The following is a 57671-nucleotide window of genomic DNA, read 5'->3' as shown; positions in this document are numbered from 1 at the left end:
GTTTTAGCCAAAGCATTAAACTTAGAGAAAGTGGGTAAAGTTTTTGCTTATCAAGATTTTCGTCGTCAAATTCATGAGTATCAGCGAGAATATCAGGTATCGGGTGTTATTTGGCGTGTCTGTACCTTTAATAACCAAACGATTCAATTTCCCGAAATTCATAATCAATTAATTGCCGTTTCGGGTGATAAAGAGATTTTAATGGCGGCTAAATCCTCAATTCTCGAATTTTGGCAAGAAATGACGCAAAATATGAAGTTTTGGTTAGCCGTTGATTGTCAATTCCCCATTTCAGAAAAGATGATTGCAGACTTGATTCAACAAGCAGAATGGGCTGAGATAGATGCCACTCGAACAGATCTCTATTTAGGATTATGTTGGGGAGATCCAAAAGAGTATATTTATCAATGGGCTAAACCTGAATCTGGTTGTCATCGCATTATTGCAGCAGTTAATCAACCCAGTTCAATTAAGGTTTAAGTTAAAATTAAAATTAGTTTTACTCAAAAAAGTTGAGTTCCCTAGAAATATTAATTAAACTTAAATGGCAAAAAAAGCATTTATTTGCTAAGGATTGTGGAATCACTGCCTTTAAGAAATCACTTTTTTAACTGGAGTGAATATGACTAAATCAACGATCGCATTACTGTGTTTAAGTGTAATTGGGTTGGGAGTCACACCAGTAGCACAAGCTCAAACCGTCAGCCCTTCTGGAATTACGATTATTCGAGAAGTTAGCCCCGATGTTACAGGTCGCTCGTACTATAATCGACGCTCTAACTATCGAAACTACTCAGATTATCGCAGACCGACTCAAACAAATATAATCATTATTAATAACGATTCTTACAGATCCGATGATCCTTCTCGTTTTTATCGTCGTGGACGGGGTCAAACTTTTAATCGAGATGTGATGATACAAAGAGGACGTATTGATCAGCCAACTCGATAATATTATCCTCCCAAATGCTGATTTTTTTTCTAGCACAGGAAACTTACTAAAATCTTCAAGAGCAGGTTAGAATTTAAGCGATCGCTTATGATTTCGATTATTATCCAAGACCAGATCGCTTATGCTAACTCGCAAACCAGATAACCTCGCTAATGTTCCTATTATTGTTACTGCTGTTACCGAAGAAGAACGCATTAAGCAACAAAGAATGAATGATGTTTTACTGCTTCTAGAACAGTTAGTTGAACGCGAAGAAGTTACAGTGAAAAGGATTTTGGATTGTTTGTATGATGTCGGTTCGATTAATTTAATTAATAAAAAATTTAAGACGCGATCGTTAAATCGGTTCCTCAAATGGATCGCTAAATTAACCCGTCCCACTTTCAGAGTAGTAGCTTTGTATTGGTTTAAACGCAATTGTCCTTTATTGATTACAAATTGGTTGGCGACAAAAGTAAAATTTTAAAATAAGGAGATTGACAAATCTCCTTAGTTGTGTCTATGGGCCACCAAAAATAGCGGATTCAACGTCTTGACGACTCAGAGAATATTTAAACGATCGAATCAGATCATTACCATCCTCAGCTGCATCAAGATAACGTACTGTTAATTCTTCAACGTCTAATGACAGTTCAGCTTTCCAGTTCGGACGTTCTATTGTCCAAAAATGAAGCTGCTCAGAATCTTGTTGACAGCCTAAGTCTGATAGCCATTGTTCGATAAGCGGTAAGGGATGATTATATAAAGGTGTTTCAGCCGTCGGCATCATATGATCGAGAATAAGAGGGACTATACACTAGAATAATCCTTTCTTGAATCGGTTGAGGGTTGATCGAAGAGTGGGTAACAGGAAACAGGCTATCACCTCGTAGAATAGCAACCGCGATCGCTAATAACAAGCACCCTGCCAAAGTAATTCCCATGATAAATAAAGCAAAAATTTCACCACCCGAAAGAGGTCGATCAGTCGGATCAAGATAAGCTGATCTTTTCCATCGTTCTTGATCAGTTTGATCTCGTTCTGGCGGAGCTTGAATCACATTAATACGAGAATAACCGATTTTGAGGTCATATAGAGTTCGTCGTTCTGGATTACTCAGTGTTCCATAAGCTTCATTTAAGCGTTGAAATTTAGCTGTAGCCACTGATGCAGCTAACTCAGTTGTATCTGGATGATATTGCTTACTCAATTCTCGATAAGCGCGACGAATTTCAATCGCCGAAGCAGACGGATGTACCCCTAAAATGCCATAATAGGTATCTGCCAAACGAATTGACACAGGGATCTGACGAGAAGTCGATTGCGGGTTAGATCGCTCTTGGGTCACAAGATTTTTGCTAATTACTGTTGAATGAATATTTTAACTGACTTAATTATGAAATCCTACTCTCTACGTGCTATTAAATTTTTGTTGATCATTTTAATCGCTTTGATAGCCAGTTTCCAGCTATGGAGCGTAAAAGCTGTCAATGCGGGAATTAATGACGATCGCTTTGATGGTAATATTTATGTCGTCTATGCGGGTAATGGTTCTCTCGTTCCTTCTAAAGTGGCTTTTGCGGATGCTTTAAAACGTGAAGCACCGATTATCTTGGTCTATTATTTGGATGATAGCCGAGATTGTAAACAGTTTGCGATCGTTGTTTCACGGATGCAAGAATTTTATGGAAAACTCGCTTATCTAATTCCTGTCAGCGTTGATGGAATTCAGAATAAAGCTTCCTACGCGACCAATGAAACAGGCTACTATTATCAAGGTGTTGTTCCGCAAACCGTTATTCTCGATCAAAATGGCAAAACAGTTTATAACGGTAAAGGGGTTGTTCCGTTTGAAGAAATCGATACTGCTTTGAGAAAAGTCTTTAATTTTGCACCCCGCGACAAATCTTCTACCCTAGAACGACGCTCATTTAATGAGTTTAATACAGAACTCGTCCCACAATAGTAACTAAAAGCATCCCCTCTTTTTCTGAGGGGTTATTTTTTTTTGTAACTTTTAATACAGACAAAATCTAAGTCGTATACTCAGCGTTGATCTTTACATAGTCATAACTCAAATCACAACCCCAAGCGACCCCTGTTCCAGAACCATTACCAACACAAACCGAAATCAGTACCGTATCATCTTTTAGATAAGCACCTGCGGCAGCTTGTTTAAGATAATGACTCGCGGCGGCCCGATCAAAAGGAAGAGGCTGGCCATTTTCCATCATCAGAAAATCACCCAATTTAATCATGAGGTCTTCTTGATGGAACGTTACGCCCGCACGTCCAGCCGCCCCCGCAATTCTTCCCCAGTTGGGATCGCGTCCAAAAATGGCAGATTTCACTAAAGATGAACCAACGATCGTTTTAGCAATTTTACGGGCATCTTCATCATCGGCCGCCCCTGTGACTTGTACTTCTACTAAACAAGTTGCACCTTCACCATCTCTGGCGATCGCTTTGGCTAAATACTGACACACTTCAGTCAGCATCGCTTCTAATTTTTGCCCATCTTTATTCATTTCAGTAATAGTGGCGGTTCGAGATTGACCATTCGCCAGAGCAATTAAACTATCATTGGTGCTAGTATCGCCATCTACGGTAATTTGATTAAAACTAGCATTGGCCGCACGAGTTAACATCTTTTGCCAAAGTGAAGTAGAAACCATCGCATCACACGTGACAAAAGAAAGCATCGTCGCCATATTGGGATGAATCATCCCTGAACCTTTAGCAATGCCACCAATTCGTACTGGACGACCATCGATCATTGTTTCTAGAGCGATCAATTTGGGAACTAGATCAGTTGTTACAATAGAGCGTGCTGCTGCTTCCCCCCCAGTTTCCGATAAAGCGGCGACTAGAGACGGAATCCCTTTTTCTAGGATATCCATCTTAATCCGTTGCCCGATGACTCCTGTCGAAGCGAGAAGGATGGCATCGCGATTGATCTTCAGTTCTTGGGCTAGGATTTGTGCGCTTCTTAAAGCATCGAGCCTGCCTTGTTCTCCAGTGGCTGCGTTGGCTTGACCTGCATTACATAAAATCGCTCTGGCACTGGCTTTTTTGTGGAGACTAGACCGACAATAATCGACACAAGCGGCGCGAACTTGACTCGTTGTAAAGACACCTGCGGCGATCGCGTCTGTTTCTGAGACAATTAATGCTAAATCGGGTAAACCAGAGGGTTTTAAACCTGCTGTAATTCCTGCGGCTTTGAATCCTTTAGGTGCTGTGACACTACCTTCGATCACTTGCCAATCTGTCATCTTTTTTCCCTATGAATGCTTTGAAAGATGATGCTAATTATATCAGTCAGAGGAAAATGAGTGTTTTTTTTCAAATGAGAGCTTAATTTTTAGAGTCATTTTTTAAATTTTCAAGGTGTAAAGTAGTGAGCTAGATTCCAAAAGGAATACTTTTTTGATGGGAGAAGTTAAAGTAATGTCAAGAATCAAGAAAAATGGTCGGTCTAATATCATGAAGTGTTGACAAAAAAAAGGGAGAGCTATGTTGTTAACTCTCCTCTATTATCAGGGTGCATCTACTACCATAAATATAGCATTAGTTTTCAAGAGCGATTCATCATCTATTTGACTAAAATTGATAAATCGGTTTACTAATAACAAATGTACTTATCTAGAATTAACATGGATTAATTGCAATAATTGCGAAATAGTCATCATTTCAGGAAGAAAAAACTTTAAATTAAAAACCACTGTCTTGATTTAAAATATTTCAACCCTCAAGCGTAAAAAAATATAAATCACTCTTTTTTCCTTTGTGATTTAATTTGCCTGAAAATTAAAGAACGCCCCAGGGGACGCTCTTTAGTTATTTGGCTAAAACAGAAACGTTAGTAAGTTTCAACGTGCCACCGATGTTCTTTTTTCATCTGTTTGACGAAATCAGACCATTCAATGCCATTGCTTTTAGCGATCTCGCCTAATGCTTCTTCGATACCGTCTTCCATGCCTTTGAGTCCACACATATAGGTATGGGTTTTAGGACTTTGCATCATATCCCATAACTCTTGTGCGTGTTCGGCGACGCGGTGTTGAATATACATCCGTCCACCTTCAGCATTTTGTTGTTCACGACTGATAGCATAGGTGAGACGGAAATTGTCTGGATATTCAGCCTCTATTTGTTCCAAATCTTCTTTGTAGAGAATATTAGCGGTATAAGGAATTCCGAAAATCAGCCAAGCCAAGCCTTTAAACTTATAATCTTCGTGTTGTTCTTTAAACATCCGCCACAAATAAGCACGGAAGGGGGCAATTCCAGTTCCTGTTGCTAACATGATGATGGTTGCATCTTCATCAGGCGGCAGTAACATTTCTTTACCGACAGGCCCTGTGATAGCGACATCGCCACCAACTTCTAAATTACAGAGAAAAGTCGAACAAACACCGTAGACGGTTTCCCCAGATTCGGGATGCTTGTATTCTAGCTGACGGACGCACAGTGAAACGGTTTGATCATCAAGTTTATCACCATGACGAGTCGAAGCAATAGAATATAATCTAAGCTTTTGCGGTTTGCCGTTGGCATCGGTTCCTGGTGGAACAATGCCGATACTTTGTCCTTCTATATAGTGCAGATCTCCACCAGAAAGGTCAAAAGTGAGGTGTTGAACAATACCGAGTCCACCCTCTGCAACTAAAGAATAGTTTTCAATACATTTGCCAATAAAAGGTTTATTGGGACGGTAGATATTTACTGGAATATCCGTATTTTTGGCTTTCGCTTGTGTCATAACTTTACCGTTTGTTTTTTCCGTACTTTGCGGTTGTGCAGAAGTTGACAAGGGTTTGGCAGGCGATGATGTAGCTGTCTCTTGTGAAGGAGCATCACCATTTAAAGGTTTGATACTGACGATTTGACCCCCCATTCGGATAATGCGACGCATTTCCTGATTCATTCGACGATAAGGAACAGTAAAGAATACGCTACCACTTCGACGAATTGGGCTTGTTGAATCGTTTTCCCCATTCTGACTTAGCCCCACCACTTCATAGACAAATAGACGGTTTTCTGCTGCACCAGTACTGTACATATTTTAATAACTCCCAACGACAGTCAAAATTATTGCCACATAAGTTTAGCCTACCATTGGTAGATCTGGTACGGGGCAGTCGGGAAGGAATTCGATTGAAAAACCGTCATTCTTGATTGCTATGTCCTTTCCAAGGTAAAAAATTTTTTCGACAAAAACTGTTAAAATTGCATCAGTTTTATTTTTTCTTTACTAAAAGACGCATAAAACCTTAGCATAGTAACAAACCAAAGATTATCTCAACTGAGTCTTAAGCTTGTAAGGGATATGGGCTTCTGGTATGATTTACAGGTAGTGTGAGCGTGTTTTATACTCATTTACACTAAGCTTAAGTCAATATTCCACCAGAACAATCTAAAATCTTAATGAAGATAGATGACCTAAAAAGCTTGGAAATCGGTGTGCTTAAATCGTAAGGGTTAACAATCAGTTTGGCATTAGAGGGAAGCTATGACCACTCAGCAAGACCGCGTGGTTCTTATTGGTGTCGCCGGTGATTCCGGTTGCGGTAAATCAACTTTTTTACGTCGATTAACAGATTTATTTGGATCTGAGTTTATGACAGTTATCTGTCTAGATGACTATCATTGTCTCGATCGTTATCAAAGAAAAGAACAAAAAGTTACAGCGCTCGATCCTAGAGCAAATAACTTTGACCTAATGGCAGAGCAAATCAAAGCTCTAAAAGAAGGTCAATCGATTATGAAACCAATTTATAATCATGAAACAGGGTTGCTCGACCCTCCAGAAAGAATCGAGCCTAACAAGGTTATCGTGATTGAAGGTTTACATCCTTTATATGATGAGCGTGTTCGTTCTTTAATAGATTTTAGTGTTTATCTAGATATTTCTGAAGAAGTCAAAATTAACTGGAAAATTCAAAGAGATATGGCAGAAAGAGGACATACTTATGATGATGTCATCGCTGCGATTAATTCTAGAAAACCTGACTTTACGGCTTATATTGAGCCACAAAAACAATATGCTGACGTTGTTCTTCAAGTCTTACCCACAAAATTGATTGAAGATAATGAAAGCAAAATTTTACGAGTACGCTTAGTTCAAAAAGATGGTGTGGAAAATTTTGAACCCGCTTATCTGTTTGACGAAGGATCTACCATTGATTGGCGGCCTTGTGGACGTAAGCTAACTTGTGCTTTTCCTGGTATTAAGTTATATTATGGCCCTGATAATTTCTTGGGTAATGAAGTTTCACTGCTTGAACTTGATGGTCAATTCGATAATCTTGAAGAAATGATTTATATCGAAAGCCATCTGAGCAAAATTGGAACTAAATACTATGGAGAAATGACGGAATTATTGCTCAAACATAAGGATTACCCCGGTTCTAATAATGGTACTGGCTTATTCCAAGTTTTAGTCGGCCTAAAGATGAGAGAAACCTACGAAAAATTGATCGCACCGATTAAAGAAACAGCTAATGTTTAGTAATTAGCTATAATTTACAGATTTGTAGGGGTTTGGTTGCCAAACCCTTATTTTTTTATTAAATAGAATTAAAGTAAATCTTGCATCGAGGCTTTTGATGTACACACCGCAAACTAAATCAAATCTTTACGAAACAGATTTTTATGCTTGGACACAAAAGCAAGTTTTTTTACTCCGTACTTATCAATGAAGTCAACTATATTTAACAAATCTTATTGAGGAAATCGAAGCTTTGGGAAAGCAGCAACCTCAAGAACTGCGAAATAGACCAAGGATCTTACTCGCTCATTTGTTGAAATGGGAATATCAACCACAATATCGGAGTCGGAGTTGGTTAGCAATGATTCGTGTACAACGTCGGGATATAGTACGATTACTTGAAGATAATCCTAGTCTTAAACCGTATTTAGATGAAGCGGTCAAAGAAGCTTATGAAAATGCTAAAGATTTAGCAATGGGAGAAACAAACCTACCTTTAATAATATTTCCCCTTGAATGTTCTTACAATTTAGCCGAAATTTTTGATAATTACTTTTATCCTGGTGAACCTAGTGAGTTAAACGAGTGACAAATACGCTATTTTTCCAGAAATCTTGGAGTAAATGGGGTGGATGATGAATCGATTTCTTTTGCAATACACTACGAATTTTCCAACTGATAAAACCAACTAACCAGAGAAAATCAGCTACAATAGCATACCACCAACCATGATTTTTAATAAAATAACGTCGTCTAGAATTAAACCAATATTGGGGAAGACGCTTCGGTATGGTATTGGGTTGATCAACGCCTGAACTTTGTCCAACTAGATGAATGACTCGACTTTCGGGAACATACCAACAACTCCACCCCATGCGTTTTGCTTGTAAACAAAAATCGACCTCTTCATAATACATAAAATACTCTTCATCCATCAAACCTACTGATTCAAACACTTCTCGACGAACTAAAAAACTAGCACCCGATACCCAATCAATTTGACACTGAGATGTCGGAATGGCGGGCGCAACAACCCATTTAGATAATAATTTAGTCACAACACCAAGCTGTAATCCTCGATCTAATTCGCTCCAAATGCTATGGAAACGGAACGCGGAATGTTGAACCTCCCCATCAGGGGATTCTAAGCGACTTCCTGCAATCCCTACTTGTGGATGCTGATTCATAAAATCAACTAAACTTTTGATAGCACCCGAAAGTACGATCGTATCTGGATTAAGCAAGAGAAAATAAACAGGAGGTGAACTAGATTTAAGAATCGGGCGAATTGCCAAATTATTCCCAAAAGCAAAACCACCATTATGATTTGAGGCAATCACCGACACCCAATTGCTCCAATTTTGAGTAGAAATCGCTTCTTGAATTTGTTCTACTGAGCGATCGCCACTATCATTATCAACGACAATTACTTGTGTTTCGGGTAAAGACTGGATTTCTTGAACTAGAGAGTTTAAACAGTCGATCGTCAGTTGAGGCGTGCGATAGTTGACGATAATAATTAATATTGAAGAAGTCGGATCTAAAGAATTTTGGGGCAACATATAAAGATAGACAAAACACAGAACAATATTAATACTAAAAGTTCTGAGAGTAAATCATATGATGCAAGAAACAGAAATTGGTATCGTTGTTATTGGACGCAATGAAGGTGAACGACTTCGCCGTTGTCTAGTATCGGTTTTAGACAAAGCAACCAACATTATTTATGTCGATTCGGGTTCAACGGATGATAGTGTCGAAATGGCTAAATCTTTATCTGCTCATGTGGTTGAACTGGATCTCTCAATTCCTTTTACGGCAGCGCGGGCTAGAAATGCGGGTGTGACACGTCTACTTCAGGTTAATCCCAATGTTGAATATGTTCAATTTGTGGATGGAGACTGCGAAATCGTTTCAGGATGGCTAGAAGCAGCCCAACAAGAACTTAAATTACGTCCTGATGCTGCGATTGTTTGTGGACGGTTGCGGGAACGTTTTCCCGAATATTCTCTCTATAATCGTTTGTGCGATCTCGAGTGGAATACTCCCATAGGTGAAATGAAAACTTGTGGTGGAATTATCATGATGCGTGTTGTTGCTTTACAACAAGTCGGAGGGTTTAACCCAGAATTGATCGCAGGTGAAGAACCTGAACTCTGTGTAAGATTACGTTACTCAGGTTGGACAATCTGGCGTATTAAGGAGGAAATGGCTTATCATGACGCGCAAATGCTCCATTTTCGTCAGTGGTGGACACGGAGCATTAGAGGGGGTTATGCTTATGCTGAGGGTGCATGGTTACACGGGAAACCGCCTGAGTATCATTGGGTTAGAGAAAACCTAAGTATCGGATTTTGGGGGCTGATTTTTCCGCTATTTGTTTTGTTATTGGCGATGTCTACTCACGGTTGGGCTTTAACCTTGTTCGGGATTTATCTTTTATTGATTTATCGAATTTATCGAGGGAAGAAAAAAGAAGGATTAAATCACCAAGATGCTTTTTTCTATGGTTTATTTTGTGTTCTTAGTAAATTTCCTCAAGTTTATGGTCAACTTAAATTCTATTTAGGTCGTTTAATTGCAAGGAAATCAGGTTTAATTGAGTATAGAGCTTAAATTTCTTCCTGACCCAATGCTTTCGTTATTTTGATGACAAACGTTTAAAATGTAAAGAAAATTGCTTGATTAAAAAAGGAATATATGAGAGTTTGGCTTGTTACTTGTTTAATCTTGTTTACTTTAGTGCAATTTTATGAATGGGCAAAAGGATTTATCTTACCTTTACCGATTTATGTTTTAGCAGGTGCCTTTTTATCGCTTGCTTCAAATTATAGTAAAATTCCCTCCTTACCTAACCAAACGATGATAGATGACCAATCCACTAAGATTCAAGAGTAACTAATGATATTCGTCAATAAATTGGCGAGTATTCTAAATTGAACAATTTCCCAATCTTGCCAATGATAGGGGGTGTGACAATGATGAATACAGAGTAAACCCCAGACGGAAGCTTGAGAGAATAGAGGTATTCGTAAAATGGCGCGTGTTTGTAATTGTACGAGAGAAGTGATTGCTTTTTCTGGAAGATGACAGGCTAACAAATCAGCGATCGCCAGAAGGGTTTCGGGTGACTCGTACTTGTTTAGTCCGAGATTAGGCAGCGATAATTCTTGTGTCGAGAGAATATCTTTTTTTGTCACTTCGAGTCGGGTTGTTCCATTGAAGGAATAGAAAATTACACGATCCGCTTGAGCAATGTTGCGAGTTTGGGTCAGAATTGTTTCTAAAGAGAGATCGGATAATTGAAAAGATTGGGTAATTTGCTCAAAAAGTTGTGTCCACTGCTCTTGTTTTTGTAATCTATCCTGTAGACTTTCGAGTTGTTGCAAAGCTTGATTGGTTGCTAAAAGACGTTTAACTCGTTGTGCTAATACTGCCCAGTGAATCGGTTTTGTGATATAGTCAACAGCCCCTGCGGTAAAGGCTTGAGCAATAGAATCTTGATCATCAAGTGCAGTAATCATCAGAATGGGTATTTGTTCGCCGTTGTCATTTTTTCGCAGTTCCTCGCAACAAGTAAACCCATCCATTTCGGGCATGACGGCATCTAGTAAGATCATATTCGGATGATAGCGATGATATTCAATCAGACATTGTTGACCATCTTTTGCTTCAATCACACGATACCCCTCTTCCTCCATCGCGACTCTTAAAAGTGTGCGTGTTGCGCGATCGTCATCGACAATTAGAATTAAGGGAATATCAGTCGCCGTGTCTTTCGTTTTCATGAGTTGAGATTAACTAAGTCTTCAGATAGATTGAATCTTCGCTAGTTGTAGCTTAAGAGCCTTGCAGACTTGATTATACTCAGTTTCTAAAACTAAAAATTTTTCGTTAACTCCAATGAGGTTTTCTGAACGTGCAATTGTTTCAATTTCCTGACATAAAGAGGCGAAAGATATTGCCCCTAATTGTAGACTAGACGAGCGAAGGGCGTGAATCGCTTGCCAAAGAGTAGCAGAATCATTTTGGCGAATTGAAGTAGCGATAACTTCTAGACGTAAAGCAGAATCTTCGATATAGTGATTGATCAACTCACTCAACAGTTTTGGAGCGCGTTTACCTGCCATTGCTTGTAGAGAATCAAGGATTTTTTGATCTAAAAGCGATTTTTCGGCAGTTAGGCGGGGGATTTGACTTAAAATACGGCGTAAATCTTCTAAACGGACAGGTTTCGCCAAATAATCATCCATACCTACTTCTAAACATTTTTCTCGATCGCCTTGCATCGCGTCAGCAGTCATAGCGATAATTTTGGGACGATTTTCGGCTTGATAGTCTTGCTGAAGACGAGCAGTTGTAGTTAAGCCATCCATTTCGGGCATTCTAACATCCATCAAAATCACATCATAGGTTTGACGATACAAGGCTTGTAAGACTTCTAATCCATTACTCACTACATCCGCTAAATAGCCTAATTTTTCTAATTGTAATCGGATCACTTCTTGATTAACGGTGACATCTTCGGCGACTAAAATGCGTAGCGGGTGGCTTTCTCCTAAACTCAAACGTTTTTGATTTCCTACAGATTGCGTGATTTTAATCGGTCTTTCTGTCAAAATCCGTACTAAAACTTCAAAAAGCTGTGCTTGTTGGATGGGTTTGGTTAAAATTGCGGAAAATTTAAGTTTTTCGACTTGTTTAGATTCGGGTTTCCCGAGAGAACTGAGCATAACGATCGGAAGATCTTGATAATTGGCTTTTTGCCGAATTTCTTGCGCCAAGGTTAAGCCATTCATTTGAGGCATATTCATGTCGAGTATCGCTACATCAAAGCTGACACCGCGTTCTAGCCATTCTAAAGCGCGATAGCCCGATTCTACGGCACAGGTAAACATTCCCCAAGATTGAGCTTGTAGGGTCAAAATTTTCTGATTGGTAAGATTGTCATCAATAATTAATAATCGTTTACCTCCTAAAGTTTCTTCGGCGTTCTGAGAATTAGCAGGAGAAGAACTGGGCGCGGCTTTAGCAATGACTGTACAGTAGAAAGTTGAGCCTTTCCCTTCAACGCTATGAACCCACATTTTACCGCCCATCATTTCGGTAAGACGTTTACTAATGGCTAATCCTAATCCCGTTCCGCCATATTTACGAGAGGTAGATGCGTCAATCTGGCTAAAGGATTGAAATAAACGATCCATGCGATTTGTGGGTATGCCAATTCCTGTATCTTTAACAGCAAAACGAATTTCATACAATTCGGAGTCATTCTCTAAATTTTCTGGATTTAGTTTAGCGGTGGCGTTGACATAAACCACGACTTCACCAGATTCAGTGAATTTGACGGCATTACTTAATAAATTGACCAGAATTTGGCGTAAACGGGTGACATCACCAACGATCGCGGTTGGAGTTTGCGGTTCAATTAGATAAGCGAGTTCTAATTTTTTTTCTGAGGCTTGAGGAACAAATAAACGCAAAGCCTCTTCTATACAAAGACCTAATTCAAAGGGTTGTTCTTCTAGTTCTAATTTACTGGCTTCAATTTTGGCAAAGTCGAGAATATTATTAATCATGGTCAACAGGTTTTCGCTACTGCTACGAATAATGCTGACAAATTCTCTTTGTTGGCTATTTAGTTTAGTATCAATGAGTAAACCCGTCATACCTGTCACAGCATTAAGAGGAGTTCGTAATTCATGACCAATCATGGCTAAAAAGCGACTTCTAGCTAAGTTTTCGGCTTGTTCTTGGAAATTGCTTGATGGGAGTGCATTAACAGATTGATTGATTTGCTGTTGTTGAAGGGAAAGTTGCGTCACTACCGATTGTAAATTAGATTCTAATTGACCAAAAGGATTATATTCATCTTCTAAAATCGGTTGAGTTAGATAAGATTTACTGGTTTTATACGTCCATTGAGCCAAATTTTGTAAGGGGGCATAAATTTCACGGTAGAAAATAATAAATAAAATAATGCCTAAACTCGTGCTAACCAAAAGAGATTTGAAAATGATGATTTGCATTTCGTTAAAAATTTCTCTTTTTCTAGGTTCAACCGAATAACCTAGACGAATTTCGCCGATATATCGTTGAGTATTGATGATGGGTCTACGGAATTCGCGGATTTTGCGATTCATTTTTAGAGCGTTGACGATGCCAAGTACATCTAGATTTTGATAATCTTGGTCTTGAAATGTAATGTTAAAATACCCAGGGTTTAGAAAACTACTTAATACTTTACCTTGATTGTCAATGACGATCGTATAAACCAAATTAGCGTCAGCACTCGTTTGTCGCAAGAGCCGAGTATAAGCCAAATCCTCGAATTTTAAATCTGATTCTTGGGTGATGGCACTCAAGAAATTCCCGACTTCTTCTACTCTTTGTTCTAAATTAGTAATTCTTTGTGTATAATCCCAGCCTGCTTGTATCGTTCCAAGGACAATTTGGCTTCCTACTAATAAAATACTGGTCAGTCCTAAGTAGCGAAAGGCCAGATTACTGCTCAGTTGATATAGTTTAGTTTTCTTATTCTTCATATTTTTGGCGTGCGGGTTAGGGGATGTGTCCTCCTAGCTTTACAAAAGAAAAGCTAATTTTACTTAATACTTTGAGTGAGTAGTATCATATTAAACCTAATTATGTATACATTGCCTTGACAGGTGATAAATTTTGATTAAACAAATCTTAGCCTTAGAAGATTTTAAATTACTTACCCAAATGAAGCAAAGCAATTTTACTATATTTTTCGTGCCTTTTCTAAAAAATCCAGACAAGAACTTCAACAATCTTTTAGGCGAGACGCTAGTAGATTGTTAGTGGCTTGTAAACTAACTTAATATAGAGTTTGAGTCAAAACGTATTTTAAAGCTATGATTTAGCGCACACCTAAACTGTGTTTTAGGTCTTGGATTAAAAATAATTTAAAATTACAATTGAATCGTCAACTATTGATTCTTGATTCAATTTCACTCAAGCACAACGTTTAGGTAAATACAACTTATGGCTAAACGCTCTCTCAAATCTACGCCACTCGGTATTATTAAGGCTAAGGAGGCATTTGACAATAAAGGCTGGACTCAAGAAGATTTAGCCTCAGAAGTCAATTTATCGAGCCGTCAATCTATTTGGAAGTTTTTTACGGGTCGTCCGATTGAACGTTACTTATATAAAGAAATTTGTTTTAAACTTGATCTCAACTGGGAAGAAATAGCGGATTTACCAGACGAACAGCGTTTAGCTTTACTGATGTTGGCTAAAGAAACTGTAAATGCGAATGCTGGTCTTGAAAGTTTGGTCAAGTTTTACGCTCTCAACTCAAAGAGCAAATTCTAGCTCAATGTAATATATTGCAATCGGCTTTTGATTTAACTCAACCGCTTTTAGAGCAAATTTATGTACTGATTAATATCTTACCTCAACCCAGTAATCAAAGATGGTTAGAAATCTCCGATTTACAAGATATTCAATCGGCTTTTTTTCGTCCTAATTTAGCTTCAAATAATCAAGAATCGCTCCCCTGTATAGAAATGATTAGTCAACACGATAAAATGATCATTTTGGGTAAGCCAGGAGCAGGGAAAACAACTTTTTTACAATACTTAGCTTTACAATGTATTCAAGAACTCTATAAAGCTGAATTAGTTCCGATTTTTATTCAATTGAGAAGCCTTGATCTAGACATAGCTGAGGGACAAGAATGGAGTTTAGTTAAGTATTTAGTCCAGCTTGGTCATCGTTATACTTTAAGCCAAGAACAAATAATGATTTTAATTGAACAGGGAAAATTTTTATTGTTACTTGATGGTTTTGATGAATTGAGCGATTCTGAAAACGAGTTTATTTTTAAAGAAATTAGTCAGTTTGCCAAAAGTTATTATAAGAATGTCATTTTTTTAACCAGTAGAAGTGGCATTCAAAAATATCATTTTCAAGGATTTAATTATGTAGAAATTTCTGATTTTAATGCAGAACAAATTAAAGAGTTTTCTCAAAAATGGTTTGTGGCTACTGCAACAAATAAAGCAGAAGGATTAATCAAAGCAGAACAGTTTATTGAGCAGTTAGAAAAAGCGAATAATCAACCGATTCGAGATTTAGGCGTTACTCCTATTTTACTGAATTTAATTTGTTCAGTATTTAAAGAAAAAGCTAGTTTTCCGACTAAAAGAGCTAAACTTTATCAAGCGGGTTTAGATATTCTTTTAAAAAAATGGGATCAAGCAAGAGGAATTCAACGAGATCAGATTTATCGTTATCTTTCTTTAGCTGACAAAATTAAGTTACTTAGTCAGATTGCCGCTACTACTTTTGAACAAAATAATTATTTCTTTGAAAGTAGCGATATTTTATATTTAATTGAAGACTACTTAAAAACTTTACCAAATGTTAAAAGTGATTCTGAAACGCTATGGCTTAATAGTGAAGCAGTTTTAAAAGCAATTGAATTTCAGCATGGATTATTAGTAGAAAGAGCTAAAGATATTTATTCATTTTCTCATTTAACTTTTCAAGAATATCTAACGGCTAGAAAAATTGTAGCTAATCATGCGCCTCATATTTTACAGCAAGAGCTATCGAATTTAGTATCTCATACTCATGAGCTTCGTTGGCGAGAAGTAATTTTACTCACCGTCAGTATGCTATCTAATGCTGATTTTATGCTGCAAGAAATGCGACGACAAATAGATGTTTTAGTAGAACAAGACAAGACTTTACAAGAATTTTTAACCATTATTGCAGAAAAAGTGAAATTGCTCCAAACTCCTTATCGTGCTTCTGCGGTACGAGCTTTTTATTTTACTTTATTTCAGAATCGTGATTACAATTTAGCTGTCTCATTAGATGTGAGGTTTGCAAGTTTAGATAATCTACCAGAAGCTATTAATTTAGATTTAACTTTAGTTCGTGCTTTAACCGATAGTTTAACTCTTCTCAAAAGCTCGGAGTTAAATATGAAAAAGTTTTTAAACTTTTATTTTTCTTTAGATATTGAAAAAAAATTTGTTTTAGATCCTATTTTTAATCAAGCACTACAAAGTTTAAAAAGTGAACTTCCTAATTTAGAAAATAAAAAAGAAATTCAAGTTTGGCTACAAAACAATGGACAAGAATGGGTCGAAAAATTACGCAATTTTTTGTGGCAATATCGTCAGCTTGGCTATGATTTAAACTTATCTACTTCTCAACAACAACAATGGCAACAATATTATCGAGCAAATCAGTTTTTAGTAGAGTGTCTTCAAAGTGATTGTCAAATGACTAATGATGTTCGTGAATTAATCGAAGATTCTTTATTGTTGCCTTCGCCAACTCAATAATTATTATTTTTCTTCTAAGAATTACCACTACCTAAGATAAATAAGCTGATTAATGTTCCACTATTCCATAGACTGTGTAAAAGCATCGAAGATAATAAATTTTTAGAGCGAGTATAGACAAATCCAAGAACGATACCTAATGTAGCTAGAGGTAGCACTTCAGATAAATTAAGATGTGCTAAAGCAAAAATTAAGCTACTGACTACAATTGCACCCCATACAGGTAAATATCGAGTTAAAGAAGGCAGCAAAAAGCCTCTAAAAATGACTTCTTCAAAGAAAGGTGCTGCTACAGATGCGGTGATGAAAAAGATAATCAGAGCGATTTTATCTTGTGATTCTAAGGCTAATAATAATAATGGGTTACTACCTCCTAAACCATGCCAAATTTGTTGATTAACTAAAGAGATAATAACGACTAATGGAAAAGCGACAAAATACCCCCCTAAACCCCATAAAATCCAATTACTGAACACATTCAGTTTAAACCAATTTTTGGGTAAAGGGAAAAAAGGTTTAATCGAAAAATATAAAACGAGAATACCCGTAATTGCCATTGTTAAATAGCTAATTAGCACATAAACAGCTTTGTAACGTAAATCTAAACTAGCAACACTTAATTTAAATGAACTTCCAATAATTCCAAAAGCAACGGGTAAAATAATTTGTCCAATTAAGAAAAAACCAGCAATTAAAACGCTCCAAATCACCTCCCAATCCCAAGGTGTTTCCCAAGCTAAATCATTATTAACTGCTAAGATTGCTGATTTTCCTTGCAGAAATCGCTGAGTAATAAGTATTACCAGAATACCAATTCCTAATAAACCACTAATAATCGGTATTCCTCCGACTAAAGCAAGTTTAATTATTGCTTGATTGGCGATTTGTGCATCTTGATTTTGTAAACTTAATAACTCAGTTTTGCGATTTTCGATTTGATAAAGTTGTTTTAAAGCTTGATTGCGAAACCATCCTTTTAGATTCGTTTGAATTACTGTCTCGCTATTGTCTAACACTTGCAGGGGTTGATTCCATAATGCTTTTAAAACTGTAGCTGTTTCGATAATATTAGATTTAATCGTTTTATTATCTGATGTTTTAATGAGATTATCCCAAATGTTAATTGCTTCTACTGTATTTCCTTGTTTAGCTTCAATTATTCCCAAGCTAACATCAACTTTTTTTAAGAAAACTTTGTCCTGATTGATTTGTTTTTCGAGTTCCTGTTGCTCTGAATTTACATTTAATTTAGTTTTATTTAGTAGATGATCGCTTCTATCTGTTTTAAGTGAGTTGCTCGAAATTTTAATATTTTCTTGAGTGAGATTTTTGACTTCTTGATATTGACTTTTTGCTGTAGCGTAAGGATTCGCTCCTAATAAAACATTTTGGGCTGAACCTAAATCTCCTGTACCTTCGGATAATTCGGCTGCTTGTAAAATTAAGTTAGTTTGATAAAGTTGTAAATTAGATTGTACTTGAGGCTGATTGACACTACTCACTAAAGCTAATATGACGGGGAATAGTGAAATAATGGTGACGATAACAATCAGTATTTTTTTAATGGTCATGTATAGATGAATAGAACTCTCTTTTTATCATACTAAGCTTTTTATAAAAAAGAAAGTTATCTATTTTAGATTAAGTTTTTTATCAGACTTTAGAAAAATCATTATCAATAATTTGTCGAACATCCAGCATAATTTTAGAAAAGTTTGTGGAGGTAAAAATGGGAACATGAATAAATAAAACTTGACGTGTTGAAGACGTATTTTGTAAATGGCTTAAAACTTGGTAATATAAACCCTCACAAACAAATTGTCCCGCATCATGACTAATACTGGTATAAGAGAGTTGATTCACTAATTGCGATAAATTGACAGTCGTAAAAATTTTTTGATTATTGCCTCTTGCATTTGATTCTAGCGTAAGATGGTAGCGACGTTCTGCCATGCCACAACAAATAATCAATTCTGGATTAAGTTGTTCAATTGCTTTAATAACTCTTTCGCTGGCTCTCGGAATCTCGACGGGTAACTGTCGTACAAAATGCCAATTTTGCTCCAATAAAGTTTTTTTTTGTAGTTGAATCAACAGATCATCAGAAGCGTTAGATAATTGATGGGATAGCCAAGTATCAAAAGAGGTTAAAAGAATTTTTGTACTCATTTTAAGCGAATTAAAAAAATTCTTGGGCAAATTTTAAGTACAATAAGAGTAAGCTTTTATTATACCAACTGCTTTCAATGTCGATTATTGCTGTCATAGATTATGATATGGGAAATTTACATTCTGCTTGTAAAGGAATTCAACAAGCAGGTGGCACACCCAAAATTACAGACTCCCCACGAGAAATAGCTTTAGCTGATGCAGTAATTTTACCTGGCGTTGGTTCTTTTGATCCTGCGATACAACAAATTAGAGCGCGTCATCTCGAAAAACCGATTCAAGATGCGATCGCAAGTGGTAAACCTTTTTTAGGGATTTGTCTGGGTTTACAAATTCTTTTTGATGGTTCAGAAGAAGGCACAGAAGCGGGTTTAGGAATTATATCAGGCATGGTACGCCGTTTTCGTTCTGAACCGAATGTAACGATTCCTCATATGGGTTGGAATCAACTTAACATGACTCAACCCTCATTACCCTTGTGGCAAGAGTTACCCCATAATCCCTATGTTTATTTCGTACACTCGTACTATGTTGAACCGAGTGATCCGAGTGTGAATGCAGCAATGGTGACACACGGATCACAAACGGTAACCGCAGCGATCGCACGTGATAATATAGTGGCTGTACAATTTCACCCCGAAAAATCAGCCGCTAGTGGTTTAAAAATTCTGTCTAATTTTGTTAGTCAGATTCGAGAAAAAGTCGCTGTCTAGTAAGTAATTAGGGTTTTTGTGTACCATCTGGCATCGTTGCACCACTCAAATCAGCATCTTGTAAGTTAACATCTTGTAGATTCGCTGACAATCATTGTTTTATTGAACGATGGGGGGATATGTTTTTGTGGATCGACTAACACCTCTAACAGTGAAGAAGCAATTATTTTCACTTCTTGGGGGGTTAAAGCAGGAACTTGAGCTAAAGAGGGTGCGTTGATATATTCTTGTACTAAACAAAAACCCTGATCTACTTCAAATGAATCAAGATAGCGAGGAATATTTTCGCAATAGAAAGAGCGTAAAACTTTAATTTTGATTTGATAAGTTTGATAATTACTCCAACTGGTTTCAGGTTGAGTAAACTGGTAATGTTTAATCACTACAAATTGCTGAGTCAAACGATGATGAGCAAGATAAGTTACTCTACAACCTGCTTTGTTTTTGCCTAAAATTTTTTGTATCTGATAATGATGGTGAAAACAATCAGGATATTGATTCATCGAGTTTTAAGAGCGCGATCCCTCCTCTTTTCTTAGGGTATCTATCAGAACTCAAAAAATTATAGATTAAGTTTTATTCATCAATCACTGCATTACGATCGAGTAATAAAAGGTTTCGCAGTTGATCGGTATCTAATTCAGTGAGCCAATTTTCACCCGCATCAACTGTTTGTTCGGCTAACTGTTTTTTGCTTTCAATCATGTCATTTATTTTTTCTTCTAGTGTACCAGTACAGACAAATTTGTGTACCTGAACATTACGTTTTTGTCCAATGCGAAACGCTCGATCTGTTGCTTGATTTTCTACCGCAGGATTCCACCAACGATCAATATGAAAAACATGATTAGCACGGGTTAAGTTTAAACCAGTTCCACCTGCTTTTAATGATAGGATAAATAAGGGTGGCCCGTTGGGATCATTTTGAAAGCGATCAATCATTTCTTGTCGTTGTTTCTGGGGAATTTGTCCGTATAAAAAGAGAACTTCTCTACCTAATGTTTGAGATAAATAAGCTTGCATCAGTTTGCCCCATTCCGAAAACTGAGTAAAAATAAGAGCGCGATCGCCTTCTGTTAATAATTCTTCTAACATCTCTACTAGACGTAAAAGTTTCCCCGATCTTTGGGCTGAATTTACGTGATCTTCTTTTAAAAAGTGCGACGGATGATTACAAATTTGTTTGAGTTTTACGAGAAGACTTAGAATTAAACCTCGTCGTTGGATTCCCGATTTTTCTTCTATTTCTAATAAGGAGCGATCCACAAGGGTTTGATATAAGTTCGCTTGTTCTTCAGATAACCCACAAAAGACATTCATTTCCTGTTTTTCGGGTAAATCTTGAATAATTTCTTGATCGGTTTTGAGACGACGTAAAATAAAAGGACGTACCAGCGATCGTAATGTTTTAAGTGATTCGCGATCGCCATATTTTTCAATCGGAATAGCAAACCGACGCTGAAAAAAGGATTGATTTCCTAAAAAACCTGGATTTAAAAAATCTAAAATTGACCAAAGTTCAGCTAAACGATTTTCGACGGGAGTTCCTGTTAAAGCAATCTTAAAATCGGCTTTTATATTGCGTACTGCTTGTGCTTGTTTAGCTTGCGGATTTTTTATATTTTGTGCTTCATCTAAAACAATTCCTTGCCATTCAACTTGGGCTAATGTTTCAGCATCACGATAAACTAAAGGATAGCTGGTAATGACTAAAGTTTTGTCTTGAATTTCTCTAGCAAAAGCTTTTCCTTTTTTGCGTTGATTTCCTTGATGAATAATCGTTGAAAGTGTTGGCGCAAATTTATGTACTTCCCTTTCCCAGTTATTGACTACAGAAGTTGGACAAACAACTAAAGTCGGTTTAACTAACATTTCCTCAGCTTTTAAATTGAGTAAAAATCCGATTAGCTGAGGCGTTTTACCTAATCCCATGTCGTCCGCTAGACACGCCCCCAAACCCCATTTTTCAAGAAACGCCAGCCAACCTACACCTCTAGCTTGATAGGGTCGCAATTCTCCTTTAAAACCTGCTGGTTTTTCAATCGGTTCAATCGATTGATTATCCATTAAATTGTTAATTAAACTTTTTAAAACTCCTGATGCTTCAAAATTAACGACGGGTAATTTAGCAATCACATTACTATCACCCATACTCATGCGCAAAGCATCTTCTACTGATAAATTAATCGTTTCGTAGGTTTGATTTAAAATTTCTTGTGCCGCTTTAACATCTGTTGGCTGTAACATTAACCATTGCTCATCAACTTTAACAATTGGTGAACGTTGTTGCAGTAATTTTTCCAAATCTTGACGAGAAATCACTTCATCACCCGCCATGACTTTTAAGTTATAATTCAATAAACTTTTTAAGCTTAAACGTTCGCCTTTTTTGGGAGTAACTTCGGCTTCGATTTTAATCCCTAGACGTTGTTCGCTATTTCCTAAAGCTAATCCTGGTGGTAAGATAACACCTAAGCCATTATCTTGTAGTTGCCAAGCAATTGATTTAATAAATTGATAAACTTGAATCGGATCAACTTCGCATTTAGTCGGTTGACTTTCTAATAAGCTTTTTGCAATAGGTTCATAAAGACGTGATGCTAAACCCAACCCTTTAAGTAAGGTTTCTTGCGGTTGGTTCACCTCTCTACCGCTAAAGTTAAAAGTATCGCTGTTATTTTGCCAAATTAAATTAGAATCTAGGAGAAACTCGGACTTATCTAAAGCTTGTAAATAATAATTTAACTTCCAGTTAGCATCCCCATAGTTAATAATCTCAGGTGGGGGGGGTTCTAGTACAAAACAAACTCTAAACTGATTTTGTCCTAACTGTTGATTATCGGGTGTTACTAAATAATCTTGAATGGGTAAAGTCCAGTTATCTAGAGCATGATTTAATCTTTTAATATAATTTTCTGGAACTTGAATTTGTGCGGAATTTTGAGTCAGTGATTGTAGCCAAGGTAAAACTTCTAAGTTTTTTGGCAATTGGGACGGAATTTCTATATTTTTACGGATTTTAGCATCTAAAATATTCCTTAAAAAACTTAAGAGAATTTCTTGAGCATCCTGTAATTGTTCTAAAGAATAGGCTAGACAACTCGATGGCATCCGTGAAGTCAATTTAGCTAAACGAGCCTGAGCAATTGTACTATCTAATAAAGGATACCAAGAACTGCTTAGATTTTCTTCGGTTTGAGTTAAACCACCGGGTAAATATTTTCCTCTGGCTAATAAATCTAAAATCCATCGATAGACATGACTCCAAAACCGTAAATCATCCCCTAAATATGGAATTTCTCCTAATGGAACTTTAGCCAAAAAATCAACGGTTTCTGATGGATTTAATACTCTTCCAACAACTTGCCAAGGTTGTAGAACAAAAGCAGTTTTACTAAATGCTTCTTCCCCTAACTGACTCGATAATAAGGGTAGAGTATATTTTTTTCGAGACGGTTTATAACTTGGTAAAGTAACATTAACAATTTTTTCGCTTCCTAACTTTTGGACATCGAATGATTGTAATTGTAAAAATGATAGCAATTCTGGTGTTGTTAAATTAAAAGGATGCTCAGGGTTAGATTCAATCTTAAGCGTTTCTGTGTCTACAGTGCGCCAGATTTCTCCCCAAATGAAAAAAGAATGATTTTCAATCCAACTACCGTGTAGAGTAGACATTCTGTGTAATAAAATCCTTAATGACTTTCGGCTCTAAATGAATAAATCGCTAAAACTTTTGGGTACTCTTCTAATAGAAACCTGAAGAAAGCTGTTGATTGGGCAATTGAGCAGCAATAGCATTCATCCCCAACTAATAGGGAATTGAGTAACTATCCTGTATTGTAGTTGACCTTTTCCTTTTTCTCAAGGTTCAGTAACGGTAGCAATATAAGTCTAAATTATGAAGCTAATCTTAATCACCTCTCTTGCAATTTTGATGCCCTTTAGTTTAGGAATGGCAGCACAAGCAGAAAATCTAGAACATTTGAATCAACTTCTTTCTACTAAACAATGTCCAAAATGTGACTTAAGTGGTTCGGGTTTAGTGATGGCAAACCTCGCGGGGGCAGATCTCAGTGGGGCGAATTTGAGTGGGGCTAACTTGAGTCAAGCGAATTTAAGTGGGGCGAATTTGAGTGGGGCTAACCTCAATGGCGCATCTTTACACGGGGCGAATTTAAGTGGGGCTAACTTCACGGGTGCGGTATTTAATGGTACAGATTTAAGAAATACTTATCTCGTCAATGCAAATTTAACAGGAGTTAACATCAGTACTTCCTATTTTCGCGGGGCTACAGGAATTCCCATTAGTGCAGGAACACCCGATAGCTTTTATGCCTGGGGACTTTTGGAAGCCAAATCAGGAAATCATCGTGTTGCTGTTGAGAATTATAATAAAGCTTTGACAATTAATCAAGATTATGCACCTGCATTTTTAGCCCGTGGTATTTCCTACTATCGCATGGGTAATGAGTCACAAGCCGAAAGGGATGCTCAAATGGCGGCGTTATTATTTGAAGAACAGCAAAACGCACCAGGGTTAAAAGCGTCGGATGACTTTTTACAAGGAATGGTGGCGATGCGAGAGGCATTAAAACCCGATGAAGGAGTCAGCAGAATGGATCAGATAGTGCAGTCGGTTGGCGGTATCTTGATTCAGTTGGCACAATTCGCCTTTTTTGCTCTGTAATGGGTTTTGGAACTCTAGATTCAGATCAAAAATGATGTAGGGATTTGGTAACCCAACCTTTTACAGTTATCAGTAACCAGTAATTAGTAATCAGTATGAGGTTGATTTAACTGTTTTACTGTTTATTGTCTCAAATCCCTACGATTTATTAAAAGAGCATAATTTAAACGAATACGATCGCAATTTGTTCTCAAAAATATTAACGAATAGGTTCATAAATAGCAATGATATTTTGTTCAGGGTTATAAACCTCAACCCTTTTAAGAGCTTCATTACTAATCGTTTGTAAGCTTTTTTCTAATTTAGAAATATGATTGAGTAAACTGACTTGAGTGGGTACACTGGTTTGTGCTTTGGCTTGGGAAGCTGTATACCAAACCTGTTTGACATAAGATTCAGTTAAATTAACTTTAATCTGAGCTTGACTGATTTGATAATCACAAATTTTTTGCGGTTTTTTACAAATTGTTTCTAGATCTTGACGTAAATGTTGAAGTTGTGTGGCTTCTTTTAAATTCGTTTCGGCTTGCTGGAGAGAAACAGCATAGGATGATAGCAGAGGTTGAGCCAGATTATATTGAAACGTATTGATCTGAATTTGTTTAAGAGAGGTAATAGCATTGCGCCAAGCAGTAACCGCAGATGTCCATTGTTGTATGTTAGCTGCTTTTTGAGCGAGTTGATCTTGTTGAATTGCTTGACGATATAAGTCTGTCGCGGTGGCTTCAATCGTTTTGCGGGCGGTGGCGTTTACCAATTGAGTAGTATAGATATTAATTAAATTTTGAGCCTCTTTTGCCGCAACTGTACCCGATGAAATAGCCTGTAAACTTTTAATAGCAGTTTGCCATGTCTTCTCGACTAATTGCCAATCAGCTAAAGATTGAGCCGCTTTTTGTCGGACTAAAGCAATTTTTGCAGTTTCTTGGGCGGTTTTGAGATAATCACTGGCTTGATCATTGGCTTGAATCTGTTGTTCGATCTGCTTTGAATTCTCTTGATACTGTCTGAGTTTTACTTGAGCATAAAAATAATAAGGACTATTGCTAGGCAGTTTTTTTAAAAAAGCAATAGCATTTTCCCATTCGAGTCGAACCGTTTGCCATTGGGAAGGAGAAAGGGGAGGGTTTGCTAAAGATATGGCTTTTGTGGCATGATTTAACGCTTTGGATAAATCTTCGAGATGGAGGGAATATTGCTGATAAGTTTCTAAAAGTTGCGTCGCTGGAGGATGATACTTTGACCAAACGGGAATATTTTCAAGTATATTAAAGGATTTATCTAATTCTTGTTGTGCTTGTTCGATATCTTGTGGCGTTGCTGTTAAATTAACCGAATTAATCGCATTTTGAGCAATGTTTTCAGCTTGAGTTAAACTCGGACAACTGTCTAAGACACAGGGACGAGACATCCCATACAATCCCCCTAACGATAGCATTAAGCCTAAACCAAACAATAAAGGTTTTAACCAGTGCGATCGCTGATCAAGATTAATTAATTCAGCTTGAGAGCGTTCGTTAACCTTTAGATACAACTCCATCGGATAAGATGAGATCTGATCCTCCTCAGACAAAATTTGTTTAAGCTGAAAGAGGAGATCTTTAGTAGGGAGCGTCACAACTTCAGGTACATGAACCAAAATAACTAAGGTTTTTTCCCGTAGAAAACAATTAACCTGTAGTGAATTGATCTCAGGAAATTCTACCTGTAAGCGTTGTTGTAAATGGCGTTCCAAATCTTTGAAATCAAACGAATCATGAGTAGACTTTAACATGAACCACACTCCTCATCTATCAGAACAAGTCATTTTAATTACTGGTGCATCGGCAGGAATTGGAACTGCTTTAGCACTAATGTTAGCCACGCGCTATCCTGGAATACGGCTTGCCCTAACCGCCAGACGAGAACATAAACTAGAAGAAATAGCCACTAAATGTCGTCAAGTCGGTGCCGAGGTTTTAGTCATAACCACAGATATGACGAATGCTGAACAAGTTGCAGCTTTAAGTCGAGGAGTGTGGGACAAATGGGGCAGAGTTGATGCTGTCGTCAATAACGCAGGTTATGGACAAATGGGGCCAATTGAACTAATGCCTTTAACGGCCGCAAAAGAACAATTTGACGTTAATTTTTTTGCTCCTTTGATTTTAACGCAAAGCCTGATCCCCTTGATGCGTGATCAAGGTGGCGGCAGAATCGTCAATATTAGCTCATTAGGCGGGAGGATGGCTTTTCCAGCAGGGGGGCTGTACAGTTCTTCTAAATTCGCTCTAGAAGCCTTGAGCGATGTTCTGAGGATGGAATTAAAAGCATTTAATATTAAAGTTAGTGTGGTGATTCCAGGGCCAGTAATTACCGAATTTTTCCAAGTAGCATGGGAAAAAGTCCAAAAAACCGCACCCGAACACGAAAAATCGATTTATCAGCCTGCATTTGCCAAAATAGAAGCGATCGATCAACAATTACAATTATTAGGATGGACACCTGAGAGAGTCGCGCAAGTCATTGTCAGAGCGTTAAGTGATCCGCGTCCGCGTCCTCGTTATTATGCGGCAACAGGGGCAAGTATCTTTGTTCCAATGATGACTAAAATTATGCCAACCTGGTTTACAGATGCCTTTTGGAGGCGTTTTTATGGCATTGATCAGGTTGAGAAAGCTTTGAAAATGTCTACCAACAAGGAATCGTTTTAAATATGGAATTATTGGAGTATCAAGCTAAAGAATTATTTCAACAAGTAGGAATTCCTATTTTACCCTCACAAGCGATCGCAAATCCCAGTCAACTGAAACGCTTACAAATTCCTTATCCTGTGGTCTTAAAATCCCAAGTTCGTGCAGGAGGACGTGGCAAAGCAGGCGGAGTCAGATTTGCAGCTAATACTATTGATGCGATCGCTGCGGCTCATGCTATTTTTAGTTTACCTATTGGGGGCGAATATCCCGAAGTTTTATTAGCAGAAGCCCGTTATCGTGCTATTGAAGAATTTTTTCTCGCTGTTGTTTTAGACTATCAATTACAAAAGCCCGTCTTACTCGGTTCTATTAAAGGGGGAATGGATGTCGAAACGCTTTTACAAAATACCCATAAAGTTTTTATTGATGAACAGTTTGCCCCCTTTCATGCCCGAAAATTAGCAGTCAAGATGGGTCTAAAAGGCTCATTATTACAATCAGTAAGTGTCATTCTAGAAAAAATGTATGATTTGTTTAAGAGCAAAGACTTAAACATTGTGGAAATCAATCCTTTAGGAATTAATGCCGAAGGACAAGTCATGGCATTAGATGGCAAAATTACAGTTAATGATCATGCCCTCGGTCGTCACCCAGATTTATTACAATTAATTTCTTCTCCAGAGAAAAACTTAAAAGCTGATCCTTTGTTAAATTGGCTTTGTTCTAAACCCAGACCGGGTAATATTGCTGTAATTTGTAATAGTTATGGTTTAGCCCTAAATACTTGGGATCTACTGATTCAAGAACAGGGTAAGCCCTCTTGCTGTCTAATTCTTGATGAATATCATCTCAATTTATCGATTGCCGAACAACTCAAAACGGGTTTAGAAACACTTTTTAACTATCTAGAAATTAATGTGATTCTCGTTAATATTTTGGGAAGTCCTTTACTAACACAAGCAGTAACCCAAGGCATTATCGATCAATTTTCTTCGGTGGGCAAAACTAATCCTAAAAATCAAGGTGATGATCGAATGCTTCGAGGAACTAGCATTGCAGCCTTAACTCAAGAAAGAATATCTCGATCTAATCAAATTAAACTACATCGTCAACCTCCTCAATTGATTCTACGTTTAAATTACGAAGGAGATAAGACGGTAGAACTAGAAAAACTCAGTTTATTGGGCGTTCATTGGCAAAATTCAACCGAAGATGCAGTTAAACAAGCCATTAATTTAACTCAAAAATAGGATTAAAACAAAATTTATGAAATGGTCTCATGAGAGCAAAATATTAATTCAAGGCATGACGACGGAGATGGGGTCATCTTACGGAACTCGCATGAAAGCCTATGGTACTAGCATTGTAGCGGGTACAAGTGTTGGGAATGGTGGAGAGATGATCGATGATATTCCAATTTTTGATTTAGTAGAAGAAGCGATCGCACAAGTGGGCGAGGTGGAAACATCTCTCATTTTTGGCAGTCCCTATCAAGTCCTAGATGCAGCCTACGAAGCTATTGCCGCAAATATTAAACAACTCATTCTCATTTCTCGCGGGGTTCCTCCGTTGGATATGGTGAAACTACTCAAAAAAGCCCAACAAACCAATACTTTTATCCTCGGTTCGGGGAGTCAGGGCTTAATGGTTCCTTCTAAAGTTTGGCTAGGCATTAGTGAACCTTTTTGTTATACTCCAGGGCGTATCGGTTTAGTTAGTCGTAGCGATCGCCTTACTGATGAAATTGCCCTCACTTTAACCCAAGCAGGTTTAGGACAATCAATTGCAGTTAGTCTAGGAACAGATGCAATGATTGGTTCTAGTTTTGAACAATGGTTACAAATTTTGGAAGAAGATGAGGAAACCGATGCGATCGTTTTAGTCGGACATCCCCAAGGAAGCGCGGAAATGAGTGCAGCAGAATACATCGCTTCAACCATTGAAAAACCCGTGATTGTTCATTTAGCGGGACTGTATACACCCATTGATAAAAAATTTGATGATGCAATGAGTATTATGGCAAATCAGTTATCTTATACTGATACTAAACCAAGTCCCGAACAGCAAACCTTACTCCGCTTTCAAGAAGCAGAAGCGCAAATAGCAGATCGAGTGTCTGATATTCCAGAATGGATTAAATTGATGTTGTCGTCGTAGAGGTTTGGTCTTTCTACCCTCTGTTTAATTGAATGAAAGAAACCAAATTCCTAGATGATTTTAGATGGATACTATTAATACAATTCAATCTGCGAATCATCTCCAATCATAAAACGAACGGCTTTCGGGTGATGGGGTGTTAAGCTCAGTTTAGCGCGTTGTCCAATCACACTATCAATAATGCGATCGTCAATGCCGATAATTTGAGCTTCTTTTAAAATGACACTATGTTCGACATCCGTCGCTTGGAGAATCGCCCGATCTGCGACGCTGGTATAGGGGCCAATAAAGCAATTTTCGATCTGACAATCTTCACCAATGACCACAGGGCCTCTAATGGTACTATTAATTATTTTAGAACCTTTGCCGATCGCCACTCGTCCAATAATCTGACTGTTGTTGTCTTTTTCGCCTTTAATTTCTGTAACTAAGCAAGTATCTAAAATAATACGATTTGCTTCGAGTAGATCATCTTTTTTCCCTGTATCTAACCACCAACCGTATAACTGTAATGCTTCTACTGACTGTTGTTGATTGATTAATTCTTGAATGGCATCAGTAATTTCTAACTCACCTCTAGCAGATGGTTGAATACAAGAAATCGCATGATGGATCGCACTTGAAAAGAAATAAATCCCCACCAATGCTAGATTAGACATTGGATTTTGGGGTTTTTCGACTAACTGTAAAACTCGACCCTTGTCATCAACTTGAGCGACCCCAAAAGCTGACGGATTCGAGACAGTGCGTAATAAAATAAGAGCCTGAAGCTGTTGTTGCTTAAATGAGTCTAAAAACGGTTTAAGATCATCTTGAATCAGGTTATCGCCTAAATACATGACAAACGGAGAATCCCCTAAAAACGGTTGGGCAATTTTCACCGCATGGGCTAAACCAAGGGGCTGATCTTGAAGAATATAATTAATATTAGCCCCAAAGCGATCGCCATTCCCCGTTTTTATTTTAATTTCTTCCCCAGTTTCGGGACTAATAATAATCCCAATATCCGTAATTCCTGCTGCAACTAAAGATTCTATTCCGTACCATAAAATCGGTTTATTTGCAACGGGTACTAATTGTTTGGCACCCGTATAAGTGAGAGGACGTAAACGAGTTCCTTTACCACCAGAGAGAATTAAAGCTTTCATGAGGTCACCGAATGAAGTTGTTTAAGCATTTGTTTAAGAGAGTCTCGCCAATAGGGGGGATAGGTTCCGAGAATAGGCGTAATTTTTTGACCCCCTAGAACCGAATAGGCAGGACGAATAGCTGGTGTAGGATATTGATCAGTGGTAATGGGAATAACTTGTTTAACATTTAGTGAAAATCCCATAAGTTTTGCTTCATCAAAAATCGCCTGTGCAAAATCATACCAACTGACGGCCCCACTATTCGTAAAGTGATAGATCCCAGGTGTGGCTGAATTTAAGAGTAAAAGAGCGATCGCATCAGCAATATCTTTAGCCCAGGTTGGACAACCCACTTGATCAACCACTACTTTTAATTCTGAGCGTTCTTGGCCCACTCGTAACATGGTTTTAACAAAATTGCCTTTACCATAGGTACCATAAACCCAAGCAGTCCTTAAAATAATGGAGTTGCCCCCGACTTGTTGAATCAATTTTTCGCCGATTAGTTTAGAATTGCCATAAGACCCTAATGGATTCGTCGGATCGGTTTCTAAATAAGGTGTGTTTTGTTGTCCATCAAAAACATAATCCGTCGAAATATGAAGAAATGTTGCACCTAACTTGTCCGCTTCTTCTGCCATAATTTGAGGTGCAGTTCCATTAATTGCATTGGCTAATTCAATTTCGGATTCAGCCTTATCCACTGCGGTATAAGCAGCAGCATTGACGATACAATCGGGTTTAGTTTCACAGATGATCTGACGCAGTTTGCCACCATCAGATAAATCTAATTGATCTCGTCCGACTCTAATCACTTCACCGAGTTCGGGTAAAGTATATTGTAATTCTTGTCCGACTTGTCCCTGTGAACCAATCAATAAAATACGCTTCATGATTAAATAAAAATTTCAGCTTTTTCTAATGGTTGACCAACTTGATCTTTTTCAGATAAGATAGCCTCTCCTGTAATTGGCCAATCGATACCAACTTTAGGATCATTCCAGAGTAAAGTGCGATCGTATTGTGGGGCATAATAATTCGTGGTTTTATACAAAAAGTCAGCGTAATCGGATAAAACTAAGAATCCATGAGCAAAACCAGGAGGTATCCAGAATTGTCGTTTATTTTCTTCACTTAATAAACAACTCACCCATTTACCAAAAGTCGGGGAACTTTCCCGAAGATCCACCGCAACATCAAAAACTTCACCCACCACGACACGTACTAATTTACCTTGGGGTTGTTGGATCTGATAGTGTAAACCTCTGAGGACATTTTGAAAGGAACGGGAGTGATTATCTTGAACAAATTCTACATCTAGTCCAGTTTTCTCTTTAAAAGTTCTAATATTAAAACTTTCAAAAAAGAAACCTCGTTCATCCCCGTAGACTTGCGGTTCAATAATTAAAACGTCTGGAATATCAGTAGAAATAACCTTCATAAAAATTTAATGGATTGATTCAATTTTTTCAGGTAGTTTATCACAAAGTCTGCTATAACCATTCAATCTGTTTGGCTTGTTCTGGAAGTTTAGCCTCTTTTTGTCCGATACTTCTCGCTTGAAACCCGATTAAATCAATGGGTGTCCGTATCAAATCGATCCAATCAGCCCGACCAAGTAGTAATTTTATACTCTTTTTTGGCAGATCTTTGACTAGCCAACGACCCACACCATAAACTAAATCTTGGGTGTTACATTCTCGCATCAGTTGGACACCATGTAATTCATGTAAATAGCGATTAGAAGAACCATAACGGCGAAACTGGCTGCGAAAACTTTTAAAATTAGCACGGTGACGATGTTGAATAATCGCTTTGGGTGAGTATTCTAGTTGATAGCCCGTTTCTCGTTGAATGCGCCAACAAATATCTGCATCTCCCCCAGTGGTTAAGTAGGGACGAAATAGACCCACTTTTTCTAGAATACTTTTCCGAATGGCAAGATTAGCGGTTTGGCCATAGGGACAAAAAGGATGTTCTAACAAAAACTTTTGATTCATCATTTCTACTCGTTCTGCATATTGTTCTAGGAAACTATCACCTTTTAAAGCAATTAATTCTCCTGCTACAATGCCAATTGATTGATTACTAAAGGGTTTAACCATTTCTTCAACCCAATTGGGATACGGACGACAGTCCATATCTGTAAAAACTAAGATTTCCCCATGAGATGCTTTAATTCCAGCATTTCTGGCCGCATAGGAACTTTGAATCTGTTTTTGGGTTAGATGATGAAATTTAAGACCTTCACGGTTGGCTTTTTCGACCGCAGTGGCTAAAATATCTGGAGTGCGATCGCTACTATTATTATCAACTAAAAAATACTCAGTTTTTTCTTTTGGGTAAGTCTGTTGAGTTAGACAATCAAGCAAATCGGCTAAATCTTCTTCACCATTATAAATCGGGACAATCACCGATACAGTAAGCCAGTCAGATTGATCGTTTGGGTTAAAGGAACTCATTCTTGGCAAATGGGTTAAATGGATTAACACCCCTATTACTATAATCAATCTGACCAAAAATCAAGTTTATGATTCTAATCTTTGACGTAAAATATATTCAGCAATTGCCAGATCGACAGGTGTCGTTACCTTTAAATTGGTTTCCTCACCTAAAACAATATTGACTCTTAAATCGCATTTTTCAAACAAAGCTGCATCGTCGGTCACTTCCCAACCCAACTGATAACCCTGATCATGAGATTGTTTGAGTAATTTTACATCAAATCCTTGGGGAGTTTGGGCAGCCCATAATTGACTTCGATCTGGAGTATCTAAAATTAAACCGTTTTCATCCACTATTTTTATCGTATCTTTAACAGGAATCCCCGCAATTAAACCCTGACACGTTTCTAAAGCTTTGGCACAACGATCAAATAAATCGGGTGTGGCTAAACATCTCGCCCCATCATGAATTAAAACGTGTTCTGCTGATGTTGGTAGGGCTTTTAAGCCATTGTAAACGGATTCTTGACGGGTTGTGCCACCAAGGATCAATTCAACAGGTTTAGACAAAGATAAATCAGCAAGAATACTTTTAAAATCAGCAAAATCTTCGCTTTGTCCAATAATGCCTATCCATTGTATAGCATTAGATTTCTTTGCAGCCAATAACGTCCAAAATAAAAGCGGTTTCTCAAGAAGGGGTAATAAAAGTTTATTACGCACCCTTCCCATTCGTGTCCCTTTTCCTGCGGCTGGAATCAGTAAATACATTAATGAAAATCCTGTCACTGTCTGAGTCTCAGATTATCATAATCAGGATCAACGAGAAATTTTATCCTATTAACTCTAGTCATCTGACCCCCAAAACCGTTACCATTTTTGGTAGAGACAGATCTGGCCACAATTAAAAGGGGATCGGAAGTTTAAATCAATCATGATCGATACACAATCCATTTTAGATGTTTTACGTCCAGTACAAGATCCCGAACTGCAAAAGAGTTTAGTTGAACTAAACATGATTCGTGATGTTCAAATCAAAGGCAGTCAAGTGAGTTTTACCTTGGTTTTAACGACTCCTGCGTGTCCATTACGAGAATTTATTGTTGAAGATTGTCAAAAAGCCGTTAAACAATTACCTGGTGTCGAAAAGGTAGATGTGACTGTAACCGCCGAAACACCAAAACAAAAAGATGTACCCGATAAACAATCCGTTTTTGGGATTAAAAATATTATCGCTATTTCTAGTGGTAAAGGTGGAGTTGGTAAAAGTACTGTTGCGGTGAATGTAGCAGTCGCATTAGCCAAAGCAGGGGCGAAAGTGGGTTTATTAGATGCAGATATTTATGGCCCCAATGCACCGACTATGTTAGGTTTAACGGATGCCGAAATCAAGGTACAACAAGGCAAAGCTGGCGATATTCTAGAACCTGCGTTTAATTATGGCGTGAAAATGGTTTCGATGGGATTTTTAATTAATCGAGATCAACCCGTTATCTGGCGCGGCCCAATGTTAAATGGCATCATTAGACAGTTTCTCTATCAGGTGTCTTGGGGCAGTTTAGATTATTTAATTGTTGATATGCCACCTGGAACGGGCGATGCACAGTTAACCTTGATCCAAGCAGTCCCCATTGCAGGAGCAGTTATTGTGACTACACCTCAAAACGTTTCTTTATTAGATGCTAGACGCGGTTTAAAAATGTTTCAGCAAATGGGCGTAAATGTGCTAGGAATTGTAGAGAATATGAGCTATTTTATTCCTCCCGATTTACCCGATCGCAATTACGATATTTTTGGCTCTGGAGGCGGGCAAAAAGCGTCTCAAGAGTTACAAGTCCCTTTACTCGGTTGTGTTCCTCTGGAGATTCCTTTAAGAATAGGGGGAGATCAAGGAATTCCCATTGTGATCTCTGATAGCGAGTCTGCTTCGGCAAAAGCGTTAACAGCGATCGCACAACAAATTGCAGCTAAAGTATCTATAGCTGCCTATGCCTAACTTCATATAACGGTGTGAGATATGCTGCATCGAACTTTAATACCTCAGTTTAAGGTTTATTGGAAACTTTTACAGGCTGATTTACCCCAGGTTGACTGGGTTCTTTTTTATGCTGTGGTGGGTTTAACTGCTTATGGTGGTTTGATGATCCGCAGTTCAGAACTCACGGAAAAAGCGGGGGATGGCTGGCAACATTGGTTATTCGGTCTGATAGGTACAGTAATCGCTTTGATGATTGCGCGATCGCGTTATGAGGGCTTATTACGCTGGCATTGGTTAACTTATATTCTGACGAACTTATCCTTAATTGCGGTTATTCTGATGGGTGTTACGGCAAATGGGGCGCAAAGTTGGCTAAATATCGGTAGTTTTAATATTCAGCCGTCAGAATTTGCCAAAGTTGGCTTAATTATTACCCTAGCCGCTTTACTCCATCGTAATCCTGCGTCTAATCTTCTCTCTGTGTTTCGCGTCCTCTTGGTGACGGCGGTTCCCTGGGTTTTAATTCTCTTACAACCTGACTTAGGTACATCTCTGGTTTTTGGGGCAATTACATTAGGGATGTTGTATTGGGCGGATGCTAACCCCGGATGGCTGATTATTATGCTTTCGCCGTTGATCTCTGCTATTCTCTATAATCTATTGTTTCCCGCTTGGATTGTTTGGGCGGTGATTATTGGTTTGATTGCTTGGATCAGTTTACCATTGCGGATCTTATCGACTATTTTAGTTGTCGCGGTTAATACAATGGTCGGTCAATTGGGCGGTGTTTTGTGGGGATTATTAAAAGAATATCAAAAAGATCGTTTAACGTTGTTTCTTCATCCCGAGAAAAATCCCCTAGGAGGAGGCTATCAGTTAATTCAGTCTCGTATTGCCATTGGTTCTGGTGAACTCTGGGGGCGAGGTTTACATCATGGAACTCAAACACAACTGAATTTTATTCCAGAACAACATACCGATTTTATTTTTTCCGCAGTGGGTGAAGAGTTTGGCTTTATCGGAGGAATTGCTGTTTTAATTATTTTTTGGCTGATTTGTCTACGTTTAATTATTATTGCTAATCGGGCTAAAGAAAATTTCGGTTCATTACTAGCCGTTGGTGTTTTATCAATGATTGCGTTTCAGACGATTATTAATATTAGTATGACGGTTGGACTCGCCCCGATAACAGGAATTCCTTTACCGTTTTTAAGTTATGGTCGATCAGCATTATTAACCAATTTTATCGCACTTGGATTAGTCGAATCTGTCTCTAATTTTCGACCGCGTAAGAGATTGTATTAATTTTGTAGGGGCTTGATTTCCAAGCCCTTATTGGTCTATAAAGTTAACATCCAGTTTTGAATTAATTGATTAACCTGATCGGGGACTTCATCATGGGGGCAGTGACCCGCATTGAGGTAATATTCAGTAAGATTCGGATAATATTGACGATATTGGATTCCTCTTTCTCTAGATTTCATCCAAGGATCGCCTTCACCCCACAACATCAGTAAAGGACATTGCATTCGTTTTAGTAATACATCGACCTTTTCGCCATGAGGATTTTTAAAGACAGCCGCAAAAACTTGCGCCGCCCCAGGATCACAAGAGGGACGATAAATATCTTCTACCAATTGATCGGTAATTGCGCTTTGATCGACATAGACTTTAGACAGCGTTTTCCGAATATTAGCCCGATTACGGACAAATTGGAATAAGAAAAAACTAGCCCATGATTGCAGCAAAATATAGCGGATTATATTTTGGATAATACTCGGTTTTGAAGGTGCTTGCACTTCCGTAAAAGGGCCTGCACTATTGAGTAAGATTAATCCTGCTACAGATGAGGGATATTGTGCCGCTACACACAATGATACATAACCACCCAGTGAGTTCCCCGCTAAGACAACGGGTTTTTTAATCACATTGGTAATAAAGTCATACAGTTGATCGCGCCATAAATCAGCACTATACTCGATTTTCGCTTTTGCTGACCGTCCAAAACCCAACAGATCGATCGCCCATACTTCAAAATCTTGTTGCAACTGGGCTATATTTTTTCGCCAATGATCAGTTGATGCGCCGAAACCATGTACTAATAGTAAGGCGGGTTTTCCTTCTTGTCGAGAACCTGCTTTAGTATAATAGATTGTTTGTCCTCGCCACTGCCAGTAAATACCAGCAGTCGTCGTTAGTGATGCAACTGAACCTGTTTGCATAACCCAAATGTTAAGTAATGTTAATTATTTCTAGTGTAGCTCGATCCTGTTTAGGGTAAACCAGAAAGCATGGTGCTGATTTCACGCCTGATCGCTACTTTTATTACGCTACGCTATAGGTTTTGTATTCAGTGTACAATACAAAAAGCTACTGCAAATTTTATAATATTGCTTCTTTAAAAGCTGATTGGCTTTAAGCTTTTTAGTGTAACGGAATCTTTGCCTTGTGTCTGATAAAACTGCTTTTTTTGGATTGACTTCACTTAAGTTAAACCACAGTACATCTATTTAGTATATTGTCTATGACGAATATCACACATTTTAGGTGACAACCATTATCGTATTTTTTTAAAGAAAGAACAACAATAGTGTGCAGGATTCAAAAAGCGGATGCATAGCATACTAAGCGGTTAGTTATTAGATTAACGATTTGATGACTAACCCTGCTTTCTTTCTAGATAGCTTTTTTAAGATTTAATCCCTCTATCAATTTTTCAAAATTAATAATGATTGAGCCACTACAGAAAATCTTAAATCAACAAGATTTTCTTGAAATCACCCAACAAGAATTAAAGCGTATTTATCTATATCATGATAATTTATCTTTGTTGATTATCAATTTTGATCACCTAGAACAAATTGAAAATGAACAATTCAAACAAGCTCAAATAAGTCAAATACTCCAGATAAATTTGCGATCTGATGATTTTTTTGCTAATTTAACTCAAGATAATTTTGTTATTCTTTTACCTTTTGCTAATACTTCAGCAGCACTTAAAGTAGCTCAACGTTTATATCGTATTCTTTCTGGAATGAGTTTTATGAGCAATCAAAATTTAATTCAACCTATCATTAAAATTGGCATTGCCAGCTATCAAGAAACTGAGCACAATATCGAAATCATTTTAGAAAGAGCGAGAGAAGCTTTGATGATGGCGAAAAATCAAAATAATAGTTTTTATATTGTTCATCCCTTTGATGCAAGTAAACGGGTGAGCATCTCAAATAGCTATATAAATTAGAAAAAAGAAAAAGGATTTGGTTTCCAAACCCTCATCGTAACAGAATTCTTTCTTTAATTATTTACACCACAAAGATATCGGCATTGGTCATACTGAGTCCAGTATTGAGTGTAGCAATTTGAGTTGCAGCACCGACACCATTACCATCAGCATCATAAAATAATGTGCCTGTACTGTTATTGTAGATAAAGCGATGTGTGCTAGAGGTTGCCGCAGAACCGATGACAAATTGGTTAGCAAGAATAGCGGTATTAATGGTACTTGTACTTAAACCAGCACCAAAACCTGCTTTTGAGACATGAATCACATCATCAACGACACTAAAATCGTTTATGGTGTCAATGCCTTCTGTGACAGAATTAAATCTGAACACATCTGCACTTACGCCACCGAATAGGGAATCATTACCAATTCCACCAACTAGCGTATCATTGCCCGCGCCTCCAGTAAGTGTATCGATGCCATCTCCACCATCTAAAAGATCATTTCCCGCACCAGAGGTTAAACTATCATTACCGCCTAATCCTCTTAATGTGGCTTGAATCGCGGCTGTAGCATTCACAGTATCATTGACTGCACTTCCAGTAAAAACAAGGTTTTCTATTTCGGTAAAAGTTGCACCCGCAGAGGTTGTACCACTTCCTGCTGTTGTAAAAGTAACGTTTAGAGCAGTCGTGAGCGCAGTAACATTATAAGTATCGATGCCTGTGCTACCTATGATACGATCAGCGGTAGCTTGTTCAATAAAAGTATCATTTCCTGCACCACCATTGAGGGTATCATTTCCTAAACCGCCATCAAGGGTATCATTTCCTGCACCACTGGTTAGAGAGTCATTTCCTGCTAAACCGCTTAAATTGGACTGAATCGCGGCTGTCGCATTCACAGTATCATTGCCTGCACTTCCAGTATAGACAAGATTTTCAATTCCCGTAAAAGTTGCACCCGCAGAAGTTGTACCGCTTCCTACTGTGGTAAAAGTAACGTTTAGAGCAGTCGTACCCGCAGTAACATTATAAGTATCGGTTCCTGCACCTCCTGTAATATTATCGGCGGTTGCTTGTTCGATAAACGTATCATTTCCTGCACCACCAATCAGGGTATCATTTCCTAAACCACCTCTGAGAATTGCTCGACCAATTAAAGAAACATTAACATTATCGTTGCCAGCACTGCCCGTAAAATCTAGAACTTCGATATTGTAGAAATAACCAATAGATGAGATGTTGCTAATTGTACCGTAGGTTAATTGAGGGTTATTAAAATTAACGGTTAAAGCTGCTGTACTTGCGGTGTAGTTGAGGGTGTCGGTTCCTGCATCACCTTGATAACTTCCTGAAACGCTCGTTTCTGCAACATCTATTAAAAGATCATCGCCTAGTCCACCACTAATGTTATCATTTCCTAAACCACCATTTAATGTATCGTTGCCTGCGTCGCCAGATAGATAATCGTTTCCTGCACTACCATTTAAAGTATCATTTCCATCACCACCGCTTAAATTATCGTTTCCTGCACCTGCAGTAAGGGTATCATTTCCACCAGATCCGTACAAAACGGCATAAGTTGAAGTAGAAACGTTAATATTATCACCAGCATTACTGCCTGTAATGGAGAAGTTTTCAATTTCTTTAATTACTCCACCACCTGATGCAGTGCCACCAGTAGCATTAAGATAAGTGAGAGTGAAAGCGGTTGAAGTATTAGCTAGATTGATGTTGAGTGTATCTATTCCCAATCCACCAACGATACTATCACCGAAACCCGTATCAGAAAGATAATCATTGCCATCACCACCAATGAGCGTATCGTTGCCTGCTTCACCGTAAAGAGAGTCGTTTCCTGCACCTCCATCAAGACTATCATTACCGATACCACCATAAAGATAGTCATTTCCTACACCACTGATGAGAGTGTCATTACCTGTAAATCCGTATAAAATGGCGTAAGTTGATGCCCCTACGTTAACATTATCGTTACCGTTACTACCTCTAAAATCGATACTTTCAACCTCTTTGATGACACCGCCACCCGTAATACTATCTCCAGCCGAATTTGTATAGATGATCGTGATTGGAGTTGCTGTATTGGCTAAGTTTAGATAAAGTTGATCGGTTCCTAAACCGCCAATAATACTATCACCAAAACCAGTATCGCTAAAATAATCATTTCCATCACCACCAATTAATGTATCACCACCAGCTTCACCGTAAAGATTGTCATTTCCTATACCACCACTGATACTATCATTCCCATCGCCACCATAAAAATAATCATTGCCTGTACCTGCGGTTAGTGTGTCATTTCCGCCATATCCGTATAAACTGGCATAAGTTGCTGCCGAGGTATTAACATTATCGTTTCCGTTGCTACCTCTAAAGTCGATGTTTTCAATTTCTTTAATAACACCGCCGCCCGTAATACTATCTCCAACCGAATTTGTATAGACGATCGTGATTGGAGTTGCTGTATTGTATAAGTTTAGATAAAGTTGATCGGTTCCTAAACCGCCAACGATACTATCACCGAAACCCGTATCATAGATATAATCATTGCCATCACCGCCATTTAATGTATCGTTACCTGCTTCACCATATAAATTGTCATTGCCTGCACCACCACCTAAGCTATCATTGCCATCGCCACCATAGAGATAATCACCGCCTGCACCTGCGGTTAGCGTGTCATTACCGGCTCTACCATATAAGTTAGAAGCAGTAGCACCAGAAGTGTTGATATTATCATTGCCTGTTCCTCCTCGAAAATCAATATATTCAACTTCTTTAATCGAACCACCACCTGAAGTTGTTCCTCCAGTTGGAGTTGTATAGTTAATTGTGAATGGTGTTGCGCTGGTTGATTGATCGATATAAAGCCGATCATATCCTACACCGCCAACGATGCTATCACCGCATCGCCATCACCGCCATTTAAGGTATCGTTACCTGCTTCACCATATAAATTGTCATTGCCTACACTAGCATTTAAGCTATCATTGCCATCGCCACCATAGAGATAATCACCGCCTGCACCAGACGTTAGCGTGTCATTCCCGGCTCCACCATATAAGACAGAAAGAGTAGCACCAAAAGTGTTGATATTATCATTGCCTGTTCCTCCTCGAAAATCAATATATTCAACTTCTTTAATTGAACCGCCACCTGAAGTTGTTCCTCCAGTTGGAGTTGTATAGTTAATTGTGAATGGTGTTGCGCTAGACGATTGATTAATGTAGAGGCGATCATATCCTAAACCGCCAACGATGCTATCACCGCATCGCCATCACCGCCATTTAGAGTATCGTTACCTGCTTCACCATAAATAACATCATTACCCGCATCCCCATTTAAACTATCATTGCCATCACCACCATAGAGATAATCATTTCCGTTTAGCGCATTAATTGTATCGTTACCTGCTAAACCATAAATTGTTTCATCTAAAGTTGTTCCATTGATTAAATCATTTCCAGGTGTTCCGTTAATAGCCATTTCTTGTGTAGCTCCGTATCATCAACTCTTATCTCTTGATTTTTAGAGTAAAGTTGAATCGAGAAGAACTAGAGAAGAACATGGAAGTAATACTCCTGCCATAACAGAGCAACACAGATACAATGAGTCTAGACACAGACTGACAGCAACAATAACAATGGATCAATTTTGGACAGATATTCTGAGTTTTGCGATAAAAACGACTAAACGAGTTGGCGAAACCTTAGTTAATGATTTTGGGAAACTGCAAGCAACCCGAAAAGAAGATGGTACTCTAGTGACTAAAGCCGATCAATGGTCTGATCGAGAAATTAGAGAAGCGATTTTAACTCGATTTCCTGAACATGGAGTTTTAACGGAAGAAACTACCCATATTTTCCCTAAAAATGATTGGTGTTGGATCGTTGATCCGATCGATGGTACAACGAATTTTACCAGAGGGATTCCGATTTGGGGGATTTCATTGGGATTACTGTATCAAGGAACCCCCGTTTTCGGTTATGTTTATTTTCCCCAAGTACAACAGTCTTATTATGGTTATTGGTATGGAAATTCGGGTTTAATTGGGCCAACAGGGGCTTATTGTAACGGAGAATTGCTCCAAACCAGTTTAGATCAGCCTAGCCTCAATCATCTTTTTAACTTGTGCGCTCGTAGTATAGATGTTCTTAAAAATCCTTTCCCTTGTAAGATTCGGATGATTGGTGTAGCGAGTTATAACATCCTTTTAGTGGCTTCTGGAGCGGCTTTGGGTGGTGTTGAAGCAACCCCGAAAATCTGGGATTTAGCGGCAGTTTGGGTGATTTTACAAGCCGCAGGCGGGATATTTATTTCTTTATCTCCAGAGCCAATTTTTCCTTTAAAAGTTGGGGAAAATTATGGACAGCGATCGTTTCCTTGTTTAGTAACCAGTCGTGATGAATTAGTTCCAGTATTTAAACCTTTAGTAGAGTTTTTAGGGAATTAATTTACTTGCTGTATATTTTTATTGTTTTTTTCCATTCTTAATATTTATTCTCTGGAAGTCAACTAATCTATTAAAATCTATGGCAACTGACTTTTATTGATGATTAAATTACTATGAGCATTAAATGAAATCAAAAATGTTAGACTACTGTTTGACGAACAGATTAAGCGAACCAATTTTATAGTACATTTTAAAGAACTCATCAGCACAATAGATCTATGGGTTCCTTATAATATTGAAAATGCTTCACTTGCTAAAGCCTATGTCTTCCTTCTCTCTAAACTCTAAGCAACAGGGTTTATCAAAAAAAATATTTAATGCAGATAGCTTTTCGATTTTCACCTCGATTGGACTCCATTTGTTGATTTTAGGGGTTCTTTTACCGAGTTTATGGCGTTATTCTGCAGATTCTAAGCCTATTAACGAACAGCGTAACGTTGGTGTCATTGAATTAAATCCAATCGAACAATCTCGCTTACCTAATCTTTCTCCTGTACCCGAAGTTCCGTCAGTTCCCAGTCTTCCAAATCTTCCCTCATTAAATAGTTCTTCCATTCCAGATTTATCCTCTCTCAATCCTGTAAACCCTCCTGTTGCTTCTGTCCCTTCCTTACCCTCTTTACCTTCATTACCACCACTGCCACCAATTTCATCGGGTTCCTATGCTCCTCCTTCAATTGGGGTGTATTCTCCTCCGACACCTTCAATTAGAATACCCAGAACTGCGCCGAATTTTCCACCTCCACCCACTTATTTACCCGCACCACCCAATACCAATACCCCAAATCTAGAAGTAGCAAAACCTAGACCCATTACTAGACCGCAGTTTGACCCCTTTAGAGATTCACTAGACCTCGAAAATTTAAGACGTGCGCCGATTAATGCCTCACAAGAAGAACAACTACGCAATCAACAAGAGCAAGAAGTTCAACAACAAAATACTGAAATTTCAACATTACCAGACCAAGTTGCTCTCAATGCCGAACGACGGCGCAGATTAATTAATGATATCTTAGAAAGATCGGCGAGTGTTCAGCCAGATTCGAGTAATACTACCGATGAGCAAGCTCGTAAAAATTATATTGCTTGGCTTAATAAAGTTCAAGAAGTCAAGCCAGAAGCCGTTTATGTGACTGGAATCTATCCAAGGGCGGCGTGTTCAGCAAACATAGAAGGAACCAGCGTTTATGGCGTATCTGTTAACCCTCAAGGTATTATGACAGGGACACCTTATCTGATTAAAAGTGCAGGTTATCCTCTCTTAAATCAAACAGCCTTTCAAACCGTTCGAGGGATGAGTTTATCTAATACGACAGGTCAACCTAAATCTTATCGCGTTTCTGTCAGTTATAAATTTGACCCTAGCATCTGCCCAGGCTATACACAACCACAGCCTTTAGAGCAGAATCCGCCGATTGAAACCCGCGTTAACCCCGCACAAACTCCCACCTTAGAGGCTCCTAAACCTTCAGTTACTCCAAAAGATCAAAACTCAACCCCAATCCCTGTATCACCTCCTCAAACGCCTGTAAACTCCACTCCTGAGAATGTTCGGGTAGCACCTCCATCTAGTCCTCAACCTGAAGCGACTCCACAAACACCCGCAAACCCCTCTGAAGATAATCTGATTAATACCCCATCGGCTAATCCCAAACCCGAAAATTTAATCCCACAAACTCCCATTAATCCCCCAGTCGAAACTAAAAAACCTGAACAACAACCCGTTATTCAACCCCCAGAGACTCCAGCACAAAATCAACAGAGTGTAGAACCTCCTGCACCCCCAACTCTTAAAAAGCCAGAAATTGAGCCACCCAGTCCACCAACTTCTAAAAAACCTGAACCGCCCTCAGAAGAATCTCGTAATCTGGATAATTAAGGAAAGCAACAACGAGGCTTGTTTAAACGTCTTAATGATACAGCTAAGGCGTGGGTTTAATTTTTGTTGATTAAATGATAATGGTTAAACATTCGGCTTTTTTCTCGGAACTTCTAGCAAATGCGGATAGACTGTTTAATTTATTGAATCAGTTTGAAACCGTTAATGTTTTAGTGATTGGTGATTTAACTTTAGATGAGTTTTTGACAGGACAAGTTGAACGCATTTCTAGAGAGGCACCTGTATTAATTTTGCGTCATGAATTTACCCGTCAAATTCCAGGTGGTGGGGCTAATGCGGTTTATAATTTGGCTAAATTAGGTGGAAATGTGAAAGTAGCGGGCTTCATTGGCTTAGATGCTCAAGGTGACGCATTAAAGCATATTTTCACAGATGCTCTGATTAATACACATGGCATTATTATAGATGGCGATCGTCCTACAGTCACTAAAACTCGAATTGCGGGTCATGCGCGGCAGTCAGTGACACAACAAATTGTAAGAGTCGATCGTAAATCGGATGATCTGCCCACTACTGAATTACAATCAAAATTGGCAGACTATATTCAAGAGCAAATCAATACAGTTGATGCGGTAGTTTGTTCTGATTATGGGGATGGCGTTTTTACTTCACCCGTCATTCAAGCAGCATTAAAACATCATCAAGTTATCGTCGATACTCAAAAAGATTTATTTCGGTTTGCGGGGGCTACTTTATTTACTCCCAATTTACCCGAAGCAGAACAAGCAGTTGGATATTCGATTAAAGACGATGTTACCCTACAACAAGCAGGTCGTGATTTACTCAAACTCACTCAAGCTAAACGGATATTAATCACACGTGGCGAAGATGGCATGAGTTTATTTCAATCCTTTGGAGATCATGTAGAATCATGGCATATTCCAGCCTTTAATCGTACCGACGTTTTTGATGTGACAGGGGCAGGAGATACCGTCGTTGCTGCTTTAACCCTCGCCTTGTGTTGCGGGGGAACATTTTGGGACGCGGCAGTACTAGGGAATTTAGCCGCAAGTTTAGTCATTCGTCAATTTGGCACAGCAACCACATCAGTTTCAGAAATTAGAACAGCTTTAAAACTACTATTAGAAGAAGGGGCGTAGGTGATATTGACTTGGGTAAACTAACAATATAAACACGGATTGATATGTTTCCTCCTTATGGTCATCGTTACGGGAATTCTAGCAGTATTATCAGCATCGGCGGCCGCAGGTTTAAGAAGTGCCTTACCTTTATTGGTTGTTAGTCTGATACACAGCGAGTTATGGTTAAATATCCCTTTGCTGTCTCGTTTTCATCCTCAAGTTGTCTTTTCTATCTTAATTAGTTGGTCATTATTTGAACTTTTTGGCTCAAAAAATTTATTAGGACAATGGGTATTACAGTTAATTCAATTGGCTTTTAGTCCCTTGGTGGGTGTATTGATGAGCTTGACGATTGCTAGGATAATTAATCTACCCGTTCAAGTTATATGGATTTTAGGAATTGTTGGCGGTAGCTTGGCTTTTGTGATTCAGTTAGTACAAATGGGCTGGTTTTTTCGATTGCGTGGGATTCCCATTTGGGCGACTTTTTTAGTAGATTTTCTTTGTGTGATTTTAGTCGAATTTTCACTCAATGCACCCGAAAAAGGTGGATTAATTGCTTTACTCTTATTGTGGCTCGTGATTCGTAGTGCTAGTGAATGGCGACGCTGGATAAATAGTGAGAGGACAGCAGATAAATATCAACAATTTTTGTAAGATATGGCAAGTGTATCGTCAATCACTACCATTAAATATAGTACATTATAACTAGCGAGCAATGAGACTTAAATTATTAAAGCGTTTTTTTTGGTCATCTCTATTTCTTTTATCAATTGGTTTAACTTTTATTGTTGGTGCGTGTAATAATACTCAAACCCCTTCCACTTCACAAAATAACGCAGAAGTTTTGAGATTACTCTATTGGCAAGCACCTACGATTTTAAATCCTCACTTATCAACGGGTTTTAAAGATGCAGAAGCTGGACGAATTACCCTAGAACCGTTAGCTAGTTACAATGAAAAAGGGGAAATGATTCCGTTTTTAGCTGCAGAAATTCCAACTATAGACAATGGTGGAATTGCTAAAGATGGTAAATCGGTGATTTGGAAACTTAAAAAAGATATTAAATGGTCTGATGGCGCACCTTTTACTGCTAAAGATGTTGTTTTCACCTATCAATTTATCAGTAATCCGAAAACGGGTTCAACAAACGCGGGAACCTATGAAATTATTAAAAGTGTAGAAGCGATTAATAATGAAACAGTCAAAATTAATTTTAAAACCGTTAATCCAGCTTGGTCATTAATTTTTGTCGGTAGTGAAGGATTAATTTTACCCAGTCATCTTTATCAAAATTTTAATGGCGAAAAAGCTCGTCAAGCACCGACTAATTTATTACCTGTTGGAACTGGCCCGTATAAAGTTATAGAATTTAGACCAGGAGATACCGTTACTTATGAACCTAATCCTAATTTTCGAGATGTTAATCAATTAGGTTTTAAACGAATTGAATTAAAAGGTGGTGGTGATGCGACTTCAGCCGCACGTTCTGTTTTACAAACCCAAGAAGCCGATTATGCTTATAATTTACAAGTAGAAGCTTCTATTTTAAATGAATTAGAAAAAACAGGGCGAGGTAAATTAATTTCAAGTTTTGGTTCTTTAATGGAACGCATTTTATTTAATCTATCAGATCCTAATTTAGCAACACCAGAGGGTGAACGTTCTAGCTTAAAAAATCCTCATCTATTTTTCTCTGATCCTAAAGTACGTCAAGCTTTTTCTCTGGCTATTGATCGAGATACAATTGCTCAACAACTGTATGGTATTACGGGAAAAGCAACGGCTAATTTTTTAGTTAAACCCGAACAATATTATTCTCCTAATACTCGCTTTGAATTTAATTTAGAGAAAGCCAAAACTCTTTTAGATGAGGCAGGATGGAAAGATACGAACGGAAATGGCGTTCGAGATAAAAATGGCGTAGAAATGCAAGTGGTTTTTCAAACTTCGGTTAATACGTTACGTCAGAAAACTCAAGAAATTGTCAAACAAGGATTACAATCAATTGGTATTGGAGCGAGTTAAAAAGTGTTGATGCGGGTGTCTTTTTTTCTAGTGATCCTGCTAATAATGATACAGTCGAACATTTCTATGCAGATTTACAAATGTTTACTACTGGAAATAATAGCCCAGATCCATCAGATTACATGAAAACTTATACTTGTGCTTCCATTCCCCAAAAATCGAATAATTGGTCTGGCGATAACTATTCTCGCTATTGTAATCCAGAATACGATCGACTTTGGCAACAATCGACACAAGAACTAGACCCAGAAAAAAGAAGACAGTTGTTTATTAAAATGAATGATCTTCTCGTCAATAACTTTATTGTAATTCCCTTAGTTCATCGGGCTGATGTTGTCGGAATTAGTAATACTTTACAAGGGTTTGAACTATCACCTTGGGAACGTAATACCTGGAATATTAAAGACTGGAAACGAGATTAAATAAATCAAAAACCACCCTGGCGACTGATTTTAGAGATAATAAATTTATGTAGTATGAAGATTATGCTACTCAATCGTTTTGAATTATAACGCCTAACTAGAGGTAAGCCACATGGACACCCAATCACCGCAAAATGTCCAACTCGTACCACCCTTTAACGAAAAAAACGCCGAAACTCCTGATATTGGCGGTGGTTTGCCTGTCATTGAATATTGGGCAGAACACACCATCTCACCCGAAGGGCCAAAACTTTGGAAGACTTTATTCCATCATAGTGCTTGTCTTTCTTGCTCGTGGGGTACAGGTGGGCAGAAAGGCGGTTTTACCAATGAAGAGGGGGAAAAACTGCAACGCTGTATGAAAAGTGTTGAGGCTATCTCCGCAGAAATTCAACCCCCCATTGAAAAACATTTTTTTGAAAAAGTTAGTATAAGTGATCTACAACGATTAACCTCACTCGAAGCCGATAGATTGGGAAGACTTAGTTTTCCGATGATTCTAAGAGAAGGTAAATCCCATTATGAGCGTATTTCATGGGAGGAAATATATCAAATTGCTGAAACCGCTTTTCGTAGCAAACAACCCGAAAGAGTCGCTTCTTATAGTTCGGGACGTTCTTCTAACGAGTCTGCTTTTTTATTACAACTGATGATGCGGACACTCGGTTCTAATAATTTAGCCGATTGTTCCGATTTGTGCCACGCTCCCTCAACAACGGCACTTAGTCAAATGTTTGGGACTCGTACCTCAGTTGTTAGTCTAGAAAACCTCAAAAAATCTGATTGTGTGGTTTTAGCGGGTGCAAATTCTTCTTATAATCATCCACGCTTCATGAATGAATTAATCAAACTTCGTGACGAGCGCGGTGGTAAGATTATTGTCATTAATCCCGTGATGGAAGTCGGCTTAGTTAAATTTGGTTCGCCTGCATTTCCCCTAAAATCTTTGATTCCTGGTTCGGAGATTTCTTCATTATACCTACAACCGATTCCAGGGAGTGATACCGCCCTGTTTGTCGGTATCCAAAAATCCCTTATCGAACAAAATTTAATTAAACTAGATTATTTACAAGCACATACCGAAGACTGGGAAGCCATTCTAGAACAGGCTAAAACAACTTCTTGGGAAACCATTACAAGTATCTGTGGTGTTTCAAAAGAAGAAATAGAAGCCGCAGCTACAATGATTGGTACATCACCTCGTGTCGTGTTTGCTTGGGCAATGGGACTCACCCAACATGATAACGGTGTAGACAATGTATACAGCATCGCCAATACTGCACTCATAACAGGTAATGTCGGCAAAGAAGGGGCGGGAGTGATGCCTGTAAGAGGCCATTCTAACGTACAGGGTTTCGGTTCAATGGGTGTTACCGTCAAGCTAAAAAAAGAGATTCAAGAAGCCCTAGAAAAGCTTTTAGGACGTTCTCTGAGTCGTGTACAAGGTTACGAAACCAGTTCTTTAATTGAAGCAGCCGATGCGGGGAAAGTCGATACTCTCATTTGTGTAGGAGGCAATTTATACGGTGCAAACCCTGATTCTAATGGAGCAAAACGGGCTTTAGGCAAGATTGAAACGATTATTTATCTAGCCACCAAACCTAACATAGGACATTTTCACGGGTTAGCCAAACACAATACCATTGTTATCCCTGTACTGAACCGGTTTGAAAATCCTTATAAAACAACCGTCGAATCGGGTAATAATTTTGTACGCCTCAATGATGAAGGTGAAACCCATCTCAAAGATGTTGATGTTATTCCAGAAGTTAGATTTTTGACTGAACTTGCCCATCGACTACATGGAGAATACCCCGTTAACTGGCGTAAATTACAAGATACTCGATATATTCGCCAATTAATCGCGCAAACCATCCCTGGTTATGAAAAGATAGGTACGATTGATGATACTAAAGAAGAATTTACCATTGGCGGTCGTATTTTAACTGAACCGAAATTTCAAACACCATCTGGTAAAGCGAAAATGTTTGTCACACCGCTACCGAATTTATCTTTACCCAAAAAAGAAGAATTTGGTATTCCTGAAACTCAACAAGGTATCGTACTTGCTTTAATGACAGGGCGTAGTTATTCTCAACATAACACCGTTGTTTATAAAATTGGGGATCAATATCGGGGAATGCCTCATCGTAATTGTATTTTGATGAACCGTATCGATGCAGAAAGTATCGGTTTAGCCGAACATCAAAAAGTGACGGTACAAGGCAATGTTGGCAAGATGGAAGACGTAGAAGTGATTTATGGTGCAGTCCGCCAAGGAGCCGCCTTAATGTTCTATCCTGAAGTCAATGTGATTTTTCATCCCAAAGTCGAAAAACGATCAGGTACTCCCGCCTATAAACGAGTTCCAGTATTTGTTTATGCGTAAAATCTAAAATTATGTGTTATAATAGAGGGTTTGGTAATATTTAAAGCTGAACCCCTAAAAAAATGACGACACCTAAACTAATTATTCACGGCGGAGCCAGTACCTTAGAAGATAAAGGCGGCTTAATCCAAGTTCGTGAGTCACTTCATATTGTGATTAAAGAAGTCTATGATTTATTAGAAAGTGGAAAAAGTGCGGTAGATGCGGTACTTTTAGGCTGTGAGTTATTAGAGAACGATCCGCGATTTAATGCGGGTACAGGTTCAGTATTGCAGTCTGACGGACAAGTACGGATGAGTGCGTCATTGATGGATGGTGATAGACAACGGTTTAGCGGAGTGATTAATGTTTCACGAATTAAAAACCCAATCCACATCACAAAATTTTTACAAGAACAAGACGATCGCACTTTCTCTGATGTGGGTGCAGCAGAACTCACCAGAGAACTGGAGATCCCATTATATGATCCGATTATCGACTTTCGGGTTGAAGAATGGATCTTAGAACGTAAAAATAATTTTGAACGTAAAACAGCACGTTTGTATGCAAGAGCGAGTGAAGATCGACGCGGTACAATTGGGGTGGTTGCCCTAGATCGCTCTGGTAGAATTGCGGCTGGAACGTCTACAGGTGGTAAAGGTTTAGAACGCATCGGCAGAGTGAGTGATTCTGCGACAGTTGCGGGAAATTATGCGAATAAATATGCAGGTGTTAGTTGTACGGGTATTGGTGAAGATATTGTAGAAGAAGCCTTAGCGACTCGTATCGTTATTCGTGTAACAGATGGGCTTTCTTTACCCGAAGCAATGGAACGATCAATGAAAGAATCATTAGAGAATAACCGAGATCTTGGGGCGATTTCTTTGGATGCGAGTGGTGCGATCGCATGGGGGAAAACGGCTGAAATCCTTCTTGCTGCTTATCATAATGGAGAAGCGATCGGCGATACCCTAGAATGGACTACTGATGAATTGATGGGACACATTATTTAAAATTTTAGGTTTAAAGGGCTTGGCAACCAAGCCCCTACAAATGCACAAAAAATAATAATTGTAGGGGTTTGGTCTTTCTACCCTTAGTTAATTATCGACTTGGAGTCACTTGATCAATCGTTTTTATTGAACCATCATCTTTAACTGTCCAAACATCATAGCTACCGAAAACATCCCCGTTTTCATCAATATCAACATTACCACTAGCACCTTGATAGTTAATATCTTCACCTTTTTTAACAAGTGCGATCGCTTCACAAGCATCACTCACTTCTATTCCAGGTGCATTAGCAACATCTCTGAGTTTACTTTGTATCCCTACACCCGTATTTGCCTTTGCTGCTTCTGCGGCTAACATCAACAAAACGGCGGCATCCCAAGTATGGGGAACATAAGCGGTGATCTCCTTACCTGTTTTATCTTTCCATAATGTGGTGAAAGCGGCTAAAGCTTTTCCATCTGCCCCTGGAACCGTTCCTAATGCACCACTAACAATCGATTTTTGATCTTGAGTTTTGCCCACTGCTTTTGTAAATTCTTCTGTTTGAACCCCATCGGTTAAAAGCAGAGTAACACCTTTGAGTAAACCTTGTTTGTAAGCAGACTGAATGAGTAAACTGCCAGTTTCAGAATAGAGAACGGCGGCTACTGCATCAGGTTTATTATTAAAAGCGGCACTTGCTTCGCTATCAAAGGTTGCTGCTTTGGGATCATAACGCACAGGTTTATCTTTATCTACAATATTCCCGCCGAGTTTTTCAAAAGCTTTAACAAATTCTTGTTCAAACCCTACCCCATAATCATTATTAATGACAACCGTTGCGACATTTTTAAAGCCTTTTTCATGAGCTAAAGTGGCTAATGCTTGTGCCTGATAGGTATCTGGCGGAGCGGTTCTGGCCCAAAATCCTTTAAATTCACCTTTTTTGGCTTGATTTGTAAAAACAGGGCTGGTACTACCGGGTGAAATTAACACAACTTGATCCCGTACTGCGATATCAACGGCTGCCGTAGAAACGCTACTGGCAAATGAACCTACGACACCCGCCACTTTATCCACTTCTGCAAGTTTAGTCATTGCGGATGCCCCTGCTGCTGGATCTGTTTGATCATCTTCTTTGACTAGAGTAACAGGTTTGCCGTTGACCCCTCCACAAGCATTAATCGTATCAACTGCTAGTGTTACTGCTTCGGGCATATTTTGACCAACCGCCGAAAGATCTCCAGTTACAGGTAGAAGTGAACCTAATTTAAGCCCTGCGTCTGAGGCGGCGGTTTGAGTCGTATTAGTGCTAGTGGTGGTTGTATTGGTGCCACTGGTACAAGCTTGAGCGAAAAGGCCAGCCGCGATCGCACTAACTACGATTGTGAAAGGTAATTTAAAAAATCGTTCTTGAGATGGATGACTCATAGTGTTTTCTTACTATATTTTCTAGAGTTTAGATTTTAACAAGACAATGGAATACAGTTTACAGTTTCTTGTTACTGCATTTTCTCCCCTGACATCCCGTCTTTTAAACCAGTTCCCTCTCTTTTATGGGTTTGGTAACTCGCCTTTATTGTTCTCGATATTGTTGCAAGAGGGTTTCTGTATCTGCTAATCTTTGTTGTGTTTCTTCCAGTCTTGCCTCTGCATCCAGTCTTGCCGTTGTCTCTTGGTCTAATGCTTCGGCTAACTCATCAGGAATTAGCAATTTTTCTCCATTATCTTCAGGGTAGAAGCTAATTAATTCTCCTTCAATCACTAATCGTATCTGTAACGGTTCACTACGAGCATCGGTAATGACTCTATAGCTATCTTCATCTAAGCGATAGCCTTTTAATTGTTCTTTGATCCACCATTCTCCTCTAGGAGCGAAAAGCCAGTATTTATACACTCCTAATTGTTCATACAATGTTTTTTAAACTCTAGGTCTTGGTTTTTAGTCCCTTGTGAGGTCATTTCAAAAATCACTTTAGGGACTTGTCCTTCTTCCCAAATTTTATAATTATCTCTGCCACCTGGTGGAACATCAAAAATGACCATGACATCAGGGGCAACCCGCAAACGTGATAACCTTGGGCATAGTACATAAATTGATTAGCTAAAACGGTTGCTTGATGACCTGATAGATATTGTTTCAAGACGGCTTCGGTCATTAGAATTACGGTAAGATGTGAATAAGATTCGGCCAAAGGTTCACCATCAGAACTAGGGTAAAAAATGTCTTTTTGAGGAGCGGTTACCATGGTTTTTATTAAAAACAAAAACAATTAATTTAATGAGTATTGTATCAAAATATTTTATAAAAGTTTTAAATTAAACATTTTTTTCAACATAATTAATATTAAAAATTAATTCCATTTTATCGAATATAGAAACGTGAAAAAATAAAATCTTTCTTCAATGCCATAGTAACGAGTATTTTGACATCCTTCTTGAGATAGTTTAGATTTTAGGGTAAATCGCCGTAAACTATTTTATGAATAAAAGACTCAATCTGACGATAGAAAAACGATGATAACTTTAATTGTCTATAGCCCAAAAATTAACAGGAGGCTTTCAGAGTGATTGTTAACCCGACTAAGACTGGATGGGACGTTATTTATCATCGCGCTCATGCTTTACTCGCGGCTCAACTTGCTGGACAATGGCGCAGAAAAGACGCACCCCCAAGATTATATGAAACAATTGCCGCGATTTCCCATCACGATGATTTAGAACGGGAATGGGAAGAAAATATCATAACTGAAGCGGGTGCGCCAAGGGATTTTACGCTTGATGAAGATCCAGCCTATGATCGCTTGACAAAACATATCGAACGTGCTTTATATCGGGGACGTTGGGTAGCATTATTAACTTCAATGCACCTTTATCGGCTAAATAAGGATTCTAAAGGAACCGATAAAAAGGCTGATCAATTTTTAGAAGCTCAATTGGCAAATCAAAAAGAATGGCTTAAAGAATTAGGAATTAGCCAAGAAGATGCAGATTCAGCGTATGATTTTCTACAATGGTGCGATCGTCTTTCTCTAATACTTTGTCAGCAAGAACTACCTGAAGATGAACGCTTCTTAGAAATTAGTAAAGCACACGATGGACAACGTTACGACATTAAACAATTAAAAAACGGTTTGATTAATGTTACCCCTTGGTGTTTTGACAACGATCGCTTTACCGTGAATGTAGAATACTCTTCCCTTTCACAAGTTGCATTTAAAGATAATAATAGTTTAGTTAAAGCTCTCAAAGAAGCTCCTCGCCAGCTATTTGAATGGACTTTTGTTAAAGACGAGAAAGCTTCATAAAATCATCTGAATTTAAAGCCCCCAATATAAAATAGAGTCCTTATAGTTCCCCCTCCTCTTAGGAGGGGGCTAGGGGGCGGTAGTGAGGGCGTTTGGTGAGGTCAATTATTTAAAACTATCTAACCACTTTTAGAAGATCTTCTGCGTGGGTTGCGGTGTTAATTTTATCATCGACATAGGAGATGTTTCCTTCAGCATCGATGATATAAGTAACCCGTTTGGCGTATCCACCACCCGATACATCATAGGCTTGAGTTATTTTGCCATCTTTATCAACTAATAATTGAAAAGGTAAACCATACTTTTCTTTAAAAGCTTTGTGAGAGGCTTCATCATCCATACTTACCCCTAATACTACCATTTCCTGATTTTGATACTGCTCGTAGTTGTCGCGGAAGCTTTGGGCTTGTTTCGTGCAACCAGGTGTATCATCTTTAGGATAAAAGTACATAACAACGACTTTTCCTTTGAAATCCGATAAAGAAACGGTTTTTCCTTCATCATCAATGGTTGTAAAGTTCGGTGCCACTGTTCCAACTGCTAAAGCCATAGCTTCTTAGTTCCTTAGATTGAATAAAGGTCGATCATAATTGATCATAAACTTTACAATAGTTTATATACAAGCCCAAAATCTGGCAAAAACCGAACAATGATCACCTCATCCACTCCTAAAGAACAATCTGTTACCTATTCCGATGCAACCCTAAAACGCGCTGAACGGGCATTGTCTTGTTCTCCTTTTTTGCTTCCTTTGTTTGCAGTAATGCGAAATGAAAGTATTCCTTTACCCATGATGACGGGACAATCTGGAATAGAAAAAGGTTATACTAAAAAACCGTTAGCCGAACTGTGGACAGAACGCAATCTACTCTGGTTAATCAATGTGGGATTACTACGACGCGAAGTGGATGGACAAGGAATTACAGATAGTTTTCGTCTAACGCCACTAGGACGGCAACTCGTGGAAAAATGGGAAAATCAGGGCGGGAATTTTCCTAAACCGACCTTTTGGGATTCTGTAATTAATAGTATCAATCGTTGGTTTTCCTTTTCGTTCTAGAGTGATTTTGGGAAAACTTAAAAATAAAACATTATAAAAAATAAATATATTAAATGAAAGCTATCATGGTCGTGGGTACGACTTCCCACGCTGGAAAATCATTTTTAACCACCGCTATTTGTCGTATTCTTTCCCGTCGTGGCTGGCAAGTGACCCCCTTTAAAGGACAGAATATGGCTTTAAATGCCTATGTCACGCCATCTGGAGGAGAAATGGGCTATGCTCAAGCGGTTCAATCTTGGGCCGCTGGAATTACGCCTAGAGTCGAAATGAATCCGATTTTGCTCAAACCCCAAGGAAATATGACCTCTCAGGTGATTATCCAAGGGAAAGCAATAGGAGTTACCAATGCAGCCGATTATTATGAGAAATACTTTGATTTAGGGTGGCAAGCGATCACTTCATCCCTACAGCGTTTAGCCATCGAATTTGATCTAGTGGTTTGTGAAGGGGCGGGAAGTCCAGCCGAAATTAATCTCAAACACCGAGATTTGACTAATATGCGGGTTGCTAAATATCTAAATGCCGCGACGCTATTAGTAGTAGATATTGACCGAGGTGGCGCATTTGCTCACGTAGTTGGTACACTAGCACTACTCGAACCCGAAGAACGAGCCTTGATTAAAGGGATTATTATTAATAAGTTTAGAGGACAACGATCGCTATTAGATTCGGGAATTACTTGGCTAGAAAGTTATACAGGTATTCCAGTCGTGGGGGTGATTCCTTGGACAGATTTAAGTTTACCTGCCGAAGACTCTTTATCTTTAGTGGAATATCGTTCCAAAAAAACACAAACTGAAATCAAGATTAGTATTATCCGTAACCCACGCATTTCTAACTTTACTGATTTTGATCCCCTCGATGCAGAAGCAACGGTAGCGATGAAATACGTCGATTTAAAAGATGATTTAGGTTATCCTGATGCAGTCATTTTACCTGGAACTAAAACCACGATTTCTGATTTAAAAGCATTACATGAAAGCGGGATGGCAGCACAATTAAAAGATTATATCGCCGCAGGTGGTGTAATTTTAGGCATTTGTGGAGGCTATCAAATGCTAGGACAACAGGTTTTAGACCCCCATCATCTTGAAGGACAAGACTCAGAATATCGTGGTTTAAATGTACTACCTTTGACGACGACGATTACAGCCGACAAAATCACTCGAACTCGTCAGGTGTCTTCGATTTTTCCCCAGAAAGGTTTACCTGTCAAGGGTTATGAGATTCATCAAGGAGTAAGCAAAGTGATGAATTATACCAAAGAACAGTTTTTATCTTTGTTCGATGATGCTAGTTTGGGGATAGTCAATGAGTCTCAAACAATTTGGGGATGTTATCTTCATGGTGTCTTTGATAATGGGCCTTGGCGACGGACTTGGTTAAATAACTTGCGAAATCGACGCGGTTTGAATTCCTTACCCACTGGAATAGCAAATTATCGCGAACAACGAGAAATCATGATCAATGATTTAGCTGATCTCGTTGAGCAGTATGTTAACTTAAGTTCAGTTTTACCACAGTAAAATCATTATGGCTGTACAAGTTCATTTTTTACCTGATGATATTACCATTGAAGCCCAACCAGGAGAACCTTTATTAGCGGTGGCAGAAAAAGCAGGGGTTTTTATTCCGACTGGGTGTTTAATGGGTTCTTGTCATGCGTGTGAAGTAGAATTAGAGGATGGTACGCCGATCTGTTGTTGTATTAGTGCAGTTCCTTTTGACACTTCATCACTCACCATCCATCTTTATTCTGATCCTGTATGGTAGTTGATTGGATTACGATTCTGTCGAGCAACTTCTAAATACAATCGATATTCACCCTTTGCGATCGCTTGATAGACTATAGGTACAGATTCAGGTTCAACCGAAATCGCTGTAATTCCCCATTCCACCAAAGAATCAATTAATTCAGGATATTGTACAACAGCCTGACCACACATTGAACAGGGAATCTTTAACATTTTTGTTTGTTGAATTAGTTGTTTAAATGCCATTTGCATCGCGGGATGATACGCGTTATAGTGTTGACTCAATTGTGAATCTTCTCGCTCAATTCCGAGTAGTAGTTGTGTTAAATCATTACTACCAATT

The 57671-nt window shown here is 38.5% G+C and carries 54 protein-coding genes and 4 pseudogenes (2 of these 58 running past the window's edge); 30 read left to right on the top strand and 28 right to left on the bottom strand.

What is annotated here, in order from left to right:
- The 3 genes from CFPU101_RS12255 to CFPU101_RS12245 form a co-directional block, all read left to right on the top strand.
- Positions 1 to 480, top strand: partial view of a hypothetical protein gene (locus CFPU101_RS12255; RefSeq protein ID WP_206815622.1) — the 3' portion only. 108 nt of this gene lie to the left of the window's left edge; only the last 480 of its 588 coding nucleotides appear in the window; its start codon lies off the left edge, out of view; its stop codon occupies positions 478 to 480.
- A gap of 142 nt (positions 481 to 622) precedes the next feature.
- Positions 623 to 952 (top strand): hypothetical protein, encoded by a 330-nt coding sequence (locus tag CFPU101_RS12250; RefSeq protein ID WP_206815621.1) that lies wholly within the window; start codon positions 623 to 625, stop codon positions 950 to 952.
- 121 nt (positions 953 to 1073) lie between these two features.
- Entirely contained in the window at positions 1074 to 1418 is a 345-nt protein-coding gene (locus CFPU101_RS12245) for a hypothetical protein (protein WP_206815620.1), read from the top strand.
- A 33-nt stretch (positions 1419 to 1451) separates the two neighbouring features.
- Here CFPU101_RS12245 and CFPU101_RS12240 read toward each other — a convergent pair whose 3' ends face one another.
- Positions 1452 to 1721 carry a DUF3143 domain-containing protein gene (locus CFPU101_RS12240; RefSeq protein ID WP_206815619.1) on the bottom strand — a complete coding sequence of 90 codons (270 nt, stop codon included), beginning with the start codon at positions 1719 to 1721 and terminating at the stop codon, positions 1452 to 1454.
- Positions 1705 to 2280, bottom strand: coding sequence for a J domain-containing protein (locus tag CFPU101_RS12235; RefSeq protein ID WP_206815618.1), 576 nt, complete (start codon positions 2278 to 2280; stop codon positions 1705 to 1707). Before CFPU101_RS12235 ends, CFPU101_RS12240 begins: the two co-directional genes overlap by 17 nt.
- 48 nt (positions 2281 to 2328) lie before the next feature.
- Between CFPU101_RS12235 and CFPU101_RS12230 the strand changes: the two genes are divergently transcribed.
- Positions 2329 to 2898 (top strand): thylakoid membrane photosystem I accumulation factor, encoded by a 570-nt coding sequence (locus CFPU101_RS12230; protein WP_206815617.1) that lies wholly within the window; start codon positions 2329 to 2331, stop codon positions 2896 to 2898.
- Between the two features lie 67 nt (positions 2899 to 2965).
- Here CFPU101_RS12230 and argJ read toward each other — a convergent pair whose 3' ends face one another.
- On the bottom strand, positions 2966 to 4207 hold the full coding sequence (argJ, locus tag CFPU101_RS12225) for a bifunctional ornithine acetyltransferase/N-acetylglutamate synthase (protein ID WP_206815616.1): 1242 nt from the start codon (positions 4205 to 4207) through the stop codon (positions 2966 to 2968).
- Positions 4208 to 4794: 587 nt separating this feature from the next.
- A complete protein-coding gene (gene petH / locus CFPU101_RS12220; protein WP_206815615.1) occupies positions 4795 to 5997 on the bottom strand; it encodes a ferredoxin--NADP reductase in 1203 nt (400 codons plus the stop codon).
- A gap of 450 nt (positions 5998 to 6447) precedes the next feature.
- Here petH and CFPU101_RS12215 point away from each other — a divergent pair, with 450 nt between their 5' ends.
- Both CFPU101_RS12215 and CFPU101_RS12210 read left to right on the top strand, forming a co-directional pair.
- On the top strand, positions 6448 to 7446 hold the full coding sequence (locus CFPU101_RS12215; protein ID WP_206815614.1) for a phosphoribulokinase: 999 nt from the start codon (positions 6448 to 6450) through the stop codon (positions 7444 to 7446).
- A 205-nt stretch (positions 7447 to 7651) separates the two neighbouring features.
- Positions 7652 to 8014 (top strand): annotated as a pseudogene (locus CFPU101_RS12210) (DUF29 domain-containing protein); the annotation flags it as partial.
- On the opposite strand, the gene CFPU101_RS12205 reads toward CFPU101_RS12210, so the two are convergent.
- The gene (locus CFPU101_RS12205; protein WP_206815613.1) at positions 7995 to 8987 is read right to left on the bottom strand and encodes a glycosyltransferase family 2 protein; all 993 of its coding nucleotides are present in this window, start codon (positions 8985 to 8987) and stop codon (positions 7995 to 7997) included. The pseudogene CFPU101_RS12210 and the gene CFPU101_RS12205 sit on opposite strands and share 20 nt — an antisense overlap.
- A gap of 58 nt (positions 8988 to 9045) precedes the next feature.
- Between CFPU101_RS12205 and CFPU101_RS12200 the strand changes: the two genes are divergently transcribed.
- Both CFPU101_RS12200 and CFPU101_RS12195 read left to right on the top strand, forming a co-directional pair.
- Positions 9046 to 10041, top strand: coding sequence for a glycosyltransferase family 2 protein (locus tag CFPU101_RS12200; RefSeq protein ID WP_206815612.1), 996 nt, complete (start codon positions 9046 to 9048; stop codon positions 10039 to 10041).
- An 84-nt stretch (positions 10042 to 10125) separates the two neighbouring features.
- On the top strand, positions 10126 to 10323 hold the full coding sequence (locus CFPU101_RS12195) for a hypothetical protein (RefSeq protein WP_206815611.1): 198 nt from the start codon (positions 10126 to 10128) through the stop codon (positions 10321 to 10323).
- Here CFPU101_RS12195 and CFPU101_RS12190 read toward each other — a convergent pair.
- Together CFPU101_RS12190 and CFPU101_RS12185 are read right to left on the bottom strand one after the other, a co-directional pair.
- Positions 10314 to 11213 carry a response regulator gene (locus tag CFPU101_RS12190; RefSeq protein WP_206815610.1) on the bottom strand — a complete coding sequence of 300 codons (900 nt, stop codon included), beginning with the start codon at positions 11211 to 11213 and terminating at the stop codon, positions 10314 to 10316. The two genes, CFPU101_RS12195 and CFPU101_RS12190, sit on opposite strands and share 10 nt — an antisense overlap.
- A 21-nt stretch (positions 11214 to 11234) precedes the next feature.
- The gene (locus CFPU101_RS12185; RefSeq protein ID WP_206815609.1) at positions 11235 to 13970 is read right to left on the bottom strand and encodes a response regulator; all 2736 of its coding nucleotides are present in this window, start codon (positions 13968 to 13970) and stop codon (positions 11235 to 11237) included.
- A 463-nt stretch (positions 13971 to 14433) separates the two neighbouring features.
- On the opposite strand from CFPU101_RS12185, the gene CFPU101_RS25600 reads away from it, so the two are divergent.
- Positions 14434 to 14766, top strand: a complete 333-nt coding sequence (locus CFPU101_RS25600) for a hypothetical protein (RefSeq protein WP_242577911.1) — start codon at positions 14434 to 14436, stop codon at positions 14764 to 14766.
- A 14-nt stretch (positions 14767 to 14780) separates the two neighbouring features.
- Positions 14781 to 16751 carry an NACHT domain-containing NTPase gene (locus tag CFPU101_RS12180; protein WP_242577909.1) on the top strand — a complete coding sequence of 657 codons (1971 nt, stop codon included), beginning with the start codon at positions 14781 to 14783 and terminating at the stop codon, positions 16749 to 16751.
- A 14-nt stretch (positions 16752 to 16765) separates the two neighbouring features.
- Here the strand turns inward: CFPU101_RS12180 and CFPU101_RS12175 are convergent, their stop codons facing one another.
- Both CFPU101_RS12175 and CFPU101_RS12170 read right to left on the bottom strand, forming a co-directional pair.
- A complete protein-coding gene (locus CFPU101_RS12175) occupies positions 16766 to 18322 on the bottom strand; it encodes a CPBP family intramembrane glutamic endopeptidase (protein ID WP_206815608.1) in 1557 nt (518 codons plus the stop codon).
- An 82-nt stretch (positions 18323 to 18404) separates the two neighbouring features.
- Positions 18405 to 18920 carry a peptidase C15 gene (locus tag CFPU101_RS12170; protein ID WP_206815607.1) on the bottom strand — a complete coding sequence of 172 codons (516 nt, stop codon included), beginning with the start codon at positions 18918 to 18920 and terminating at the stop codon, positions 18405 to 18407.
- Positions 18921 to 18997: 77 nt separating this feature from the next.
- On the opposite strand from CFPU101_RS12170, the gene hisH reads away from it, so the two are divergent.
- Positions 18998 to 19633: an imidazole glycerol phosphate synthase subunit HisH gene (hisH, locus tag CFPU101_RS12165; RefSeq protein ID WP_206815606.1), complete on the top strand. Its 636-nt coding sequence runs from the start codon at positions 18998 to 19000 to the stop codon at positions 19631 to 19633.
- A gap of 7 nt (positions 19634 to 19640) precedes the next feature.
- Here the strand turns inward: hisH and CFPU101_RS26275 are convergent, their stop codons facing one another.
- The 3 genes from CFPU101_RS26275 to CFPU101_RS12150 all read right to left on the bottom strand — a co-directional run bounded on the left by CFPU101_RS26275 (position 19641) and on the right by CFPU101_RS12150 (position 23311).
- Positions 19641 to 19724 (bottom strand): pentapeptide repeat-containing protein, encoded by an 84-nt coding sequence (locus CFPU101_RS26275; RefSeq protein WP_206815652.1) that lies wholly within the window; start codon positions 19722 to 19724, stop codon positions 19641 to 19643.
- The gene (locus CFPU101_RS12155) at positions 19699 to 20136 is read right to left on the bottom strand and encodes a protein kinase family protein (RefSeq protein ID WP_206815605.1); all 438 of its coding nucleotides are present in this window, start codon (positions 20134 to 20136) and stop codon (positions 19699 to 19701) included. The genes CFPU101_RS26275 and CFPU101_RS12155 overlap by 26 nt, the downstream gene beginning before the upstream one ends.
- 73 nt (positions 20137 to 20209) lie before the next feature.
- Positions 20210 to 23311, bottom strand: coding sequence for a DEAD/DEAH box helicase (locus CFPU101_RS12150; RefSeq protein ID WP_206815604.1), 3102 nt, complete (start codon positions 23309 to 23311; stop codon positions 20210 to 20212).
- 223 nt (positions 23312 to 23534) lie between these two features.
- Between CFPU101_RS12150 and CFPU101_RS12145 the strand changes: the two genes are divergently transcribed.
- Complete coding sequence (locus CFPU101_RS12145; RefSeq protein WP_374191950.1) at positions 23535 to 24323, top strand: pentapeptide repeat-containing protein; 789 nt, start codon at positions 23535 to 23537, stop codon at positions 24321 to 24323.
- A gap of 199 nt (positions 24324 to 24522) precedes the next feature.
- On the opposite strand, the gene CFPU101_RS12140 is transcribed toward CFPU101_RS12145, so the two are convergent.
- Complete coding sequence (locus CFPU101_RS12140) at positions 24523 to 26097, bottom strand: hypothetical protein (RefSeq protein WP_206815603.1); 1575 nt, start codon at positions 26095 to 26097, stop codon at positions 24523 to 24525.
- Between CFPU101_RS12140 and CFPU101_RS12135 the strand changes: the two genes are divergently transcribed.
- The 3 genes from CFPU101_RS12135 to CFPU101_RS12125 are packed head-to-tail and all read left to right on the top strand — an operon-like array spanning position 26096 to position 29155.
- Positions 26096 to 27016, top strand: coding sequence for an SDR family oxidoreductase (locus CFPU101_RS12135; RefSeq protein ID WP_206815602.1), 921 nt, complete (start codon positions 26096 to 26098; stop codon positions 27014 to 27016). The genes CFPU101_RS12140 and CFPU101_RS12135 overlap by 2 nt on opposite strands.
- A 2-nt stretch (positions 27017 to 27018) precedes the next feature.
- Positions 27019 to 28248, top strand: a complete 1230-nt coding sequence (locus CFPU101_RS12130) for an ATP-grasp domain-containing protein (protein WP_206815601.1) — start codon at positions 27019 to 27021, stop codon at positions 28246 to 28248.
- Positions 28249 to 28264: 16 nt separating this feature from the next.
- Complete coding sequence (locus CFPU101_RS12125) at positions 28265 to 29155, top strand: CoA-binding protein (protein WP_206815600.1); 891 nt, start codon at positions 28265 to 28267, stop codon at positions 29153 to 29155.
- A gap of 74 nt (positions 29156 to 29229) precedes the next feature.
- On the opposite strand, the gene CFPU101_RS12120 is transcribed toward CFPU101_RS12125, so the two are convergent.
- From CFPU101_RS12120 to ispD, 5 genes are all read right to left on the bottom strand, one after another.
- Positions 29230 to 30303, bottom strand: coding sequence for a glucose-1-phosphate thymidylyltransferase (locus CFPU101_RS12120; protein ID WP_206815599.1), 1074 nt, complete (start codon positions 30301 to 30303; stop codon positions 29230 to 29232).
- Positions 30300 to 31178, bottom strand: a complete 879-nt coding sequence (gene rfbD, locus CFPU101_RS12115) for a dTDP-4-dehydrorhamnose reductase (protein ID WP_206815598.1) — start codon at positions 31176 to 31178, stop codon at positions 30300 to 30302. The genes CFPU101_RS12120 and rfbD overlap by 4 nt, the downstream gene beginning before the upstream one ends.
- 2 nt (positions 31179 to 31180) lie before the next feature.
- The gene (rfbC, locus tag CFPU101_RS12110) at positions 31181 to 31726 is read right to left on the bottom strand and encodes a dTDP-4-dehydrorhamnose 3,5-epimerase (RefSeq protein ID WP_206815597.1); all 546 of its coding nucleotides are present in this window, start codon (positions 31724 to 31726) and stop codon (positions 31181 to 31183) included.
- A gap of 52 nt (positions 31727 to 31778) precedes the next feature.
- Positions 31779 to 32747 carry a glycosyltransferase family 2 protein gene (locus CFPU101_RS12105; RefSeq protein WP_206815596.1) on the bottom strand — a complete coding sequence of 323 codons (969 nt, stop codon included), beginning with the start codon at positions 32745 to 32747 and terminating at the stop codon, positions 31779 to 31781.
- 66 nt (positions 32748 to 32813) lie between these two features.
- The gene (gene ispD / locus CFPU101_RS12100; protein ID WP_206815595.1) at positions 32814 to 33500 is read right to left on the bottom strand and encodes a 2-C-methyl-D-erythritol 4-phosphate cytidylyltransferase; all 687 of its coding nucleotides are present in this window, start codon (positions 33498 to 33500) and stop codon (positions 32814 to 32816) included.
- Between the two features lie 163 nt (positions 33501 to 33663).
- On the opposite strand from ispD, the gene CFPU101_RS12095 reads away from it, so the two are divergent.
- Both CFPU101_RS12095 and rodA read left to right on the top strand, forming a co-directional pair.
- Positions 33664 to 34725 (top strand): Mrp/NBP35 family ATP-binding protein, encoded by a 1062-nt coding sequence (locus tag CFPU101_RS12095; RefSeq protein WP_206815594.1) that lies wholly within the window; start codon positions 33664 to 33666, stop codon positions 34723 to 34725.
- Positions 34726 to 34746: 21 nt separating this feature from the next.
- Positions 34747 to 36012 (top strand): rod shape-determining protein RodA, encoded by a 1266-nt coding sequence (gene rodA, locus CFPU101_RS12090; protein ID WP_206815593.1) that lies wholly within the window; start codon positions 34747 to 34749, stop codon positions 36010 to 36012.
- 35 nt (positions 36013 to 36047) lie between these two features.
- Here rodA and CFPU101_RS12085 read toward each other — a convergent pair whose 3' ends face one another.
- Positions 36048 to 36929, bottom strand: coding sequence for an alpha/beta fold hydrolase (locus CFPU101_RS12085; protein ID WP_206815592.1), 882 nt, complete (start codon positions 36927 to 36929; stop codon positions 36048 to 36050).
- Positions 36930 to 37435: 506 nt separating this feature from the next.
- Between CFPU101_RS12085 and CFPU101_RS12080 the strand changes: the two genes are divergently transcribed.
- Complete coding sequence (locus tag CFPU101_RS12080; RefSeq protein ID WP_206815591.1) at positions 37436 to 37951, top strand: diguanylate cyclase; 516 nt, start codon at positions 37436 to 37438, stop codon at positions 37949 to 37951.
- A 61-nt stretch (positions 37952 to 38012) separates the two neighbouring features.
- On the opposite strand, the gene CFPU101_RS12075 is transcribed toward CFPU101_RS12080, so the two are convergent.
- The gene (locus CFPU101_RS12075) at positions 38013 to 39689 is read right to left on the bottom strand and encodes a calcium-binding protein (protein WP_206815590.1); all 1677 of its coding nucleotides are present in this window, start codon (positions 39687 to 39689) and stop codon (positions 38013 to 38015) included.
- Between the two features lie 48 nt (positions 39690 to 39737).
- Positions 39738 to 40688 (bottom strand): annotated as a pseudogene (locus CFPU101_RS26270) (calcium-binding protein); the annotation flags it as partial.
- Here CFPU101_RS26270 and CFPU101_RS25595 point away from each other — a divergent pair.
- On the top strand, positions 40633 to 40782 hold the full coding sequence (locus CFPU101_RS25595) for a hypothetical protein (RefSeq protein WP_242577907.1): 150 nt from the start codon (positions 40633 to 40635) through the stop codon (positions 40780 to 40782). The pseudogene CFPU101_RS26270 and the gene CFPU101_RS25595 overlap by 56 nt on opposite strands.
- A gap of 127 nt (positions 40783 to 40909) precedes the next feature.
- Here CFPU101_RS25595 and CFPU101_RS25590 read toward each other — a convergent pair.
- Both CFPU101_RS25590 and CFPU101_RS12055 read right to left on the bottom strand, forming a co-directional pair.
- Positions 40910 to 41050: pseudogene (locus CFPU101_RS25590) on the bottom strand (hypothetical protein); the annotation flags it as partial.
- A 149-nt stretch (positions 41051 to 41199) separates the two neighbouring features.
- Positions 41200 to 41442 (bottom strand): calcium-binding protein, encoded by a 243-nt coding sequence (locus CFPU101_RS12055; RefSeq protein WP_206815589.1) that lies wholly within the window; start codon positions 41440 to 41442, stop codon positions 41200 to 41202.
- Positions 41443 to 41599: 157 nt separating this feature from the next.
- On the opposite strand from CFPU101_RS12055, the gene CFPU101_RS12050 reads away from it, so the two are divergent.
- The 7 genes and pseudogenes from CFPU101_RS12050 to CFPU101_RS12020 all read left to right on the top strand — a co-directional run bounded on the left by CFPU101_RS12050 (position 41600) and on the right by CFPU101_RS12020 (position 51223).
- Positions 41600 to 42409: an inositol monophosphatase family protein gene (locus CFPU101_RS12050; protein ID WP_206815588.1), complete on the top strand. Its 810-nt coding sequence runs from the start codon at positions 41600 to 41602 to the stop codon at positions 42407 to 42409.
- A gap of 262 nt (positions 42410 to 42671) precedes the next feature.
- Positions 42672 to 44288, top strand: a complete 1617-nt coding sequence (locus CFPU101_RS12045; protein ID WP_206815587.1) for a TonB family protein — start codon at positions 42672 to 42674, stop codon at positions 44286 to 44288.
- Between the two features lie 80 nt (positions 44289 to 44368).
- Entirely contained in the window at positions 44369 to 45409 is a 1041-nt protein-coding gene (locus CFPU101_RS12040) for a bifunctional heptose 7-phosphate kinase/heptose 1-phosphate adenyltransferase (protein ID WP_206815586.1), read from the top strand.
- Positions 45410 to 45472: 63 nt separating this feature from the next.
- Entirely contained in the window at positions 45473 to 46048 is a 576-nt protein-coding gene (locus CFPU101_RS12035; protein ID WP_206815649.1) for a DUF4126 domain-containing protein, read from the top strand.
- A gap of 61 nt (positions 46049 to 46109) precedes the next feature.
- A pseudogene (locus tag CFPU101_RS12030) lies at positions 46110 to 47842 on the top strand (peptide ABC transporter substrate-binding protein).
- Positions 47843 to 47954: 112 nt separating this feature from the next.
- Positions 47955 to 50231, top strand: coding sequence for an FdhF/YdeP family oxidoreductase (locus tag CFPU101_RS12025; protein WP_206815585.1), 2277 nt, complete (start codon positions 47955 to 47957; stop codon positions 50229 to 50231).
- A gap of 62 nt (positions 50232 to 50293) precedes the next feature.
- Positions 50294 to 51223 carry an isoaspartyl peptidase/L-asparaginase gene (locus CFPU101_RS12020; protein WP_206815584.1) on the top strand — a complete coding sequence of 310 codons (930 nt, stop codon included), beginning with the start codon at positions 50294 to 50296 and terminating at the stop codon, positions 51221 to 51223.
- Between the two features lie 91 nt (positions 51224 to 51314).
- Here the strand turns inward: CFPU101_RS12020 and CFPU101_RS12015 are convergent, their stop codons facing one another.
- The 3 genes from CFPU101_RS12015 to CFPU101_RS26150 all read right to left on the bottom strand — a co-directional run bounded on the left by CFPU101_RS12015 (position 51315) and on the right by CFPU101_RS26150 (position 53270).
- On the bottom strand, positions 51315 to 52634 hold the full coding sequence (locus tag CFPU101_RS12015) for an ABC transporter substrate-binding protein (RefSeq protein WP_206815583.1): 1320 nt from the start codon (positions 52632 to 52634) through the stop codon (positions 51315 to 51317).
- Positions 52635 to 52779: 145 nt separating this feature from the next.
- On the bottom strand, positions 52780 to 53118 hold the full coding sequence (locus tag CFPU101_RS26155) for a hypothetical protein (RefSeq protein ID WP_307730445.1): 339 nt from the start codon (positions 53116 to 53118) through the stop codon (positions 52780 to 52782).
- A complete protein-coding gene (locus CFPU101_RS26150; RefSeq protein ID WP_307730444.1) occupies positions 53103 to 53270 on the bottom strand; it encodes a hypothetical protein in 168 nt (55 codons plus the stop codon). Before CFPU101_RS26150 ends, CFPU101_RS26155 begins: the two co-directional genes overlap by 16 nt.
- A 500-nt stretch (positions 53271 to 53770) precedes the next feature.
- On the opposite strand from CFPU101_RS26150, the gene CFPU101_RS12005 reads away from it, so the two are divergent.
- Entirely contained in the window at positions 53771 to 54511 is a 741-nt protein-coding gene (locus CFPU101_RS12005; protein ID WP_206815582.1) for a DUF3891 family protein, read from the top strand.
- 115 nt (positions 54512 to 54626) lie between these two features.
- Here the strand turns inward: CFPU101_RS12005 and CFPU101_RS12000 are convergent, their stop codons facing one another.
- The gene (locus CFPU101_RS12000; RefSeq protein ID WP_206815581.1) at positions 54627 to 55061 is read right to left on the bottom strand and encodes a peroxiredoxin; all 435 of its coding nucleotides are present in this window, start codon (positions 55059 to 55061) and stop codon (positions 54627 to 54629) included.
- A gap of 99 nt (positions 55062 to 55160) precedes the next feature.
- Between CFPU101_RS12000 and CFPU101_RS11995 the strand changes: the two genes are divergently transcribed.
- Genes CFPU101_RS11995 through CFPU101_RS11985 form a run of 3 tightly spaced genes read left to right on the top strand, consistent with a single transcriptional unit; the run spans position 55161 to position 57347 of the window.
- Positions 55161 to 55571, top strand: a complete 411-nt coding sequence (locus tag CFPU101_RS11995; RefSeq protein ID WP_206815580.1) for an Npun_F0494 family protein — start codon at positions 55161 to 55163, stop codon at positions 55569 to 55571.
- 53 nt (positions 55572 to 55624) lie between these two features.
- Positions 55625 to 57100 (top strand): cobyric acid synthase CobQ, encoded by a 1476-nt coding sequence (gene cobQ / locus CFPU101_RS11990; protein WP_206815579.1) that lies wholly within the window; start codon positions 55625 to 55627, stop codon positions 57098 to 57100.
- Between the two features lie 7 nt (positions 57101 to 57107).
- Entirely contained in the window at positions 57108 to 57347 is a 240-nt protein-coding gene (locus CFPU101_RS11985; protein WP_206815578.1) for a 2Fe-2S iron-sulfur cluster-binding protein, read from the top strand.
- Here the strand turns inward: CFPU101_RS11985 and CFPU101_RS11980 are convergent.
- Positions 57326 to 57671: the end of a putative PEP-binding protein gene (locus CFPU101_RS11980; protein WP_206815577.1), read on the bottom strand. It continues 1958 nt past the right edge of the window; 346 of the gene's 2304 nt are visible here — the last part of the coding sequence; its start codon lies beyond the right edge, outside the window; it ends in the stop codon at positions 57326 to 57328. The two genes, CFPU101_RS11985 and CFPU101_RS11980, sit on opposite strands and share 22 nt — an antisense overlap.

Origin of the sequence: Chroococcus sp. FPU101, assembly GCF_017312365.1 — a bacterium.
Taxonomy (GTDB): Bacteria; Cyanobacteriota; Cyanobacteriia; order Cyanobacteriales; family Microcystaceae; genus Chroococcus.
The sequence above is the reverse complement of the archived record's forward strand: the minus strand, read 5'-3'. Positions and strand labels throughout refer to the sequence as shown.

Coding starts and splice junctions, on each gene's coding strand:
- CFPU101_RS12250 (WP_206815621.1), top strand. CDS start 623: ATGACTAAATCAACGATCGCATTACTGTGTTTAAGTGTAATTGGGTTG.
- CFPU101_RS12245 (WP_206815620.1), top strand. CDS start 1,074: ATGCTAACTCGCAAACCAGATAACCTCGCTAATGTTCCTATTATTGTT.
- CFPU101_RS12240 (WP_206815619.1), bottom strand. CDS start 1,721: ATGATGCCGACGGCTGAAACACCTTTATATAATCATCCCTTACCGCTT.
- CFPU101_RS12230 (WP_206815617.1), top strand. CDS start 2,329: ATGAAATCCTACTCTCTACGTGCTATTAAATTTTTGTTGATCATTTTA.
- argJ (WP_206815616.1), bottom strand. CDS start 4,207: ATGACAGATTGGCAAGTGATCGAAGGTAGTGTCACAGCACCTAAAGGA.
- petH (WP_206815615.1), bottom strand. CDS start 5,997: ATGTACAGTACTGGTGCAGCAGAAAACCGTCTATTTGTCTATGAAGTG.
- CFPU101_RS12215 (WP_206815614.1), top strand. CDS start 6,448: ATGACCACTCAGCAAGACCGCGTGGTTCTTATTGGTGTCGCCGGTGAT.
- CFPU101_RS12205 (WP_206815613.1), bottom strand. CDS start 8,987: ATGTTGCCCCAAAATTCTTTAGATCCGACTTCTTCAATATTAATTATT.
- CFPU101_RS12200 (WP_206815612.1), top strand. CDS start 9,046: ATGATGCAAGAAACAGAAATTGGTATCGTTGTTATTGGACGCAATGAA.
- CFPU101_RS12195 (WP_206815611.1), top strand. CDS start 10,126: ATGAGAGTTTGGCTTGTTACTTGTTTAATCTTGTTTACTTTAGTGCAA.
- CFPU101_RS12190 (WP_206815610.1), bottom strand. CDS start 11,213: ATGAAAACGAAAGACACGGCGACTGATATTCCCTTAATTCTAATTGTC.
- CFPU101_RS12185 (WP_206815609.1), bottom strand. CDS start 13,970: ATGAAGAATAAGAAAACTAAACTATATCAACTGAGCAGTAATCTGGCC.
- CFPU101_RS25600 (WP_242577911.1), top strand. CDS start 14,434: ATGGCTAAACGCTCTCTCAAATCTACGCCACTCGGTATTATTAAGGCT.
- CFPU101_RS12175 (WP_206815608.1), bottom strand. CDS start 18,322: ATGACCATTAAAAAAATACTGATTGTTATCGTCACCATTATTTCACTA.
- CFPU101_RS12170 (WP_206815607.1), bottom strand. CDS start 18,920: ATGAGTACAAAAATTCTTTTAACCTCTTTTGATACTTGGCTATCCCAT.
- hisH (WP_206815606.1), top strand. CDS start 18,998: ATGTCGATTATTGCTGTCATAGATTATGATATGGGAAATTTACATTCT.
- CFPU101_RS12155 (WP_206815605.1), bottom strand. CDS start 20,136: ATGAATCAATATCCTGATTGTTTTCACCATCATTATCAGATACAAAAA.
- CFPU101_RS12150 (WP_206815604.1), bottom strand. CDS start 23,311: ATGTCTACTCTACACGGTAGTTGGATTGAAAATCATTCTTTTTTCATT.
- CFPU101_RS12145 (WP_374191950.1), top strand. CDS start 23,535: ATGAAGCTAATCTTAATCACCTCTCTTGCAATTTTGATGCCCTTTAGT.
- CFPU101_RS12135 (WP_206815602.1), top strand. CDS start 26,096: ATGAACCACACTCCTCATCTATCAGAACAAGTCATTTTAATTACTGGT.
- CFPU101_RS12140 (WP_206815603.1), bottom strand. CDS start 26,097: ATGTTAAAGTCTACTCATGATTCGTTTGATTTCAAAGATTTGGAACGC.
- CFPU101_RS12130 (WP_206815601.1), top strand. CDS start 27,019: ATGGAATTATTGGAGTATCAAGCTAAAGAATTATTTCAACAAGTAGGA.
- CFPU101_RS12125 (WP_206815600.1), top strand. CDS start 28,265: ATGAAATGGTCTCATGAGAGCAAAATATTAATTCAAGGCATGACGACG.
- CFPU101_RS12120 (WP_206815599.1), bottom strand. CDS start 30,303: ATGAAAGCTTTAATTCTCTCTGGTGGTAAAGGAACTCGTTTACGTCCT.
- rfbD (WP_206815598.1), bottom strand. CDS start 31,178: ATGAAGCGTATTTTATTGATTGGTTCACAGGGACAAGTCGGACAAGAA.
- rfbC (WP_206815597.1), bottom strand. CDS start 31,726: ATGAAGGTTATTTCTACTGATATTCCAGACGTTTTAATTATTGAACCG.
- CFPU101_RS12105 (WP_206815596.1), bottom strand. CDS start 32,747: ATGAGTTCCTTTAACCCAAACGATCAATCTGACTGGCTTACTGTATCG.
- ispD (WP_206815595.1), bottom strand. CDS start 33,500: ATGTATTTACTGATTCCAGCCGCAGGAAAAGGGACACGAATGGGAAGG.
- CFPU101_RS12095 (WP_206815594.1), top strand. CDS start 33,664: ATGATCGATACACAATCCATTTTAGATGTTTTACGTCCAGTACAAGAT.
- rodA (WP_206815593.1), top strand. CDS start 34,747: ATGCTGCATCGAACTTTAATACCTCAGTTTAAGGTTTATTGGAAACTT.
- CFPU101_RS12085 (WP_206815592.1), bottom strand. CDS start 36,929: ATGCAAACAGGTTCAGTTGCATCACTAACGACGACTGCTGGTATTTAC.
- CFPU101_RS12080 (WP_206815591.1), top strand. CDS start 37,436: ATGATTGAGCCACTACAGAAAATCTTAAATCAACAAGATTTTCTTGAA.
- CFPU101_RS12055 (WP_206815589.1), bottom strand. CDS start 41,442: ATGGCTATTAACGGAACACCTGGAAATGATTTAATCAATGGAACAACT.
- CFPU101_RS12050 (WP_206815588.1), top strand. CDS start 41,600: ATGGATCAATTTTGGACAGATATTCTGAGTTTTGCGATAAAAACGACT.
- CFPU101_RS12045 (WP_206815587.1), top strand. CDS start 42,672: ATGTCTTCCTTCTCTCTAAACTCTAAGCAACAGGGTTTATCAAAAAAA.
- CFPU101_RS12040 (WP_206815586.1), top strand. CDS start 44,369: ATGGTTAAACATTCGGCTTTTTTCTCGGAACTTCTAGCAAATGCGGAT.
- CFPU101_RS12025 (WP_206815585.1), top strand. CDS start 47,955: ATGGACACCCAATCACCGCAAAATGTCCAACTCGTACCACCCTTTAAC.
- CFPU101_RS12020 (WP_206815584.1), top strand. CDS start 50,294: ATGACGACACCTAAACTAATTATTCACGGCGGAGCCAGTACCTTAGAA.
- CFPU101_RS12015 (WP_206815583.1), bottom strand. CDS start 52,634: ATGAGTCATCCATCTCAAGAACGATTTTTTAAATTACCTTTCACAATC.
- CFPU101_RS12000 (WP_206815581.1), bottom strand. CDS start 55,061: ATGGCTTTAGCAGTTGGAACAGTGGCACCGAACTTTACAACCATTGAT.
- CFPU101_RS11995 (WP_206815580.1), top strand. CDS start 55,161: ATGATCACCTCATCCACTCCTAAAGAACAATCTGTTACCTATTCCGAT.
- cobQ (WP_206815579.1), top strand. CDS start 55,625: ATGAAAGCTATCATGGTCGTGGGTACGACTTCCCACGCTGGAAAATCA.
- CFPU101_RS11985 (WP_206815578.1), top strand. CDS start 57,108: ATGGCTGTACAAGTTCATTTTTTACCTGATGATATTACCATTGAAGCC.